The sequence below is a fragment of the Enterobacter soli genome (assembly GCF_964208575.1).
Classification (GTDB): domain Bacteria; phylum Pseudomonadota; class Gammaproteobacteria; order Enterobacterales; family Enterobacteriaceae; genus Enterobacter; species Enterobacter soli_A.
Window position 1 is genome coordinate 1 of record NZ_CAXOFU010000018.1, and the last position, 57,671, is coordinate 57,671.

The following is a 57,671-nucleotide window of genomic DNA, read 5'->3' on the forward strand; positions in this document are numbered from 1 at the left end:
AAGCCGTTGTTCCGTGTCAGTGGAGGCGCATTATAGGGAGTTCTCTGACGTTGACAACCCCTCTTTTAAAAAAAACTTTCAACCGCCTCTTTTTTGCTCAAAACCGTGCTACAACGCTAGTTTTTCGAGCGTTTCAAAGCCGTAACGGCGTAAAACGGGTAAAAGTTGCTCGGTCTCTTTTGTGATCGCCATACAAAAAGCAATATTCGCATCCGCAGATTTTGCCTCTGGCGCTTCGTGTTCCAGCAGCCAGGCCGTACGTCGTGCAATGGCCGCACCGGAATCAACCAGCCGCGTTCCCTCTGGCAGCACTTCAAGAAGCTCTTCCTGTAAGAGAGGGAAATGGGTGCATCCCAGAACCACGGTATCCGGCGGCTCCTGCATTCGCAGCCACGGGCGCAGAATACGGCGCAGCTCCTCCAGCGGTACGGCGTGACCGTGCAGCTTCGCCTCGGCCATTTCCACCAGCTCGGCAGAGCCGAGCATCGCGATCTGGCATTCGTTCGCAAAGCGGTCGATAAGCTCGCGCGTATAAGGACGCTTCACCGTGCCGCGCGTTGCCAGTAAACCGACGATGCCATTGGCCGTCAGACGGGCGGCAGGCTTAATCGCAGGTACGACGCCCACGACCGGGAACTGGAATTTTTCACGCAATGCGGGAAGGGAGACCGTACTTGCCGTGTTACAGGCAATCACCGCAAGCGCCAGGGGATAGCGCTGTTGTACGGCGGTAACGATTTCAACCACACGCTCAACGATAAACGCTTCGCTCTTTTCCCCGTAAGGGAACGCGACGTTATCGAAGGCATAGATGTAATGAAGATCCGGCAGGAGATGCCGAATCTCATCATAGACCGAAAGCCCACCGACGCCGGAATCAAACACCAGCACGGTGGGACGCGGATCAGAAGGTGTAGCTGCCAGACAAGGTGTATTCCCGTCCTGCAGTTTGGTAGCCATAAACTGTCTCGTAATCTTTATCGAACAGGTTGGCTATTTTACCACGAACTGTAAGGTGAGAGGTGACCGGATATGAAACGGCGACATCCCACAGGCTGACACCGCCCATTTTCACACGTTCTGACGCATAGGTGTTTGGATCGACCGCGACATCATAGCGGGTGCCCAGATAACGATAGGCCAGGTTCCAGTCGAGATCCCATACCTGCCAGTCAAGCTGATACTTAACCTGCTGCTTAGAGCGTCGGGCCAGCACTTCGTTGGTTTTGGCATTCCGCGGGTCGACATAATCGTAGGAAATCTGATGTCCAACCGGGCCAGTGTCAAACTGCGCCGTCGCTTCCACACCTTTAATGCGCGCTTCGCCAACGTTGTAGTAACGATACGTACGTGGATCGCTGCTGATAAGATTATCAATGTCATTGCGATAGCCAGTGATACGCCAGTTGACCGGTCCCGTCAGGCCTTCGAAGCCGCCTTCCCATTGCTTACTCTCCTCCGGCTTAAGGTCCGGATTACCGTAAGTGGCACTGTGTATCTGGCTCATGGTCGGTGCTTTGAATGCGGTACCGTAGGAAGCAATGACGCGATAGCCATCGACAAACTCCCACCCCGCGCTGGTTTGCCATGTTCCATGGTTGCCAAAGTTGGAGTTGTCGTCATTACGCGCCGCCGCCTCCAGCGTCACGCTGTCGAACTGCTGCATCGCTGAAACGAAAACGCCGGTATTACGTTGTTCGTAGCCTTTGTCCAGATAGCCCGTTCCGGCCTGCGTCTTTTGCTTTTGCCAGTCCAGACCTGCGCCGATGTTCCCATGCCCGACTTCTACAGTGTTGAGCCATTGCGTGGTGTACTGCTTCACGTCATCCATGGTCGCGGAATCAGCGTAACGCCCTTTCTTCGGGTCATAGTTCTGATCTTTACTGCGGCCGTAACCCGCCACCAGCTGGGACTGGAAAATTCCCTGGTTGTAGCGCAGCCCGGTGTCCCAGTTCTGGCTATAGAGCTGGCGAGTATCAGGTCGTCCATCCACCATAAAGTTGGCGTCGTAGTGATCGTAACCGTCATACGCCGTGCGGTTGTCGTAACCAAAGCCGCGGAAGAAGCCGCTCACGCTGTCGGTGATCTGCTGTTCCACAGAGCCGTATAACGACTTACTCATAAAGCCGTCGCGATCCGGCTGGCGCGGGGCATCGCTGGCGCCAATATCAAAACCACGGGTATAGGTGTAGTTACCCGCCATGGTGATTTTGGTTTTATCAAGCACCTGCTGGAAGGCCCCATCGTAGGATTGATAGCCCTTCGAGCCGACGCTCGCGGAGATTTCCGCGCCCGGCTTATCGCGTCCGGTAATGATGTTAATTACGCCGCCAATCGCATCGGAGCCATACAGCGCAGAGCGTGGCCCACGGATGTACTCGATACGCTGAATCAGCGAGGTTGGAATTTGGCTGAGATCGGGAACGTTGCTGATCCCGGCGTTGTTCAGCGGGATACCGTCGATCAGCACCAGAACATGACGGGATTCCGTACCGCGAATAAACGTAGAGGAGTTAGCGCCCATGCCACCGCTTTGCGCGATATCCACGCCCGGCAGGCGCGACATGATTTCTACAACGCTTTTTGCCTGCCAGCGTTCGATGTCTTCACGCGTGACCACAGAGGTTGGAGCCAGTACGGTTTTTGCTGGTTGTTCAAAACGGTTTGCAGTCACCACCAACGAGTCTGAGCTATCCTGCGCCCAGCCCGAAAATGCCGTGACGGACAGCGCCGTCAACAGCGATACTTTTTTAATCATTGTAAAAGCATCCACAATATAAGAAGGATGCCGCAGGCCTCATCTATAGCACGCGATGATGAAACCAATTGCGACGTGATCCCGGCAGGTCTTCGGGCTAGGTGGCGTTTAGTGGATGATGACTTCCCACTCGCGTCATCCTTCACGCTGCCTCTGCGTTGGCTGCGCTCGCTCCCCCCAGTGACATAGCTTTCTATGTTCCCGGGGATTCACTCGCTTGCCGCCTTGATGCAACTTGAATGATTTGCGCGTATATAGCAGTGTCTTTAACTCTCATCCCGCCAGTCTTTACCGCTGCGCGTCAGCTCCAGAATTACACTGGATTCCCTTTTCACTCTCAGGAGACCGGAAACAGAATGCTACAATTAGACACGTATAGATGTCCAGACAGCTATGCGCCATTAACTCTGGACATCCCCTGAACAATGCCTACAATCCCCGCGTAATTCATCATCAATCAGGACGCATCATGACCCCCGAACACCTCCCGACAGAACAGTACGACGCGCAGCTGGCAGAAAAAGTTGTCCGCCTGCAAAGTATGATGACGCCTTTCAACGCGCCCGTTCCCGAGGTGTTTCGCTCCCCTGTCAGCCATTACCGTATGCGCGCCGAGTTCCGCATCTGGCACGACGGTGATGACCTGTACCACATCATTTTCGATCAGCAGACCAAATCGCGTATCCGCGTCGACAGCTTCCCGGCGGCGAGTGAACTCATTAACCAGCTGATGACGCTGATTATGGACGGCGTGCGCGAAAACCCGGCGCTGCGCAACAAGCTGTTCCAGATTGACTACCTGACCACGCAGAGCAATCAGGCCATCGTCTCTTTGCTGTATCACAAAGCGCTGAACGACGAATGGCGCGAGCAGGCAGAAGCGCTGCGCGATTCGCTGCGGGCGCAGAACATTAACGTTCACCTGATTGGCCGCGCGACAAAAACCAAAATCATGCTCGATCAGGATTACATCGACGAGCGTCTGCCGGTGGCGGGTAAAGAGATGATTTATCGCCAGGTGGAAAACAGCTTCACCCAGCCGAATGCGGCGATGAACGTGCAGATGCTGGAGTGGGCGCTGAAGGCAACCGAAGGGTCAACGGGAGATCTGCTGGAGCTGTACTGCGGTAACGGCAACTTCTCGCTGGCGCTGGCGCGTAACTTTGACCGCGTGCTGGCCACTGAAATCGCGAAGCCGTCCGTTGCCGCCGCGCAGTACAACATTGCGGCCAACCATATCGACAACGTGCAGATTATCCGCATGGCGGCGGAAGAGTTTACCCAGGCGATGAACGGCGTGCGTGAGTTCAACCGTTTGCAGGGCATCGATTTGAAGAGCTACAAGTGCGAGACGATTTTTGTCGATCCGCCGCGCAGCGGGCTGGATAGCGAAACCGAGAAGATGGTGCAGGCGTACCCGCGTATTTTGTACATCTCCTGTAACCCGGAAACCCTGTGCAAGAATCTGGAAACATTAAGCCAGACGCACAAGGTTGAACGTCTGGCGCTGTTCGATCAGTTCCCGTATACACACCATATGGAGTGCGGCGTTTTACTTACCGCACGGTGATCTGTAGGCCGGATAAGCGTAGCGCCATCCGGCGTTTTTGGCAGGTGGCGCTTTGCTTACCTGCCCTACACATCATTCATTACTCCGGCAGCTGGCTCTTACGGCTGCGCATGCGCGAGCCAATCCAGAACACCAGCGCCACGGACAGTACCGCAGGCAGGAAGTTAGAGCCGATATCCGGGTACTCGGCGCGTACCACGGTGCTGTACAGCAGAACACCCAAAATAAAGCAGGACGCGGCAAGCCCCGGCAGTCCAACTGGCATCGTGCGGTTCTGGTAGCGCTGATGCAGGCAGTAGACCGTCAGCACCAGGGCAATTAGCGGGAAAATCGAGAAGGGCACGACAGAGCTGAACACCGCCGCAAACGTGCCATTTATAGATAAGCCAGCGATCAATGCCAGCAACAACGTACCTTTATCCTGACCTGACTGTTTCATTACTCACCTTCACTCATCGTTTTGATGTGCCAACTTTTCTTGTTCACGGCGATACCAGTAATACGCGCCTTTGGAGATCATCCTCAGCTGCAGTACCAGTCGCTCTTCGAGCTGCTTGCGTTGTTCAGGGCTGACATCCAGCGCTTCGGCACCCGCACTGAAAACAATGGTCACCATCGCCTCTGCCTGCGCTTCGGTGAACGCACGCGGCATATGGTTTTCGAGTTCAAGATAGTCGGCAAGTTCCGCAATGAAATGCTGAATTTCACGGGCGACCGCGGCACGAAACGCGGCCGATGTGCCTGAACGTTCGCGCAGCAGCAGGCGAAACGCGTTGGGGTTATTGCCGATAAACTCCATAAAGGTAGAGACCGAGGTGCGGATCACGCTGCCGCCTTTTGCGATACGCTGGCGCGCCTGGCGCATCAGCTGGCGCAGCATCAGGCCACTCTCGTCGACCATAGTCAGACCCAGTTCATCCACATCACGGAAATGACGGTAGAAGGACGTTGGCGCAATCCCGGCCTCGCGCGCCACTTCGCGCAGGCTCAAACTGGCAAAACTTCGCTCGGCACTCAGCTGACTGAATGCGGCTTCCACCAGCGAACGCCGGGTTTTCTCTTTTTGTTGTGCTCTTACGCCCATCACGATAGTTGAATCCTTCCAAAGGCCTGCCGGCACTATACCAGAGAATAAAATTAATCTGTTTGCCTGGCTTTGTGAATGATTGTTTACGCGCGGTTTGTGCTCCACTGCCCGAAAAAAGCACAACGATAATTGGGTTACTCTGGCAATGATGTTATGATTCTGTTGCTTTTATGTATAAGAACAGGTAAGCCTTACCATGCCACATTCCTACGATTACGACGCAATAGTTATTGGTTCCGGCCCCGGCGGCGAAGGCGCTGCTATGGGTCTGGTGAAACAGGGAGCCAGAGTAGCGGTCATCGAGCGCTACCATAATGTTGGCGGCGGTTGCACCCACTGGGGCACCATCCCTTCCAAAGCCCTCCGCCATGCCGTTAGCCGTATTATTGAATTTAACCAGAACCCTCTCTACAGCGACCACTCCCGACTTCTGCGCTCCTCTTTTGCCGACATCCTCAACCACGCGGACACCGTGATTAATCAGCAAACGCGGATGCGTCAGGGGTTCTACGAGCGTAATCACTGTGAAATTTTGCAGGGTAACGCCCACTTTGTTGATGAGCATACGCTGGCGCTTGAGTGTCACGACGGCTCGATTGAAACCCTCACCGCCGAAAAATTCGTGATTGCCTGCGGCTCTCGCCCGTATCACCCGGCGGACGTCGACTTCACGCACCCGCGCATCTACGACAGCGACTCTATTCTTAGCCTGCACCATGAACCTCGCCACGTGATCATCTACGGCGCGGGCGTGATTGGCTGCGAATATGCGTCTATCTTCCGGGGAATGGAGGTCAAAGTTGACCTGATCAACACTCGCGACCGCCTGCTGGCGTTCCTCGATCAGGAGATGTCAGACTCCCTCTCTTACCACTTCTGGAACAGCGGCGTGGTCATTCGCCACAACGAAGAGTACGAGAAAATCGAAGGCTGCGACGACGGTGTGATTATGCATCTGAAGTCCGGCAAGAAGCTGAAGGCCGATTGCCTGCTGTATGCCAACGGGCGTACCGGCAACACCGACTCCCTCAAGCTGGAAAATATTGGCCTCGAAACCGACAGCCGCGGCCAGCTGAAGGTCAACAGCATGTACCAGACCGCGCTGCCGCACGTGTACGCGGTGGGCGACGTCATCGGCTATCCGAGTCTGGCCTCAGCGGCTTACGACCAGGGACGCATTGCGGCGCAGGCGCTGGTCAAAGGTGAAGCCACGGCGCATCTGATTGAAGATATCCCGACCGGGATTTACACCATTCCGGAAATTAGCTCTGTGGGTAAAACCGAACAGCAGCTGACGGCCATGAAGGTGCCTTACGAAGTGGGTCGTGCGCAGTTTAAACATCTGGCGCGCGCACAAATCGTGGGGATGAGCGTGGGTACGCTGAAGATCCTGTTCCATCGCGAAACGAAAGAGATACTCGGGATCCACTGCTTTGGTGAGCGCGCGGCGGAAATCATTCACATCGGCCAGGCGATAATGGAGCAAAAAGGTGGCGGTAACACCATTGAGTACTTCGTTAACACCACCTTTAACTACCCGACGATGGCAGAAGCGTATCGGGTAGCGGCACTAAACGGCTTAAACCGCCTGTTTTAATGCGCTGTCGAAATGGCCATCCATTGCACCACGGATGGCCTCTGCCAGCTGCTCATAGCGGCTGCGCAGCGGTGAACCCGGACGATAAACCAGGCCGATAGTACGGCGCGGCTCCGGCTTAATGCACGGCAGATAGACCACGCCATCACGTTTACGCTCGCGCGGCACCGCCAGCGCAGGCAGCAGCGTGATACCACTTCCCGCCGCCACCATGTTACGCAGCGTTTCCAGGCTGGTTGCGCGGAAATGGGTGTCTTCGTCGGCGCCCGCTTCGAAGCAGAAGCCCATCGCCTGATCGCGCAGGCAGTGACCGTCTTCCAGCATCAGCAGCTTTTCACCGGCCAGGTCAGCCATCGGCACGCGATCGCGGTCTGCCCACGGGTGATCTTCATAGATCGCCAGCATCATTGGCTCATCGAACAGCGGCACTTCGATAAAGGCTTCACTCTCTTTGACCAGCGCCAGAATCGCGCAGTCGAGCTTACCGCTGTCCAGCTGCGCCAGCAGCTGATGGGTTTGCGCTTCATGCAGGTACATTTCGAGTTTCGGGAAGGTCTGGTGCAGCATCGGAATGATGTGCGGCAGCAGGTACGGGCCAACGGTTGGGATCAGGCCGATATGCAGCGGGCCGGACATCGTTTCCCCCTGCTGGCTTGCCATTTCCTTGAGCACTTTGACCTCGCGCAGCACGGTGCGCGCCTGATCCACCAGCAGAAGGCCTGCCTGAGTGAACAGCACTTTACGGCTGGTGCGCTCCAGCAGCATTACGCCCAGCTCATCTTCCAGCTTGCGGATTTGACCGCTCAGCGTCGGCTGGCTGACGTGGCAGGAATCTGCCGCGCGGCGAAAATGACGGTGCTCGGCCAACGCTACCAGGTATTCAAGATCACGAATATTCATTATTCATCCTCCGTCGCCACGATAGTTCATGGCGATAGATAGCATAGCAACGAACGATTATCCCTATCAAGCATTCTGTTGAATAATACATCACATAGACGAGGCGGCGGTTTTGCTACCCTTGAGACCGCCGTACCGTCAGTCGAGTATCTCTCTGACTCGAAAAATTAAAGCCAACGTGAACTTTTGCGGACCCCGTGGTCCGCATTTTTTTTGCGTAAAAAAGCCCGAGGTAAAAGCAAAATGGCAACCGAAGTTGCCATTTTTAGTGTTTGCTCCCTCTCCCCGTGGGAGAGGGAATCAGCCCGTACGGATTAAACCAGGCGGTTTTTCGCCTCCGCAATCGCCTGCGCGACCTGCTTAGGCGACACGCCACCTTTCGCTGCGCGTTTATCCAGGCAGGACTGCAGCGCCAGAATCGGGTAAACATCATCTCCGATCACCGCGCTGAATTTCTGTAAGTCCGCAAGGGTCAGATCTTCCAGCGGTTTCCCCTGACGAATCGCTTCGACCACCGCTTCACCGACAATATGGTGCGCTTCGCGGAACGGCACGCCTTTGGCGACCAGATAGTCCGCAAGCTCGGTCGAATTCGCGTAGCCCTGCTGTGCCGCTTCCTGGCAGCGCGGACGCTTCACCTGAATGCCGTCCAGCACCAGCGCGCCCATATGCAGACAGTCCAGCCAGGTGTCGAGCGCGTCGAACAGCCCTTCTTTGTCTTCCTGCATATCTTTGTTGTACGCCAGCGGCAGCCCTTTCAGGGTCATCATCATGCCGGTCAGCGCGCCCTGCACGCGACCACACTTGCCGCGGATCAGCTCCAGCGCATCGGGGTTTTTCTTCTGCGGCATCAGGGAAGAGCCTGAGGTCACGCGGTCAGACAGCTCGACAAACCCGGCTTCGCCCGAGTTAAAGAAGATCAGGTCTTCGGCGAAGCGCGACAGGTGAACCATACCGATAGACGCATTCGACAGCAGCTCCAGCACGTGGTCGCGGTCGGAGACGCTGTCCAGGCTGTTGCGGGTGGCGGAAGCAAAGCCCAGCCAGCCTGCCAGCTGTTCACGGTCGATTTCATACGCCGTACCCGCCAGCGCGCCGCTGCCCAGCGGGCTCACGTCCAGACGCTTCAGGGTATCCTGCAAACGGCTTTCATCACGCGCCAGCATCTCAACGTAGGCGAGGCACCAGTGCGCAAAGGTCACCGGCTGGGCGCGCTGCAGATGGGTATAGCCCGGCATCACCGCGTCCTGATTATTCTGCGCGGTTTCCACCAGCGCGCTTTGCAGCTGACGGTTTGCCGCCAGCAGTTCGCCAACGGTATCTTTACACCACAGCTTGAGATCGGTCGCGACCTGGTCGTTACGGCTACGCCCGGTGTGCAGCTTTTTGCCCAGCTGGCCGACTTTGTCGATCAGCTTGCCTTCCACCCAGCTGTGAATATCTTCGGCGTCGCTTTTCAGGATCTGCTGCGGGTCCAGACGCACCTCTTCCAGCAGATTATTCAGCGCCTCTTCCAGCTGCAGCTGCTCGTCTGCGGTCAGTACGCCAACGGTGACCAGCGCTTTGGACCAGGCCACAGAGCCGACAATATCCTGTTCGGCCAGGCGGTAGTCGAAGCGCAAAGAGTCGTTGAACTGTTTGAACCGCTGATCCGCTGCCTGTGTAAAACGCCCACCCCAAAGTGCCATAACATCGTTCCTTTATTCGTTAGTTCCGCCGGGTGGCGCTGCGCTTACCCGGCCTACGGTCATTCAATAAACTTACGCTAAAATACGCGTGCCAATCGGCGTGCCGTTAAACAGCGCCGGGAGCTGCTCCGCGTGACGCCAGGAGGCGATATCCACCGGGCGACCGAGCGTGCGGGCGGCATCCAGCGCCGCGTTCACCTTGACGATCATGCCGTCGGTAATAATGCCCTGAGCAATCAGCTGTTCGGCTTTCGCGGCGGTCATCTCCGCGATGCGCTGGCCTTTGCCGTCGAGAATACCGCTCACGTCGGAGAGCAAAATCAGATCCGCGCCCAGGGTTGCCGCCAGCGCGGTTGCCGCCTGGTCTGCATTAACGTTCATCAGCTCGCCCTCTTCGGTCACGCCGATAGAGCTCACCACCGGCAGGAAACCGCCTTCGAGCAGGGTATTAATCAGCTTAGGCGAACCCGGCTGCGCCAGTCCAACGTGGCCCAGCTCTTCGTCGAGCTGCGTCACTTTTACGCTGTCGCCATCGCCCAGATAGAGGCCAACGGACGCGATATGATGCTTCTTCGCCCATGCCAGCAGCGTTTTGTTCGCCGTCCCCGCCAGCGCACCGGTGATGATGTCAATCTGATCGGCAGGCGTCACGCGCAGGCCATTTTTCTTCTTCACCGGCAGGTTGAGCCCTTTCATCAGCTCATCCACCACGCAGCCGCCGCCGTGGACGATCACCAGCGGACGTTGATGTGATTCGCGATAGTTGACCAGCGCAGTAAAAAGACGCTCCAGCGCTTCTTCGCTGTCCAGCAGTACACCACCGAGTTTGATAATTAATGGGTTCATCATCACACCTTAAATAAGAGACTGCGTTTCCGCGAAGCCAAAACGAATATTTGCGCACTGCATGGCCTGAGCAGCAGCGCCTTTGAGTAAGTTATCTTCCGCGGCAACCACAATCAGGTGTTCGCCCTGCACGGCAAAACCGATATCGCAGAACGGCAGACCGACCACGTTTTTCAGCGCCGGCACGCCCTTATCGTACAGACGCACCAGCGGCTTATCCGCATACGCCTGGGTGAAGACTTCGGCCACCTGTTCTTTGCTCACGCCCGGCTTCAGGCGGCAGGTGATGGTTTCAAGAATGCCGCGCGGGAAGCTGCCCAGATGCGGGGTAAAGATCACGTCCGTACCCAGATGGGTGGTGATTTCAGGATGATGGCGGTGATTGAACACGCCATACGGCTGAAGGCTGACTTCACAGAAGCTATTCGAAATAGCGGCCTTGCGCCCTGCACCGCTCACGCCGCTGGTGGCGTTGATCACCGGCCACTGATTGAGATCTAACAGGCCCGCGTCGATCAAAGGCTTCAGCGAAAGCTGCGCCGCCGTTGGGTAGCAGCCCGGCACGGCGATCAGATCCGCTTCTTTCAGTTTGTCTGCGCTCCACTCCGCCAGGCCGTATACCGCTTTTTCAAGCAGATCCGGATGCTGATGGGTGAAACCGTAATATTTTTCGTAGAACGCGCCGTCGTTCACGCGGAACGCGCCGGAGAGGTCGAATACCACGCAGCCGGCCGCCAGGAATTGCGGCGCCAGGTCGTGGCTGACTTCGTGGGCGGTGGCTAAAAACACCACGTCAACGCCGTCGATAAACTCGCTGATATCGGACATCGGCTGCAAAGGCAGGTCGACAATGCCCTTAAGCTGCGGATGCAAATCGGAAATTAACTTTCCTGCATCATTGCTTTGCGCTGACACGGTCAAAGCGGTTATGGTCATATGTGGATGGCGATTCACGTAGCTTACAAGCTCTGCGCCCGCATAACCGCTAGCGCCTACAATCAGCGTATTCAACATCGGGTTCCTTTATGCTCAACGTTAATGTATTTTTATTCACATTTATTGCATGAATATTGATACTATCACGACCTAAGGTGTGTCAACAATGAAAATGAACTTACCGCCATTTATCGAGATTTACCGCGCCCTGATCGCCACACCGTCCATCAGTGCAACCGAAGAAGCGCTCGATCAGAGCAATGAGTCTTTAATCAATCTGCTGGCGGGCTGGTTTAGCGATCTTGGGTTCAACGTTGAGATTCAACCCGTCCCCGGAACGCGTCACAAATTTAACCTGCTGGCGAGCACCGGACACGGCGCCGGCGGGCTGCTGCTGGCGGGGCATACCGATACCGTTCCCTTTGACGATGGCCGCTGGACGCGCGACCCGTTCACCCTGACCGAGCACGACAACAAGCTTTACGGTCTGGGCACTGCCGATATGAAAGGCTTCTTCGCCTTTATTCTTGATGCGCTGCGCGACGTCGACGTGACGACGCTGAAAAAGCCGCTCTACATTCTGGCGACCGCCGACGAAGAAACCAGCATGGCAGGCGCGCGCTACTTCTCTGAAAACACGGCGATTCGCCCGGACTGCGCCATCATCGGTGAGCCGACCTCGCTGCAGCCGATTCGGGCGCACAAAGGCCATATTTCGACGGCGGTGCGGGTTCTGGGCCAGTCGGGCCATTCGAGCGATCCGGCGCGCGGCGTGAACGCCATCGAGCTGATGCACGACGCCATCGGCCGCATCATGACCCTCCGTGACGATCTCAAAGAGCGCTATCACTACGAGGCCTTCACCGTGCCTTACCCAACGCTCAACCTGGGAAGCCTGCACGGCGGGGACGCCTCTAACCGCATCTGCGCCTGCTGCGAGCTGCACATGGATATTCGCCCGCTGCCGGGCATGACGCTGAGCGATCTGAATGGCCTGCTGACCGAAGCGCTGGCTCCGGTCAGCGAACGCTGGCCTGGACGCCTGACGGTGTCGGATCTGCATCCGCCGATCCCGGGTTACGAATGCCCGCCGGATCATCAGCTGGTGGAAGTGGTGGAAAAACTGCTCGGCGAGAAAACCGACGTGGTGAACTACTGCACCGAGGCGCCGTTTATTCAAACGCTGTGCCCGACGCTGGTGCTTGGCCCGGGTTCCATCAACCAGGCGCACCAGCCGGATGAGTATCTGGAAACCCGCTTTATCAAGCCAACCCGCGAATTAATCACCCAGGTTGTGCATCACTTCTGCTGGCATTAAAACGGCCTCGAAAAGTCCCCTCTCCCTGTGGGAGAGGGTTAGGGTGAGGGCATCAAACCGCATGATCTCCATCACATTCCCATAAGCATCTCTTATCTGACGCGAAGCGAATTAAATTTCGTAAATTGCCCACATTTATTCGTTTGCTGAACCGTTTTCGCAGCAATTGACGACAGGGGTTTTACGTGGCTTTATAAGGGGAGATGACAAAATAATGCTCAGAAGATTTTCGCCTGGGCATAAACAAAAATGATGGGGTGACTGGGTTTTTATGAACGAACAATATTCCGCGTTGCGTAGTAATGTCAGTATGCTCGGCAAAGTGCTTGGAGATACCATCAAAGATGCGTTGGGTGAGAACATCCTCGACCGCGTTGAAACCATCCGCAAGCTGTCTAAATCTTCCCGTGCAGGAAACGAGGCCAACCGTCAGGAGCTGCTGACCACCCTGCAGAACCTGTCCAACGATGAGCTGCTGCCCGTAGCCCGCGCCTTCAGCCAGTTCCTGAACCTGGCAAATACCGCCGAGCAATATCACAGCATTTCGCCAAAAGGCGAAGCGGCCAGCAACCCGGAAGTCATTGCCAGTACGCTCAGAAAACTCAAAGACCAGCCCGACCTCAACGAAGATACCATCAAAAAAGCGGTGGAATCCCTTTCGCTGGAGCTGGTGTTAACCGCTCACCCAACCGAGATCACCCGTCGTACCCTCATCCACAAAATGGTGGAAGTGAACAACTGCTTAAAGCAGCTGGATAACAAAGATATCGCCGACTACGAACGTAACCAGCTGATGCGCCGTCTGCGCCAGCTGATTGCCCAGTCCTGGCACACTGACGAGATCCGCAAACACCGTCCAAGCCCGGTCGACGAAGCCAAATGGGGCTTCGCGGTGGTGGAAAACAGCCTGTGGGAAGGGGTGCCTAACTACCTGCGCGAGCTGAACGAACAGCTGGAAGAGAACCTGGGCTACCGCCTGCCGGTTGATTTTGTGCCGGTACGTTTCACCTCCTGGATGGGCGGCGACCGCGACGGCAACCCGAACGTGACCGCGGAAATCACCCGCCACGTCCTGCTGCTGAGCCGCTGGAAAGCGACCGACCTGTTCCTGAAAGATATTGGCGTGCTGATCTCCGAGCTGTCGATGGTGGAAGCGACGCCGGAACTGCGCGAGCTGGCCGGGGAAGAAGGCGCGAGCGAGCCGTATCGCTATCTGATGAAAAAGCTGCGCGGTCAGCTAATGGCCACTCAGGCCTGGCTGGAAGCGCGCCTGAAGGGCCAGCGTCTGCCGAAGCCGGAAGGCTTGCTGAGCCAGAACGAACAGCTGTGGGATCCGCTCTACGCCTGTTATAAATCGCTGCAGGCCTGCGGTATGGGCATTATCGCCAACGGTGAACTGCTCGACACCCTGCGCCGCGTGAAGTGTTTCGGCGTACCGCTGGTGCGTATCGACGTGCGTCAGGAAAGCACCCGCCATACCGAAGCGCTGGGCGAAATGACCCGCTACCTCGGCATCGGCGACTACGAAAGCTGGTCAGAAGCCGACAAACAGGCCTTCCTGATCCGCGAACTGAACTCCAAGCGCCCTCTGCTGCCGCGCAACTGGGAGCCGAGCAACGAAACCCGCGAAGTGCTCAACACCTGCAAAGCGATCGTTGACGCACCAAAAGGATCGGTTGCCGCCTACGTGATCTCCATGGCGAAGACGCCTTCCGACGTGCTGGGCGTTCACCTGCTGCTGAAAGAAGCGGGTATCGACTATGCGCTTCCCGTCGCGCCGCTGTTTGAAACCCTCGACGACCTGAACAATGCCAACGATGTGATGACGCAGCTGCTGAATATCGACTGGTACCGCGGCTTTATTCAGGGCAAGCAGATGGTGATGATTGGCTATTCCGACTCCGCAAAAGACGCGGGCGTGATGGCGGCATCCTGGGCGCAGTATCAGGCGCAGGACGCGCTGATCAAAACCTGCGAAAAAGCGGGCATTGAGCTGACGCTGTTCCACGGTCGCGGCGGTTCGATTGGCCGTGGCGGTGCGCCTGCGCACGCGGCGCTGCTCTCCCAGCCGCCGGGCAGCCTGAAAGGTGGCCTGCGCGTGACCGAACAGGGCGAGATGATCCGCTTCAAGTACGGTCTGCCGGAAGTGACCATCAGCAGCCTGTCGCTCTACACCAGCGCGATTCTGGAAGCGAACCTGCTGCCGCCGCCGGAGCCGAAAGAAGCCTGGTGCCGCATCATGGACGAGCTGTCGGATATCTCCTGCGATCTGTACCGCGGCTACGTGCGTGAAAACAAAGACTTCGTTCCTTACTTCCGTTCAGCCACCCCTGAGCAGGAGCTGGGCAAACTGCCTCTGGGTTCGCGCCCGGCGAAACGTCGTCCGACCGGCGGCGTCGAGTCCCTGCGCGCCATCCCGTGGATCTTCGCCTGGACGCAAAACCGTCTGATGCTGCCAGCCTGGCTGGGCGCGGGCGCTGCGCTGCAAAAAGTGGTGGAAGATGGCAAACAGAGCGAGCTGGAAGCCATGTGCCGCGACTGGCCGTTCTTCTCCACGCGTCTTGGCATGCTGGAAATGGTCTTCTCGAAGGCCGACCTGTGGCTGGCGGAATACTACGATCAGCGCCTGGTGAAACCAGAGCTGTGGGCGCTGGGTAAAGAGCTGCGCGAGCTGCTGGAAGGCGACATCAAAGTGGTGCTGGATATCGCCAACGATTCACACCTGATGGAAGATCTGCCGTGGATTGCCGAGTCTATCCAGCTGCGTAACATCTATACCGACCCGCTGAACGTTCTGCAGGCTGAGCTGCTGCACCGTTCGCGCCAGGCGGAAGAGGAAGGCAAAGAGCCAGATCCGCGCGTTGAACAGGCGCTGATGGTGACGATTGCGGGCGTTGCGGCAGGTATGCGTAACACCGGCTAATGCTTTAGGCCCGGCGGCGCTGCGCGTGCCCGGCCTACGATAATCAGGCCGGGTGAGCGTTAGCGCCGCCCGGCAAATTCGGTAGTCTCCCTATGCATTCCGATATCAACCACCTGTTGGCTGACCTGGTGAAGGGCACTCTGCCGCTGGGCCAGATTCATTTCGCCACGCTGTCCGAGCAGCAGTCCCGAACTTCTCCCTGCCTGGTCATTACCCTGGATAACCCCTGCGAGGCGTTTTTTTCTGCTTTTGGCCCCATCGCGCCTACCGCACCGCACGCCCTGAGCCTGCACTTCGGCAAGCAGCAGCTCACCATCGAGTCCCGGCGTGAGCATGTGCTTTTACAGCAGCTGCAGGTTGCCCGGCGCGGCCCGCGCACGGGTGCTTTTCTTCTGCAAGCGCTCGCCGAATTGCAGATGCAGCCCGAGGAGCAGGACACGGCAAAACTGGTGGTACTAAGCCTGCTCAGCCACTGCCGGGATCTGCTTGGCAGCGACATTCACACCGACAGCCGCAGTCGCGCGCTTTTCGAAGCCGTTCGAAGCTATATTGAAGAAAATTATGCCGCTTCGCTCACGCGCGAATCCGTGGCGGAGGCGTTCTACATCTCGCCAAACTACCTTTCCCATCTGTTCCAGAAGGTCGGCAGCGTCGGATTCAATGAGTATTTAACCAAAACGCGCCTGGAGCACGCGCGTCAGCTGCTGAAGGGCTACGATCTCAAAATTAAAGATATCGCCATCCGCTGCGGATTTGCGGACAGCAACTACTTCTGCCGCCTGTTTCGCAAGCACACCGAACGTTCCCCGTCTGAATATCGCCGCCAGTATCACAGCCAGCTGACCGCCAAAAACTAGCATTGTGATCGGCATCTCACTTCACTAAGGACATTACATTTGTCCAGTATTTGGCAAAATTGACCTGTATCCCCTGCCCGCGCCCGCGCCGTATCCTTTATTTAACCTTTCTGACTTAAGGAAAAATAATGGAACTCTATCTGGACAGCGCCAACGTGGCAGAAGTTGAACGACTGGCGCGCATTTTCCCGATTGCGGGCGTTACCACCAACCCGAGCATCATTGCCGCCAGCCGCGAATCCCTCTGGGACGTGCTGCCGCGCCTGCAAAAAGCCATCGGCCCTGACGGCATTCTCTTTGCCCAGACCATGAGCCGCGACGCGGACGGCATGGTGGCGGAAGCAAAGCGCCTGAGTAACGCCTTCCCGGATCTGGTAGTCAAAATTCCGGTGACCGCCGAGGGGCTTGTCGCCATCAAAGCGCTGAAAAAAGAGGGCATTACCACGCTCGGCACCGCGGTGTATAGCGCTGCACAGGGCTTACTCGCCGCGCTGGCCGGCGCGAAATACGTCGCCCCCTACGTCAACCGCGTGGATGCCCAGGGCGGGAACGGCATTCAGATGGTGCAGGAGCTGCAATCCCTGCTGGAGCTGCATGCGCCGGAGAGCATGGTGCTGGCCGCCAGCTTCAAAACGCCGCGTCAGGCGCTGGATTGCCTGCTGGCGGGATGTGAAGCAATCACGCTCCCGTTAGACGTAGCGCAACATATGCTCGGCACCCCGGCGGTAGAGTCGGCTATTGAGAAGTTCGAGCAGGACTGGAAAAACGCGTTTGGTAACCTCAACCTCTAAGGGAGACATGTTATGGACCGTATCATTCAATCGCCGGGAAAATACATCCAGGGCGCTGATGTTCTCACCCGTCTGGGCGACTATCTGAAACCGCTGGCGAAACGCTGGCTGGTTGTTGGCGACAAGTTTGTGCTGGGTTTTGCCGAAGAAACTCTGCGTCAAAGCTTTAAAAATGCAGAACTTCACGTGGAAATCGCACCCTTTGGCGGCGAGTGTTCGCAAAACGAGATCGACCGCCTGAGAAAACTGGCCGACGGCGCGGACTGCATGGCCGTGCTGGGGATCGGCGGCGGTAAAACGCTGGATACCGCAAAAGCGCTCGCGCACTTTATGGACGTGCCCGTTGCCATCGCGCCCACTATCGCCTCCACCGACGCGCCGTGCAGCGCCCTTTCGGTGATTTACACCGACGACGGCGAATTCGACCGCTACCTGATGCTGCCGCATAACCCGAACATGGTTATTGTGGACACCAAAGTGGTGGCAGGTGCGCCTGCGCGCCTGCTGGCGGCAGGGATTGGCGATGCGCTGGCCACCTGGTTTGAAGCGCGCGCCTGCTCCCGCAGCGGAGCGACCACCATGGCAGGCGGCAAATGCACCCAGGCGGCTTTAGCGCTGGCGGAGCTGTGCTACAACACCCTGGTTGAAGAGGGTGAAAAAGCGATGCTGGCAGCCGAGCAGCACGTGGTGACGCCTGCGCTTGAGCGCATCATCGAAGCCAACACCTATCTCAGCGGCGTGGGTTTTGAAAGCGGCGGACTGGCGGCGGCGCACGCCATTCATAACGGCATGACCGCAGTGCCGGATGCGCACCATTTCTACCACGGCGAAAAAGTGGCGTTCGGTACGCTCACCCAGCTGGTGCTGGAGAACGCGCCGGTTGAAGAGATCGAAACGGTTGCCGCGCTGTGCCACAGCGTGGGGCTGCCGATTACCCTGGCGCAGCTGAATATTAAGGAGGACATTCCGGCCAAAATGCGTCTGATCGCAGAGGCATCCTGTGCCGAAGGGGAAACCATCCACAACATGCCGGGCGGCGTGTCGCCGGATCAGGTGTATGCAGCGCTGCTGGTTGCCGACCAGTACGGGCAGCGGTTCCTGCAGGAGTGGGAATAATCTGGCAAAAAAATCCCCGCCGAAGCGGGGATTTCTCTTACAGCAAATCGAAACGATCCAGTTCCATCACCTTCGTCCACGCGGCGACGAAGTCTTTCACGAACTTCTCCTGACCGTCGCTGCTGCCGTACACTTCCGCCAGCGCGCGCAGCACTGCGTTCGAACCGAATACCAGGTCGGCGCGGGTAGCGGTGTATTTCACTTCACCGCTGGCGCGATCGCTACCGGCAAACAGCTCACTGGAGTCGTCGGTAGCTTTCCACTGGGTGTTCATATCCAGCAGGTTCACGAAGAAGTCGTTGCTCAGCACGCCCTCGCGATCGGTGAATACGCCATTCTTGCTGCCGTCGAAGTTAGCGCCCAGCACGCGCAGGCCGCCAATCAGCACGGTCATTTCCGGTGCGGTCAGCGTCAGCTGCTGCGCTTTATCAATCAGCAGAGATTCCGTAGAGGACGCATCAACCTGTGCGCGGTAGTTGCGGAAGCCGTCGGCAACCGGTTCGAGCAGGTTAAACATCTCGATATCCGTTTGATCCTGACGCGCATCCACGCGGCCTGGGGTAAACGGCACGGTGATGTTAACACCCGCCGCTTTCGCTGCTTTCTCAACGCCTACCACGCCCGCCAGCACGATGATATCGGCCAGTGACGCCTTGTGGGAGGACTTGTAAATGCCTTCCAGCACGGGCAGAACGCGCGCTGCAACGGCGTTCACGTCCCAGCTTCTCTGCGGAGCCAGCGCCAGTCGCGCACCGTTGGCACCGCCGCGTTTGTCGCCACCGCGGAAGGTAGACGCCGACGCCCAGGCAACGGAAACCAGCTCGGACACGCTCAGCCCGGAAGCGGCGATCTCAACCTTCAGGCTTTCAATGTCTTCGGTGGTTGGACGGAAGAACGGATGCGGCAGCGGGTCTTGCCAGATCAGCTCTTCTTTCGGCACTTCCGGCCCCATGTAGCGTGATACTGGCCCCATATCCCGATGCGTCAGTTTGAACCACGCGCGCGCAAAGGCTTCGTTGAAGGCCTGCGGATCGTTCAGGAAACGACGGGAGATTTTTTCGAATTCCGGGTCAAAGCGCAGCGTCAGGTCGGTGACCAGCATGGTTGGCTTGCGTTTTTTCGACGGGTCGAACGGATCCGGCATAATTTCAGGTGCATCCACCGCTTCAAACTGAATAGCGCCAGCCGGGCTGCGGGTCTGTACCCACTCATATTTGAACAGGTTCTCGAAGAAGTAGTTGCTCCACTGGGTCGGGGTTTGCGACCAAATCACTTCCAGCCCGGAGGTGATCGCATCGGCACCAACCCCCGTACCGTGGGTGCTTGCCCAGCCTAAGCCCTGCGCTTCAATCGGCGAGGCTTCCGGGTCAGTCCCGACGTGCGTTGCTTCGCCCGCGCCGTGGGTCTTACCGAGGGTATGGCCGCCTGCAATCAGCGCAACGGTCTCTTCGTCGTTCATCCCCATGTTGCCAAAGGTGGCGCGAATCGCCGCCGCCGCAGAGCGCGGATCGCCGCTGGCGTTTGGCCCTTCCGGGTTCACGTAGATCAGGCCCATTTCGGTTGCAGCCAGCGGACGCTTCGCCAGCGCCTCCGGATCGCGGTGGGCCAGCCAGGCTTTTTCATCGCCCCAGTTCACGTCGAGATCGGGTTCCCAAACGTCTTCACGGCCAGCGCCGAAACCAAAGGTACGGAAGCTTGAGTTTTCCAGCGCCACGTTACCGGCGAGGACGAACAGGTCGGCCCAGGAGATTTTCTGACCGTATTTCTGCTTGATAGGCCACAGGAGACGACGCGCTTTATCCAGGCTGACGTTATCGGGCCAGGAGTTCAGTGGCGCAAAGCGCTGTTGACCGCGCCCTGCGCCACCACGGCCGTCAACGGCACGATAGGTACCCGCGCCATGCCAGGCCATACGAATAAACAGCCCCGCATAGCTGCCCCAGTCGGCAGGCCACCACGGTTGAGAATCGGTTAAAAGTGCTTTGAGATCGCCTTTCAGGGCGGAGTAATCAAGTTTGCTGAATTCTTTGCGGTAGTCGAAATCTTCACCCAATGGGTTCGAACGGTTTGAATGCTGGTTAAGAAGGTCTACCCGAAGTTGTTTTGGCCACCAATCCTGGCTGCTGGTTCCTGCGCCTGCGCTGTGGTCGACACCGCCCTGATGGAACGGGCATTTGCCGACTGCTGCCGCTTTGTTGGTATCGTCTGACGTGCTCATCGTTATGCTCCCTTTACAGTGTTACCGTTACGATATATGCCTTAAAAGATAAGGTATAGCTGGGATAACCCACAGATTCGATAGTTAATTCCGTTTAATTTCACCTGGAAAATACGTGACTTTTTACAACTGAAGCAGCATTGCTGAATTGGGCGGAAAAAAATACCCTTATAAATCAAAAAACCCTCCGAAGAGGGCTTTTATTTTGTTACACGCCAGGTCTGACGCCGAGGGTGTGGCATATGGCATAGCTCATCTCAGCACGGTTAAGGGTATAGAAGTGGAAGTCCTTTACCCCCTCGCGGCTTAAGATTTTCACCATATCCATCGCGATATTTGCGCCCACCAGCTTGCGTGTTTCCGGGTCGTCGTCCAGCCCTTCGTACATTTTAGACATCCAGAGCGGGATGCGCACGTTGGTCATATCGGCAAATTTCTTCGCCTGTTTGAAGTTAGAAACCGGCAGAATTCCCGGGATAATTTCGACGTCGATGCCCGCCGATACGCAGCGGTCGCGGAATCGCAAATAGCTTTCAACGTCAAAGAAGAACTGGGTGATCGCGCGGTTGGCACCGGCCTCAACTTTGCGTTTCAGGTTGAGCAGGTCGGCCTGCGCGCTTTTCGCCTCCGGGTGCACTTCCGGATAGGCGGCAACGGAGATATCAAAGTCGGCAACGCCCTTCAGCAGCGCGACCAGATCGGCGGCATACATGTCCGGCTTGCCGCTGCCCGGCGGCAGGTCGCCGCGCAGGGCAACGATATGGCGGATCCCGTTATTCCAGTAATCCTGGGCGATGATGCGCAGTTCATCAGGGGTGGCGTCGATACAGGTCAGGTGCGGTGCCGCTTCCAGACCGGTGCGATCCTTGATGCCTTTAATAATGCTGTGCGTGCGGTCGCGCTCGCCGGAGTTCGCGCCGTAGGTCACGGAGACAAACTTAGGCTTAAGGCTGCTCAGGCGATCGATAGAGCTCCACAGGGTTTGCTCCATTTCACTGGTGCGCGGCGGGAAAAATTCAAAAGAAACATTAATCTGGCCGTTTACCTCAGCCAGGCTCTGATTCAGGGCTTCCCGCTGGTTGGCGTGAAAAAAGCTCATACCTTACCTCATCAATCGCGTGTCGTTGTTTGTTGTGTTCGAACTTCTATACGTTTAGACGTCCAGATGTAAAAATGACGGAAAAGCGGCATGGCGTCAACAGAAATAATCACTATTAACTGTGTGGAATGTTCAGGGAAGATGAAGGGGATTCATGATGGGGGGTGAGTGCGGTCTGATGCACTCACCCTAACCCTCTCCCAAAGGGAGAGGGAAATACAGGGGTTACAGTAGCTTAGCCAGGCGGTTGATGTCCGACTGGATCGCGCCTGCGGTCACGTCGCGGCCCGCTCCCGGACCGCGGATCACCAGAGGGTTATCGCGGTACCAGCGGCTTTCGATGGCAAAGACGTTATCGCACGGCAGCAGCGCCGCCAGCGGGTGCTCAGGACGCACGGCCTCAACGCCGACGCGGGCTTTGCCGTTGGCTTCGAAACGCGCCACGTAGCGCAGCACCAGGCCCATTTCGCGCGCGGCCTCCAGGCGCTGCACCATCTGGTCGTTCAGCTCGTCGCCGTTTTCAAAGAAGTGATCGACAGAGCCTTCCTCGCAGCCCGCAGGCACCAGCGACTCCACGCGTACCTGGCCCGGCTCGATGTCGTAGCCCGCTTCGCGCGCCAGGATCACCAGCTTGCGCATCACGTCTTTACCGGCGAGATCGACGCGCGGATCGGGCTCGGTCAGCCCCTGCTGCCACGCCTGATCCACCAGGTCGGTGAACGGCACGGTGCCGTCGAACTGCAGGAACAGCCAGGAGAGCGTGCCGGAGAAGATGCCGCTCAGCGCCAGAATGCTGTCACCGCTTTCAATCAGATCGCGCACGGTATGGTTGACCGGCAGGCCCGCCCCCACCGTGGCGTTGTACAGCCAGTGGCGTCCGGTTTTCTCGAACGCGTCGTGGATTTGGCGGTATTTATCGGTACTGCTCGCCCCCGCCAGCTTATTCGCGCTGATGACGTGGAAACCGTGGCTGGCGAAATCAAGGTACTGGTCGGCAAGCTGCTCGCTGGCGGTGACGTCCAGCACCACCAGGTCATCGTAAGGGTGCGCGCGCATCCACAGGAACAGCGACTCTTCGTCCTGCTCGACCGCCTCATCATTAAAGAAGGCCAGCGCGCGGCTGGCGTCCAGCCCGTCGTAATTCAGCAGGCTGCGGCGGCTATCGACCACGCCCGCCAGGATAAACTCGAACCCGGTACGCGCCGACAGCGTGGTTTGCTCGCGGGCAAACAGCTCAAGCCAGCGAGAGCCGATATTGCCTTTCCCGAACAGCACCAGACCGATGCGCTTCTCGGCGCGGAACAGCATGGTGTGCAGCCCCTGGATCAGGCTTTCGGTTGGCCCTTTACGCAGCACGGCCACCAGGCTGATGCCCTCTTCCGACTGCCAGGTAAACTCTACCGGCTGGCCTTTCAGCTGCTGCCAGAAGCGGTGGCAGTGCAGCGGGTTACGGGTGACGCCCGCGCCCACCATCGCCACCAGCGCCAGCCCCTGACGTAAACGAAGCTCGCCCGGCAGGCCCGCTTCATCAAGAATTTTCAGCGCGCTGTCGGCCACTTCGGCGGTATAGCAGAACTGCAGCAGCTGGCGGTCGTTATGCACGCCAACGGCGAGCGGACGCACCTGCGCCCGCTTAAGTATCAGGTCGATTTCCTTATGCGCCAGCTTGAAGTCCTGCCCGGATGGCACCTGGAACTCGATCAGGCAGATATCGTCGTGGCTGGTAACGATACGCGCACCCGTCCCGGAGGCCAGCACGCGCTCGATGCGGGTAGAGCCCTGATCCGGGGTGTAGCTGCAGCGCAGCTGAAGGTCGATATCGCTGCCGGAAACCGGCTGCAGGGTACGAGCGTGCAGCACCGGTGCGGCAAGACGCGCCAGCTCGCTGGCTTCGTCCAGACGCAGCAGCGGCAGCAGGCAGGCATCTTTTACTTTGCGCGGGTCGGCGCTGTAAACGCCCGCCACGTCGCTCCAGATGGTCACGCGGGACACGCCCGCCAGGGCACCGATTTGCGTTGCCGAGTAGTCAGAGCCGTTACGCCCCAGCAGCACGGTTTCACCCGCGCTGCTGCGGCTGATAAAGCCGGTCACCACAATGCGTTTGCCCGGATGCTGTACCAGCAGCTGTTGCAGCAGCGGATAGGAGAGGCCTTCATCCACCTGAGGCTGCGCCGCACGCTCGGCGCGCAGGAAGTCACGAGCGTCGAGCCAGGCGGCATCCAGGCCCTGATGTTGCAGCACGGCCGCCATCAGGCGTGCGGACCAGACTTCACCGTGGCCCACCACTTCGGCATACACCGCATCGGTAATGCCGCTGTCCAGCAGCGCGGCAAGGCGCTCAAGATCGTGGGTAAACGCAGAAATCAGACCGTCCGCGACCTCTGGCGGCAGCAGGCCGGCAATCAGCTCGCTCTGGTAGCGGCGTAACGTCTGTTGAACCTGATGCGCAGAAAGGCGATCGGTCTGGCTCAATTTCAGCCAGCTAATCAGCTGGTTGGTGGTGCTGCCTGCCGCCGAGACAACCATCATGTCACCCGGCTGTGAATACTCCGTCATGATCCCTGCGACACGCAGGTAACACTTCACATCAGCAAGACTACTACCACCAAACTTGTGCAGCTGACGACCCTTCGCCCCTGCCTGCGCTATCACACTCATGATTACCCCTTGGCTGCGACCTGGAAGCCATTTTCCAGATCGGCAATTAAATCTTCAGAATCTTCAATACCGGTTGAAATACGCAGCAGCGTTTCAGAAATCCCGGCGGCGGCACGAGCTTCGGGTGCCATACCTGCGTGCGTCATGGTTGCGGCGTGGGAGATCAAGCTTTCGACCCCGCCTAAGGATTCCGCCAGCGTAAACAATGACAACCCGCTCAGGAAGCGACGCAGCGTTTGCTCATCGCCATCCAGTTCAAAACTTAACATTGCCCCAAAACCCTTCTGCTGACGCGCGGCGATCTCGTGCCCCTGGTTTTCCGGCAGCGACGGGTGATACAGCTTTTTCACCAGCGGCTGTTTTTTCAGGAAATCAACAATCGCCAGGGCATTACGCTGCGCCACTTCCATGCGCGGCGACAGGGTACGAATGCCGCGTAACAGCAGATAGCTATCAAACGCGCTGGCGGTGACGCCGATGTTATTCGCCCACCATGCCAGTTCCGTGACAACCTCCGGATCTTTTGCAATCACCACACCCGCGACCACGTCCGAGTGACCGTTCAGATATTTAGTGCATGAATGCAATACCAGATCCGCGCCCAGTTCCAGCGGGTTCTGAAGGGCCGGACTGAGGAAGGTATTATCCACTACACTTATCGCTCCCGCATCCCTTGCGAGCTGACAAATTTTCGCAATATCGACAACGCGCAACAATGGGTTGCTTGGGCTTTCCACCAGAACCAGCTTCGGCTGCTCTGCCAGCGCCTGCTTCAGGGCCTGCTCGTCATTTTGATCGACAAACAGCACGCGATAGCAGCCGCGTTTTGCGAGGCTATCGAACAGGCGGTAGCTGCCGCCGTAGCAGTCGTGCGGTGCGACCAGCAGATCGCCAGGCTTCAGGAAGACGGTGGTCACCAGGTGGATTGCAGACATGCCGGTGTTGGTTAACACCGCGCCAGCACCGCCTTCCAGCGCCGCCAGCGCACGCTGGGTCACGTCACGTGTAGGGTTGCCACGACGGGAATAGTCGTGCGCGCGAGGTTCATTAAATCCGGTGAAGTTATAGGTACTGGAAAGATGAATCGGCGGGACAACACAGCCGTACTGCTCGTCATCATTCAATCCGCTACGCACTGCAATGGTGGCCTGTTTACGCGTCATGGTGAAGGCTTCCTGGCTTATTAGGTGAAAAGTCAGGCATCAGAGTAAACATTGAAAGTATGGACGTCAATACATCTGGACATCTAAACTTCTTTGCGTATAGATTGAGCAATGCGCAAATAGCCGTTAAAATTATATGCTTTAGTGCACGCCGCAGCGCCAATATCCGTGCCACGGTACTGTCTCTACGGTAAACTACGCAAGATTACGGTCAAAACCCTCAACACGATATGCGGTTTTGCACCTTTAGATTAATGACTGAGAGGATTAAAGGTATCTCATGGCTGAATGGAGCGGCGAATATATCAGCCCATACGCTGAGCACGGTAAGAAGAGTGAGCAAGTAAAGAAAATTACGGTTTCCATTCCTCTGAAGGTGTTGAAGATCCTCACCGATGAACGTACGCGTCGTCAGGTGAATAACCTGCGCCACGCGACTAACAGCGAGCTGCTGTGCGAAGCGTTTTTACACGCGTTTACCGGCCAACCACTACCGAACGATGAAGACCTGCGCAAAGAACGCAGCGATGAAATCCCGGAAGAGGCAAAAGTGATTATGCGTGAGCTGGGGATTGACCCGGATACGTGGGAATACTGATTTGCGGATACAAAAAAGGCACCTTGCGGTGCCTTTTTTTCGGGAAACTTATTTAGCGCCCGGGATGCTGAAACGCTTGTTGAAGCGGTCAACACGGCCACCGGTTGCAACATCACGCTGCTTACCAGTGTAGAACGGGTGGCACTGGCCGCACACGTCCAGGTTCAGATCGTGGCCCACGGTAGAGCGGATCTGGATAGAGTTACCGCAAGAGCAGTTTGCAGTAATCATTTCGTATTTAGGATGGATATCTTTTTTCATGGGAGAACCTCAGTTAAGGCCGCGTCGCTCTTCCAGCCCTAACGCCAGACACCACGCGATGTTGAATGTAAGTTCTTTGGCGTAAAGTACACCAAAGGCGGCGAATCATACAGAATTTAACCAGCCTATGCAAACTGATCCGCACGCCGCTTTTACTAATGTGTATACTAACGCGCCACTTTTCAAGTCAGGAAGATTCGATGCCCGTCGCTCACGTTGCCCTGCCCGTTCCGCTTCCCCGCACCTTTGACTATCTGCTGCCCGACAGCATGAGCGCCAAAGCAGGCTGTCGCGTGACCGTGCCCTTTGGCAAGCAGCAGCGCGTGGGAATTGTGGTCTCCGTCAGCGAAAAAAGCGAGCTGCCGCTCAACGAACTGAAATCCGTTGCTGAGGTGCTGGACGTCGAACCGGTTTTCTCCACCAGCACCTGGCGACTGCTTTTATGGGCGGCGGATTATTATCATCACCCGATTGGCGACGTGCTGTTTCACGCGCTGCCGATTTTACTGCGCCAGGGCAAGAGTGCCAGCCATGCGCCGATGTGGTACTGGTTTGCCACCGAGCAGGGGCAGGCGGTCGACATTAATACGCTTAAGCGCTCCCCAAAACAGCAGCAGGCGCTGGCGGCGCTGCGTCAGGGGCATATCTGGCGTCACCAGGTAGAAGAGCTGGAGTTTAACGACGCGGCGCTTCAGGCGCTGCGCAAGAAAGGGCTGAGCGAGCTGGCCAGCGAAGCCCCCGCCCTTCATGACTGGCGCGACAGTTTTTCCGTTTCCGGCGATCGCCTGCGCCTGAACACCGAGCAGGCCACCGCCGTGGGCGCCATCCACAGCGCGTCCGACCATTTCTCCGCCTGGCTGCTGGCGGGCGTGACCGGCTCCGGCAAGACGGAAGTCTATCTGAGCGTGCTGGAAAACGTGCTCGCCCAGGGCAAGCAGGCGCTGGTGATGGTGCCGGAGATTGGCCTGACGCCGCAGACCATCGCCCGCTTTCGCGAGCGGTTTAACGCCCCGGTGGAGGTACTGCATTCCGGCCTGAACGACAGCGAGCGCCTTAGCGCGTGGCTTAAAGCGAAAAACGGCGAGGCGGCGATTGTCATCGGCACGCGTTCCTCCCTGTTTACGCCGTTCAAAAATCTCGGCGTCATTGTGATAGATGAAGAGCACGACAGCTCTTATAAACAGCAGGAAGGCTGGCGCTATCACGCCCGCGATCTGGCGGTGTACCGCGCCCACAGCGAGCAAATCCCGATTATTCTTGGCTCCGCCACCCCGGCGCTCGAAACGCTGCATAACGTTCGCCAGCGGAAATACCACATGCTGCGCCTCACGCGCCGCGCGGGAAATGCCCGCCCCGCCATTCAGCACGTGCTGGATTTAAAAGGGCAGCAGGTACAGGCCGGTTTAGCCCCTGCGCTCATTACCCGAATGCGCCAGCATTTGCAGGCCGGGAATCAGGTGATCCTGTTCCTGAACCGACGCGGCTTCGCCCCGGCACTGCTGTGCCACGACTGCGGATGGATTGCGGAATGTCCGCGCTGCGACCACTACTACACGCTGCATCAGGCACAGCGGCATTTGCGCTGCCACCACTGCGACAGCCAGCGGGCCATCCCGCGCCAGTGCCCGTCGTGCGGCTCCACGCATCTGGTGCCGGTGGGGCTGGGAACGGAGCAGCTCGAGCAGGCGCTGGCGCCGTTCTTCCCGGACGTGCCGATCTCACGCATCGATCGCGATACCACCAGCCGCAAAGGGGCGCTGGAGCAACAGCTTGCCGAGGTGCATCGCGGCGGCGCGCGCATTCTGATTGGCACCCAGATGCTGGCCAAAGGGCACCACTTCCCGGACGTCACGCTAGTGGCTCTGCTGGACGTCGATGGCGCGCTGTTCTCTGCCGATTTCCGTTCTGCGGAACGCTTTGCCCAGCTTTATACCCAGGTCGCCGGGCGTGCCGGGCGTGCCGGGAAACAGGGCGAAGTGGTGCTGCAAACCCACCATCCTGAACATCCGCTTCTGCAAACCTTGCTGCATAAAGGCTATGACGCCTTTGCCGAGCAGGCGCTGGCCGAGCGTCAGACCATGCAGCTGCCGCCCTGGACCAGCCACGTGATTATTCGCGCGGAAGACCATAACAACCAGCAGGCGCCGCTTTTCCTTCAGCAGCTAAGAAACCTCCTGCAGGCCAGCCCGATGGTGGACGGCCAGCTGTGGATCTTAGGCCCGGTTCCGGCGCTGGCGCCGAAGCGCGGCGGGCGCTTTCGCTGGCAAATTCTGCTGCAGCATCCGTCGCGTATACGCCTGCAGCACATCGTCAGCGGCACGCTCGCCTTGATCAATACCCTCCCCGAAGCGCGCAAGGTGAAGTGGGTGCTCGACGTCGATCCCATTGAAGGCTAAGGCCATATTGCGAGAAGGATCGAAAAAATTTAACCAACCTCACACTTTTTATGAAAATTCTGTAACCGCTCTCATAAACTATCTGTAAAAATGATGTGTCAGAAGTTCGGTGTATTCGCGAGGAGAAGACGTTGAAGTCGAGGAAAGAGGTTGCCACGGCGACCATGAAAGACGTTGCCCAGAAAGCCCAGGTTTCAACGGCAACCGTGTCCCGCGCATTAATGAACCCGGACAAAGTCTCCCAGGCGACCCGCAATCGCGTAGAGCAGGCGGCGCTGGAAGTGGGCTATTTCCCGCAGGCCATGGGGCGCAACGTTAAACGCAATGAATCACGCACGATCCTGGTGATTGTGCCGGACATTTGCGATCCCTTCTTCAGCGAAATCATCCGCGGCATCGAAGTGACCGCCGCCGAACAGGGCTATCTGGTGCTGATTGGCGATTGCGCCCACCAGAATCAGCAGGAAAAGACCTTCATCGACCTCATCATCACCAAGCAAATCGACGGCATGCTGCTGCTCGGCTCGCGCCTGCCGTTTGACGCCAGCATCGAAGAGCAGCGCAACCTGCCGCCGATGGTGATGGCAAACGAATTCGCGCCGGAGCTTGAATTGCCGACGGTGCATATCGACAACCTGACTGCGGCCTTTAACGCCGTGAACTATCTTCAGGAGCTGGGACACAAGCGCATTGGCTGTATCGCCGGGCCGGAAGAGATGCCGCTGTGCCACTACCGCTTGCAGGGCTACGTCCAGGCGCTGCGCCGTACCGGGGCGGTTGTCGACCCACACTATATTGCGCGCGGGGATTTCACCTTCGAAGCCGGCGCGCTGGCGCTGGAGAAGCTGCTGGCGCTGTCAGAACCGCCAACGGCGGTCTTCTGCCACAGCGACGTGATGGCGCTGGGCGCGCTCTCCTACGCCAAACGCCGCGGTCTGCGGGTGCCGAACGATCTGTCGATTATCGGCTTCGATAATATTTCCCTTTCCGAATTTTGCGATCCACCTCTCTCAACCGTTGCACAACCCCGCTACAAAATTGGCCGTGAAGCTATGCTTTTGCTACTGGATCAGCTGCACGGTCAAACAGTTAGCAGCGGCTCGCGTTTGCTTGATTGCGAGCTGATTGTTCGCGGGTCCACCCAGGCATTGACTTAAAGTAAACGCCTTTAGGACACCCGTATCTGGTCAAAGCCCCGCCGCTTAAGTAACATGGCGGGCTGACGAACGAATAAATACAGCGAAACGATAGTGGCACAACGAGATTATGTACGTCGCGGCCAGCCGGCACCTTCGCGACGCAAAAAGAGTAGCTCAAGGAATAAGCAACGTAGCCTGCCTGCTGTCTCTCCGGCAATGGTCGCTATTGCCGCGGCCGTACTGGTGGCCTTTATCGGTGGCCTGTACTTTATCACTCACCATAAGAAAGAAGAGGCTGAGGCGCTTCAGGGCAACAAAGTTGCCGGGAATGGCCTACCGCCAAAACCTGAAGAACGCTGGCGCTACATCAAAGAACTTGAGAGCCGCCAGCCCGGCGTGCGTGCGCCTACCGAGCCGTCTGCCGGGGGTGAAGTGAAAAATGCCGACCAGCTTACGGACGAACAGCGCCAGCTTCTGGCACAGATGCAGGCCGATATGCGCCAGCAGCCTACGCAGCTGAACGAAGTGCCGTGGAACGAACAAACGCCAGCGCAGCGCCAGCAAACGTTGCAGCTGCAGCGCCAGCGTCAGGCACAGATCCAGCAGCAACAACAGCAGCAGCAGTGGGCGCAAACCCAGCCGGTGCAGCAGCAGCCCCGCACGCAGCCGCGCGTGACGGAACAGCCGTATCAGCAGCCGCAGCAGCAAACGCGTACCGCGCAAACGCAGCCAGCGCAGCAGCCGAAAGCGCAGCCGCAAAAGCAAACGGCTCAGCCATACCAGGATCTGCTGCAAACGCCAGCGCACACCGCCGCGCAGCAGCCGAAGACCCAGCAGGCCGCGCCGGTAACAAAAGAAACGGAAGCACCAAAGCAAACGGCGGAGAAAAAAGACGAACGCCGCTGGATGGTGCAGTGCGGTTCGTTTAAAGGCGCAGAGCAGGCCGAAACGGTACGAGCTCAGCTGGCATTCGAAGGGTTTGACTCACGCATTACCACCAACAACGGCTGGAATCGCGTGGTGATTGGCCCGGTCAAAGGCAAAGAGAATGCCGACGGCACGATCTCCCGTTTGAAGGTTGCGGGTCACACAAACTGCATTCGACTCGCCTCCGGGGGTTGAAACCCCCAAAATCCCCCCCATCTATCATTCTATTCAGCCCTGAGCACTGGCTCAGGGCTTCTGTTTCCCGATTCTGTAACCAGGGGGTCTGCTCGTGACAACAATAGTAAGTGTACGCCGTAACGGCCAGGTGGTAATTGCCGGTGATGGCCAGGCCACGCTGGGTAATACCGTCATGAAAGGCAACGTGAAAAAAGTGCGTCGTTTGTACAACGACAAAGTCATCGCCGGTTTTGCGGGCGGTACGGCTGATGCCTTCACGCTGTTTGAACTGTTTGAACGCAAGCTGGAAATGCACCAGGGTCATCTGGTGAAAGCCGCCGTTGAGCTGGCGAAAGACTGGCGTACCGACCGTATGCTGCGCAAGCTTGAAGCGCTGCTGGCGGTGGCCGATGAAACGGCTTCGCTGATCATCACCGGGAACGGTGACGTCATTCAGCCAGAAAACGATCTGATTGCTATCGGCTCCGGCGGCCCATACGCCCAGGCCGCAGCCCGTGCTCTGTTGGAAAACACCGACATGAACGCGCGCGATATCGCTGTGAAGGCGTTGGATATTGCAGGTGATATCTGCATCTATACCAACCACAACCACACCATCGAAGAATTACCGTCTAAAGCGTAAGGATCTCCCATGTCTGAAATGACCCCACGCGAAATTGTCAGCGAACTGAACAAACACATTATCGGCCAGGATAACGCCAAGCGCTCCGTGGCTATCGCCCTGCGTAACCGCTGGCGCCGTATGCAGCTCGACGAAGAGCTGCGTCACGAAGTGACTCCGAAAAACATTCTGATGATCGGCCCGACCGGCGTCGGTAAAACCGAAATCGCCCGTCGTCTGGCGAAGCTGGCAAACGCGCCGTTCATCAAAGTCGAAGCCACCAAGTTCACCGAAGTGGGCTATGTGGGTAAAGAAGTGGATTCCATCATCCGCGATCTGACCGACTCTGCAATCAAAATGGTGCGCGTTCAGGCCATCGAGAAAAACCGCTATCGCGCCGAAGAGATGGCCGAGGAGCGTATTCTCGACGTGCTGATCCCACCGGCGAAAAACAACTGGGGCCAGGCTGAACAACAGCAGGAGCCTTCTGCCGCGCGTCAGGCGTTCCGCAAGAAACTGCGTGAAGGCCAGCTGGACGACAAAGAGATTGAGATCGATCTCGCTGCCGCGCCGATGGGCGTTGAAATCATGGCGCCTCCTGGCATGGAAGAGATGACCAGCCAGCTGCAGTCCATGTTCCAGAACCTGGGCGGCCAGAAGCAGAAAGCGCGTAAGCTGAAAATCAAAGACGCGATGAAGCTGCTGATTGAAGAAGAAGCGGCGAAGCTGGTGAACCCGGAAGAGCTGAAGCAGGACGCTATCGACGCGGTTGAGCAGCACGGCATCGTGTTTATCGACGAAATCGACAAAATCTGTAAGCGCGGCGGCAACAGCTCCGGCCCGGACGTGTCCCGCGAAGGCGTTCAGCGCGACCTGCTGCCGCTGGTCGAAGGCTGCACCGTGTCCACCAAGCACGGCATGGTCAAAACGGACCACATCCTGTTCATCGCCTCCGGTGCGTTCCAGGTTGCCAGCCCGTCTGACCTGATCCCGGAACTGCAGGGTCGTCTGCCAATCCGCGTTGAGCTGCAGGCGCTGACCACCGAAGACTTCGAACGTATCCTGACCGAGCCAAACGCCTCCGTTACCGTACAGTACAAAGCGCTGATGGCGACCGAAGGCGTGAACCTCGAGTTCACCGAAGACGGTATCAAACGTATTGCCCAGGCCGCATGGCAGGTGAACGAAACCACCGAAAACATCGGTGCGCGTCGTCTGCACACCGTTCTGGAACGTCTGGTGGAAGATATCTCTTACGATGCCAGCGACCTCAACGGTCAAAGCATTACCATCGACGCAGATTATGTGAGTAAACATCTGGATGCGTTAGTGGCAGATGAAGATCTGAGCCGTTTTATCCTATAATCGCGGTTACTGCATTCTCATCACTGTTAATGGGGCTGAAAAGCCCCATTTTTATTGGCTAAATAACTATGACTGATATCAGCCGTACTCAGGCGTGGCTCGAAAGTCTGCGTCCTAAAACACTTCCTCTGGCATTTGCCGCGATTATCGTGGGCTCCGCGCTCGCGTGGTGGCAAGGGTATTTCGACCCGCTGGTCGCCGGACTGGCGCTGATTACCGCCGGGCTGCTGCAAATCCTCTCGAACCTCGCCAACGATTATGGCGATGCCGTTAAAGGCAGCGACAAGCCGGATCGTATCGGGCCGCTGCGCGGGATGCAGAAAGGGGTTATTACCCAGGCACAGATGAAGCGCGCGCTGATTATCACCGTGGTACTCATTTGTTTATCCGGCCTGGCGCTGGTGACCGTGGCCTCTAAAACCACCAGCGATTTTATTGGTTTTCTGGTGCTGGGCCTGCTCGCCATTATCGCCGCCATTACCTACACCGTCGGCACGCGCCCTTACGGATACATTGGTCTGGGGGATATTTCCGTGCTGGTCTTCTTCGGCTGGCTGAGCGTGATGGGGAGCTGGTACTTACAGGCTCATACGCTGATCCCTGCCCTGTTCCTGCCCGCAACGGCCTGCGGTTTGCTGGCGACGGCAGTGCTGAACATCAACAACCTGCGCGATATCGACAGCGACCGTGAGAACGGCAAAAACACGCTGGCGGTGCGCCTGGGGCCGGTGAATGCCCGTCGGTATCACGCCTGCCTGCTGATTGGCGCGCTGGTGTGTCTGGCGCTGTTTAATGTGATATCGCTTCACAGCCCGTGGGGCTGGCTGTTTATTCTGGCCGCACCGCTGCTGGTGAAGCAGGCGCGTTTCGTGATGCGCGAACTCAGCCCGACCGCTATGCCGCCGATGCTCGAACGCACGGTAAAAGGCGCATTGCTCACTAACCTGTTGTTTGTTATTGGAATAATCTTAAGTCAGACGCTGCGTTAACTGACAAATATCAATTAACAATTGATGATTTTGCCAACAATGCGTTTCGCGCGATATACTGAAATCACTCGCAGCAACAGAGCGTTAAGCCTATGAAATATGATACATCCGAACTTTGTGACATCTACCAGGAAGATGTCAACGTCGTTGAACCGCTGTTCTCCAACTTTGGTGGACGGTCGTCGTTTGGCGGACAAATCATCACGGTGAAATGTTTCGAGGATAACGGGTTGCTGTACGACTTGCTCGAACAGAACGGCCGGGGCCGCATTCTGCTGGTCGACGGCGGCGGGTCTACGCGTCGCGCATTGATTGACGCCGATCTTGCCCGCCTTGCCGCGCAGAACGAGTGGGAAGGCATTGTGGTATACGGCTCCGTTCGCCAGGTCGACGATCTGGAAGAGCTGGATATCGGCATTCAGGCCATCGCGGCGATTCCCGCGGGCGCAGCGGGTGAAGGGATCGGCGAAAGCGACGTTCGCGTCAATTTCGGCGGCGTGACCTTCTTCTCCGGCGACCACCTCTACGCCGACAACACCGGCATTATCCTTTCTGAAGATCCGCTGGATATCGAGTAATAAAAAAGCCGGGTGGCGGCAACGCCTTACCCGGCCTACTTTGAATCAGTTCTCTTTCCCGTAAGAAATTAAACCTCTTCCATACGCCCCAGCAGCGCCTGCAGGCGATCCTGCCAGCCATTCTGCTGTTCACGCAGCTGGTTGTTTTCGCGCTCGAGCTCTTCACGGCTGTGCTGAGCAGTCTGTACTTCCTGCGCCAGCGAGTTGTTTTTCTCTTTCAGCTCTTCAATTTCCATTTGCAGCAGCGTGATGGTGTCAATCGCCTGCTGTACTTTCGATTCCAGTTTCTCAAACACTTCTAAAGACATGATCCTACCTCTCCTGAATTGCAAGGCGACGCTTTAACGTAAACGCGCGTAATTATAGTGCCGATTGTATGAAGCCCCGCCGCCCCTGTCCAGCAGCACGCCGCGCAGATCGCGGTTTGCAACACTTTTCGGCCTCATCCTGGTGCGTTCGCGTCACATACCCCTAAATTGTTAACATATAGGTTAATGAAATGATTCAGCTCACATTATCAATCTGATGCAAAAACGCGCTTTATGGCTCGAAAACGCTCATTTTATTGACGAAGACCACACATTTTAATTTCGATATTTCTCGTTTTTGCTCGTTAACGATAAATTAACAGTATGTCTACAGGACATCGTGGCTGTCACGGGCTACCACGCTAACAATAAATCATTCAATCTTCTTCAGGATTCCGATTATGAGTCAGACATCAACCTTAAAAGGCCAGTGCATTGCCGAGTTCCTTGGTACCGGGTTGTTGATATTCTTCGGAGTGGGCTGTGTCGCTGCACTGAAAGTGGCGGGTGCTACTTTTGGTCAGTGGGAAATCAGTATCATCTGGGGTCTGGGCGTGGCGATGGCCATCTACCTGACCGCCGGGGTTTCCGGTGCACATCTTAACCCGGCGGTGACCATCGCGCTGTGGCTGTTTGCGTGCTTCGACGGACGCAAAGTGGCGCCTTTTATCATTTCGCAATTTGCCGGCGCCTTTTGCGCAGCGGCGTTAGTTTACGGGCTTTATTACAATCTTTTCATCGACTTCGAACAGACGCATCATATGGTGCGCGGCAGCGTCGAAAGTCTGGATCTGGCAGGTATTTTCTCAACCTATCCAAACCCGCATATCAATTTTGTGCAGGCGTTCGCAGTTGAAATGGTCATTACCGCTATTCTGATGGGCGTCATTATGGCCCTGGGCGATGATGGCAACGGCATCCCGCGCGGCCCGCTGGCGCCGCTGCTGATTGGCCTGCTGATTGCCGTTATCGGTGCATCCATGGGCCCATTAACCGGCTTTGCGATGAACCCGGCGCGTGATTTAGGCCCGAAAACCTTCGCTTTCTTTGCGGGATGGGGCGACGTGGCCTTCACCGGCGGCAAAGACATTCCTTACTTCCTGGTGCCGCTGTTCGGGCCCATCGTAGGGGCTGCGCTGGGCGCATTTGGCTATCGCAAACTCATTGGTCGCCACTTACCGTGCGACACCTGCGTGGAAGAGGAGAAGGAAACGACTTCTGCCGCGCAACAAAAAGCTTCGCTGTAATCTGACTACGGGACTAAAACCATGACCGAAAAAAAATATATCGTTGCGCTCGACCAGGGCACTACCAGCTCCCGCGCTGTCGTAATGGATCATGACGCGAACATCGTCAGCGTGTCACAGCGCGAATTCGAGCAAATTTACCCTCGTCCAGGCTGGGTTGAGCATGACCCGATGGAAATCTGGGCGTCACAAAGCTCCACGCTGGTCGAAGTGCTGGCAAAAGCCGATATCAGTTCCGACGAGATTGCCGCCATCGGCATCACCAACCAGCGTGAAACCACCGTGGTGTGGGAGCGCGAAACCGGTAAGCCGATTTATAACGCTATCGTCTGGCAGTGTCGCCGTACCGCGGAGATCTGCGAAAAGCTGAAGCGCGACGGCATGGAAGAGTACATCCGTAGCGCCACCGGTCTGGTGATTGACCCGTATTTCTCCGGCACCAAAGTGAAGTGGATCCTCGACCACGTGGAAGGCTCGCGCGAGCGTGCAAGACGCGGCGAGCTGCTGTTCGGTACGGTCGATACCTGGCTTATCTGGAAGATGACCCAGGGGCGCGTCCACGTCACCGACTACACCAACGCCTCGCGTACCATGCTGTTCAACATCAACACCCTGGAGTGGGATGACAAGATGCTGGACGCGCTGGACATCCCGCGCGCCATGCTGCCGGACGTGCGTAAGTCTTCCGAAGTGTACGGCCAGACCAACATCGGCGGTAAGGGCGGCACGCGTATTCCAATCGCCGGGATCGCCGGTGACCAGCAGGCGGCTCTTTTCGGCCAGCTGTGCGTGAAAGAAGGGATGGCGAAAAACACCTACGGCACCGGCTGCTTTATGCTGATGAACACCGGCGAGAAAGCGGTGAAATCAGAAAACGGCCTGCTGACCACCATCGCCTGCGGCCCGCGCGGCGAAGTGAACTATGCCCTGGAAGGCGCGGTGTTCATGGCGGGGGCGTCGATTCAGTGGCTGCGCGACGAGATGAAGCTCATCAGCGACGCCTTCGACTCCGAGTACTTTGCGACCAAAGTGAAAGACACCAACGGCGTGTACGTGGTGCCTGCGTTCACCGGTCTGGGCGCGCCGTACTGGGATCCGTATGCCCGCGGCGCGATTTTCGGCCTGACGCGCGGCGTGAACTCTAACCACATCATCCGTGCGACGCTGGAATCCATCGCCTACCAGACGCGCGACGTGCTGGAAGCGATGCAGGCTGACTCCGGCATTCGTCTGCACGCCCTGCGCGTGGACGGCGGCGCGGTGGCTAACAACTTCCTGATGCAGTTCCAGTCCGACATCCTGGGCACCCGCGTGGAGCGCCCGGAAGTGCGTGAAGTGACGGCGCTGGGCGCGGCTTACCTCGCGGGTCTGGCGGTCGGCTTCTGGCAGAACCTGGACGAGCTGCAGGAGAAAGCGGTGATCGAGCGTGAGTTCCGTCCGGGCATCGAAACCACCGAGCGTAACTACCGCTACAGCGGCTGGAAAAAAGCGGTGAAACGCGCGCTGGCGTGGGAAGAGCACGAAGAGTAATCCAAACCCCAGCCCTCTCCCCAAAGGGGAGAGGGGACTTAGAACACCCTCGCCCCTTTGGGGAGAGGGTTAGGGTGAGGGGCTCAGACCGCACCACCCCTCCCCCTCACTTCTCTGTGTTAAACTTCGTGCAATTCCTTTTGACTGCACGAGTACCTCATGAAACGTGAACTGGCTATCGAGTTTTCCCGCGTCACCGAAGCTGCCGCACTGGCAGGCTATAAATGGCTGGGTCGTGGCGACAAAAATACCGCTGACGGCGCGGCCGTCCATGCCATGCGCATTGTCCTCAACCAGGTCAATATCGACGGCACCATCGTGATTGGCGAAGGCGAGATCGACGAAGCGCCGATGCTCTATATCGGTGAAAAAGTCGGTACGGGCAAAGGCGACGCCGTGGATATCGCGGTCGATCCGATCGAAGGCACCCGCATGACGGCCATGGGCCAGGCGAACGCCTTAGCGGTGCTGGCCGTGGGCGATAAGGGCTGCTTCCTCAACGCGCCGGATATGTACATGGAAAAGCTGATTGTCGGCCCGGGCGCGAAGGGCGCTATCGACCTCAGCCTGCCGCTGGAAGAGAACCTGCGCAACGTGGCGAAAGCCCTGAACAAACCCCTTAGCGAACTCACCGTGACCATTCTGGCGAAGCCGCGCCACGACGCCACCATCGCCCAGATGCAGACGCTCGGCGTGCGCGTGTTTGCCATTCCTGACGGCGACGTGGCGGCCTCCATTCTGACCTGCATGCCGGACAGCGAAGTGGACGTGCTTTACGGCATTGGCGGCGCGCCGGAAGGCGTGGTGTCGGCGGCGGTGATCCGCGCGCTGGACGGCGACATGCAGGCGCGTCTGCTGGCGCGTCATGACGTCAAAGGCGACAGCGAAGAGAACCGCCGCATCGGTGAAGACGAGCTGGCGCGCTGCGCGGCGATGGGCATCGAGGCCAATAAAGTTCTCGCGCTCAACGACATGGCGCGCAGCGATAACGTGGTCTTTTCCGCCACCGGCATTACCAAAGGCGATCTGCTGGACGGCATCACCCGCAAGGGCAACATGGCGACCACCGAAACGCTGCTGATCCGCGGTAAATCGCGCACCATTCGTCGCATTCAGTCTATCCACTATCTCGATCGCAAAGACCCGGACGTGCAGACGCACATTCTGTAAAACCGTTTGATCGATAGAGCTTTCCGGCCCGAATGGGCTGGAAATCTTCACCACAAGTACGGAAGATAGAGCAGAGAAACAGCACAGGAGAAGATCATGGCGGACTGGGTAACAGGTAAAGTCACAAAGATACAGTTCTGGACCGATGCGCTATTTAGTCTCACCGTCCATGCTCCCGTTCACCCGTTTACGGCCGGGCAGTTTGCGAAGCTGGGGCTGGACGTCGACGGCGAACGCGTGCAGCGCGCCTATTCGTACGTCAACGCGCCTGATAACCCTGACCTCGAGTTTTATCTTGTTACCGTGCCGGACGGCAAACTCAGCCCGCGCCTTGCCGCGCTGAAGCCCGGCGACGATGTGCAGATTGTCAGCGAAGCGGCGGGTTTCTTCGTGCTGGACGAAATTCCGGACTGCGACACCCTGTGGATGCTGGCTACCGGTACCGCCATCGGGCCTTATCTCTCTATTTTGCAGTACGGCAAAGACCTGGAGCGATTCAAAAACATCGTGCTGGTTCACGCCGCGCGCTATGCCGCTGACCTGAGCTATCTGCCGCAAATGCAGGAGCTGGAGCAGCAGTACGGCGGAAAGCTGAAAATTCAGACCGTGGTCAGCCGCGAAACCGCAGCAGGCTCGCTGACCGGGCGCGTCCCGGCGCTGATTGAAAGCGGAGCTTTAGAGGACGCGGTCGGTTTGCCGATGAACGTTGAAACCAGCCACGTGATGCTGTGCGGCAACCCGCAGATGGTTCGGGATACGCAGCAGCTTCTGAAGGACACCCGGCAGATGACCAAACATCTTCGTCGCCGACCGGGCCATATGACCGCTGAACACTACTGGTAATCAGCGATACTTCACTTCAAGGGTATCTTTCCCGTACTTATTTTCGCTCTGGGTGCCAATAAACGCGCCCAGATCGATAATCATCATCACGAAGATAATCGTTGGCAGCAGCAACCCAACGACCCAGGGCAGGATGGACGGAAGCATTGACCAGTTTCCTGCCACCAGCATCCACGCCAGCACAATCAGAAATGCCCACGCCCCGGAACGCCCCCGGTCGTGCAGGCGTTTTACCACCACCGCCGACGTCGGCCACAGCAGGCATACCAGCGCAAACGCCGCGGTCTGCGTGCTTAGCCAGGCATTGTAGGCCACGAAAAACAGGAGCAGCATGGCGACGATCCACGTCACCATCCAGATCCAAAAATCACGGCGTCCAATACGCCCTTTGAATGAAAACAGCCACTGCTGTATGGTCATGTAAGGTTCCTTCATTATTATATTGCGCGCATTTTACCCTGGAGTTGTGACCTTTTGACAAGCCGACCAGATATCGTTTTAATCATGAGCAACGACGGCCAGGGATTCCATTGATGAAAATTTCAGCACACTCCCTTTTACTCAGCGTAACCCTGCTGGGTGCCAGCCTTGCTCTGCACGCCGCCGAAACCTCCGCACCGGCAACCGCCCCTTACCTGCTGGCGGGTGCGCCTTCGTTCGATCAGTCGATAAGCCAGTTTCGCGAAGCCTTTAACCGTGACAATCCTACGCTGGCACTGGATGAGTTCCGCGCGATTGACGGCGCACGCGATACGCCAACCCTGACCCGTGCCGCCAGCAAAATTAATGAAAATCTGTATGCGTCCACCGCGCTGGAGCGCGGAACGCTCAAAATCAAAAGTATGCAGATAACCTGGCTGCCGATTCAGGGGCCGGAGCAAAAGGCCGCGAAGGCGAAAGCGCAGGAGTACATGAGCGCCATTTTACACGCCTTTACCCCGGCGTTGACCAAAGCGCAAAGCCAGCAAAAGCTGCAAAAACTCCTGGCCGCCGGTAAAAACAAACGCTATTACACCGACACCGAAGGGGCAGTTCGCTATGTTGTCGCAGATAACGGCGAAAAGGGACTGACCTTCGCTGTTGAACCGATTAAGCTTGCGCTATCTGACTCTCTCGGCGGGGCGAATTAATGACAAAAAGCAAAGCCTTTCGAGGGAAAATCTCTATACTGATTCACAGACCATGCTGCCCGTCCGGGTGGCCATATTCCTTAATTCGCTTATTTAGCGTGGAGAATTGAAATGCGACATCCTTTAGTGATGGGTAACTGGAAACTGAACGGCAGCCGCCACATGGTAAACGAGCTGGTTGCTAACCTGCGTAAAGAGCTGGCTGGCGTAACAGGCTGTGCGGTTGCTATCGCTCCGCCGGATATGTACCTGGATCTGGCTAAACGCGCCGCTGACGGCAGCCACATCGTACTGGGCGCGCAGAACGTTGACGTTAACCTGTCTGGCGCATTCACCGGTGAAACCTCCGCTGAAATGCTGAAAGATATCGGTGCGAAATACATCATCATCGGTCACTCTGAGCGTCGTACCTATCACAAAGAGTCTGACGAGTTCATCGCGAAGAAATTCGCCGTGCTGAAAGAGCAGGGTCTGATCCCGGTTCTCTGCATCGGTGAAACCGAAGCAGAAAACGAAGCGGGCAAAACGGAAGAAGTGTGCGCACGTCAGATCGACGCGGTGCTGAAAACTCAGGGCGCAGCAGCGTTCGAAGGCGCTGTAATCGCTTACGAACCAGTATGGGCAATCGGTACTGGCAAATCTGCAACCCCAGCGCAGGCGCAGGCCGTTCACAAATTCATCCGTGACCACATTGCTAAAGCAGACGCGAAAGTGGCTGAGCAAGTGATCATCCAGTACGGCGGTTCCGTAAACGCGTCTAACGCAGCAGAGCTGTTCACCCAGCCGGACATCGACGGCGCGCTGGTTGGCGGTGCATCCCTGAAAGCAGACGCTTTCGCGGTGATCGTTAAAGCAGCAGAAGCCGCTAAACAGGCGTAATCGCCTTTGTGGCGGGTGGCGCTTCGCTCACCCGCCCTGCGGTTCTGTAGGCCCGGTAAGCGTTAACGCCACCGGGCTTTTTTACAGCTGTCCCAGCACGCTAAACCACAGATAATCCAGCGGCAGCAGCACCAGATAGGTCGCGATCGCCAGCGCCACGCAGAGCAACATCCCCGCCCTTGCCGGCACCTTCCCTAATCCCATTGCCACCACAATCGGTGAAGCCTGATACGGCAGCAGCGGCGTGGAATACCCCAGAACCTGAATCATAATCACCGACAGCAGCGGAAAGCCCGTCGCGTCCGAGAAGCTCTGTGCGAGCGTGGTGTACAGCGCCGGAACGCCGTTGGCGGTCATGATGAAGTTAAGCGCGGTGGTGATCCCGGTCAGCGCCAGGAAGCTGGTGAACGGCCTGTCGGCGTCCAGCGGCATGACGTGCAGCAGCGCGTCGCCCACGGCGGCACCGATTCCGGTTTGCGTCACGGTTATCGCCAGCCCCAGAATGCCCGCCACGTAGATACAGGTGCGCATGTTCACTCCCGTCGAAAACTCTTCGCCGGTGATAAAACCAACGCGCGGCAGCAGCACAATGACCGACGCCGCCAGCCCGGTCCACGCCGGGCCGATACCGTGCCAGCTCTCCGTCACCCACATCACCAGCACCACCGCCAGCAGCCAGGCGAGGCGTTTTTCGTCACGGCCCATCGGTTCCGGCGCGGCGAGATCGCGCGCGGGTTTCGGGCTGCCGGGGAACAGCCAGCAGATAAGGCCTATCAGGATCAGTCCCTTGAGAAGACCGAGCACAGGCGTATGCAGCAGCAGATAGGGGACATAGTTCAGATGAATACCGTAAGATCCTTCCGCCGCGCCGCTCATGACGAGGTTCGGCACGTTAGCGGGCAGAATGGTCGCTGAAAGCTGGAACGTGCCGAAACCGACCGCCAGCGCCAGACCAAACCAGGCGCGCGAGCCGTCGGCAATGCTGGCGCGTTTTGCCATCGCCGCGACGATCGGCATCAGCAGCGCGATACGCCCCATGTTCGACGGCATGACGAAGGCCAGCGCGTAGCTCAACAGCACCACGCTCGCCACCATCAGCGGCCAGGAGTCGGTGAGTTTGGCCGACAGCGCCCGGGCAGCGCGATCCGCCAGGCCGGTCTTGCGGATCGCCACGCCGAGCACAAACCCGCTGAACACCAGCCAGAACGCCGACGACGCAAAGCCGCCGAAGATAACCTCCGGCGGCGCGATTTTGGCGGCCATCGCCACGGTGAAGAACAGCAGCGCGGTGAGAAACTCCGGCAGCAGCGACGTCGCCCACAGCACGATGGTGACGCCGACAATCAGTGAAGGCAGGAACAGAGGGTGAGTAAACCAGAGCGACATACCTGTCTCCTGTAGATTTTTTCAGCAAGTCTACGGCGACAGGCAGCGCGAGTAAACGCTATTTATGGTGGGGTCAATTCAGGATATCGCATTGATGATCCTGTAATTCCTCAGCCGACGCGCGGTTAAGGGCAAGCAGGTTACGCTCGGTCGCCAGCAGGACAAACGAGCCATCCGACTGCTGCGCCATTGCCAGCGCGAAGCGCCCCATGTGGTCGCGCGCTTCCGGCAGCTCTTCCGCCAGCATCATGAACGGACTGCGCTGTACCAGCTCGTTTTCCGTGACGCGGCGCGCGAGATACTCGTGCCCTTCCAGCCCGCCGGGGAACGGCAGCCATTGGGTGCTGATTTGCCCCTGACTGGCATTAAGCTTTTCGCGGACGTCCGGACGCAAGCAGGAGATATGAATATGGAAATGGTTTTGTGTGCGGCCGGTCGGGGAGTTGATGGTCAGCGAGATCGCGCTGTCCGGCACCTCCGTTCCGCGCTTCATGCTCATAAAGCTGCGCGACTGCCACGCCAGCCAGAAGAAGTTTGGCGTGTGGGACTCGGTCAGAAGCGGGCTTTCCGTGCCGTTGATGCGGTAGGTCGGCATCAGCAGGTACTGCAGCGGCCCGTTGCGGTCCTTAAACACCACGTAGCCCGCATCCGGCTTAACCTGCGCGCAGGGCGCCGGGTTACGGTTTTGCAGCTGGTTCGGCACGCACTGGTCAAGAACGATATGGCGTAATGCGTTTGGGTTGCCGGACTTCATCCACCACCAGCCGCCAGCGGCGAGCACCACGATGACCACAATCAATACAATACTCTTTTTCACAGCGCGTTCCCCGTATCCATTTGACGTGAAAGAGTAACGCAAAATGATGACCAAATAAAAAACCCGGCGGATTTCTCGCGCCGGGTCACCGTGTCGTTCTTTCTCAGCGCTTAGCGCTTGCTGATCTGGTCAAACGTGCCGCCGTTAGAGAAGTGCTCTTTCTGCGCTTTCGTCCAGCCGCCAAACTCATCGTCAATGGTGAAGAGTTTCAGTTTCGGGAATTCCCCTTCGTATTTCTTCGCAACAGCCGGATCGCGCGGACGGTAGAAGTTCTTCGCCGCAATTTCCTGGCCTTCCGGCGAGTAGAGATACTTCAGGTAGGCTTCCGCCACCGCTTTGGTGTCTTTCTTCTCAACCACTTTGTCGACGATAGAAACCGTTGGCTCCGCGAGGATCGATTCGCTTGGGGTCACGATTTCAAACTTGTCTTTGCCCAGCTCTTTGGTCGCCAGCAGGGCTTCGTTTTCCCACGCAATCAGCACGTCGCCGATGCCGCGCTCAACGAAGGTGTTGGTTGCGCCACGCGCGCCGGAGTCCAGCACTTCCACGTTTTTAAACAGCGCCTTCACGAACTCCTGAGCTTTCGCCTGATCGCCGTTGTTGTGGTGCAGCGCGTAGCCCCAGGCCGCCAGGTAGTTCCAGCGTGCGCCGCCGGAGCTTTTCGGGTTTGGCGTGATAACGGAAACGCCCGGCTTGATCAGGTCGTTCCAGTCATGAATTTGTTTTGGGTTGCCTTTGCGAACCAGGAAAACGATGGTCGATGTGTAAGGCGCGGAGTTGTCCGGCAGGCGTTTGATCCAGTTTTTATCGATACGACCGCGCTCAGCGATGGCATCCACGTCGTAGGCCAGCGCCAGGGTAACCACGTCGGCCTCAATGCCGTTGATTACCGACGTCGCCTGCTTACCGGAGCCGCCGTGCGACTGGCGAACCACCACGTTGTCGCCGGTTTCCTGTTTCCAGTGCGCCGCGAACGCTTTGTTGTATTGATCGTACAGTTCACGCGTCGGATCGTACGACACGTTCAGTAACTGGATGTCCTTAGCCAGAACGCTGGTCGATGCCAGCAATAACGTTAACCCCACTCCCCACTTATTCATCGCCCAGCTCTCTTATGTTGTGTTTTTGATGAATGCAGCGTGCCAGAAAGAGAACCGATGATTAAAGAATAAAAAAAGATTGGCTATAACGTAGAGGAATAAAAGAGGGAGATGAGCGGTCTGATGCCCTCACCCCAACCCTCTCCCACGGGAGAGGGAGCAACCATAAAAAACGGCAACCCGAGGGTTGCCGTTTTGCATTTACCTTGCCGTTACCCGGCTCAGTACAGTTTTTTCGCGCAGTCTAACCAGTCACCTTTGAACGGACGCTTCATGTTTTCAATCGCATCGATGATGTCATGGTGAACCAGTTTTTCGTTCTGAATACCGACGCAGCGACCGCCGTGCCCCTGCAGCAGCAGTTCGATAGCGTACGCGCCCATACGGGACGCCAGGATACGGTCGTAAGGGCCTGGGGAACCGCCGCGCTGAATGTGACCCAGTACGGTTGCGCGGGTTTCGCGCTTGGTTTCGGTTTCGATGTACTTCGCCAGCTCGTCAACGTCGCAGATGTGCTCGGTGATCGCCACGATCGCGTGTTTCTTACCTTTTGCGATGCCGGCTTTGATTTCGTTCACCAGGTCTTCACGGCTGAATTCCACTTCCGGAACCACCACGAACTCACAGCCACCGGCGATAGCCGCAGCCAGAGTCAGGTCACCGCAGTAACGGCCCATCACTTCAACGATGGAGATACGCTGGTGAGAAGAAGAGGTGTCACGCAGGCGGTCAATCGCTTCAACAACGGTACCCAGCGCGGTGAAGTAGCCGATGGTGTAGTCGGTGCCTTTGATGTCGTTGTCGATGGTGCCCGGCAGACCGATGCACGGGAAGCCCATTTCAGTCAGACGTTTTGCACCCATATAGGAACCGTCACCACCGATAACAACCAGTGCGTCCAGGCCACGCTTCTTCATGTTCTCGATAGCCACTTCACGAACGTGTTCGTCACGGAATTCCGGGAAGCGCGCGGAGCCGAGGAAAGTACCGCCACGGTTAATCATGTCTGACACGCTGTAGCGGTCGAGCTGAACCATGCGATCTTCATACAGGCCCAGATAACCGTCATAGACGCCAAAAACTTCCAGACCTTCCGTCAGCGCTGCACGGACAACCCCACGAATTGCCGCGTTCATGCCCGGCGCATCACCGCCGCTTGTCAACACACCGATTTTCTTAATCATGACTACCTCTGAACTTAGGAATGCAAAATTGAAATCTGTTGCCGGAAGAAACTGCTCGACCAACGAATACTGCAAATAGTATATCAATCACTTCCAGCTGAATTGATTCAGGTCAGACCAAATGGCGGTATTTTCTACACAAAATGCTGGCCTGGCTCACTTTTTTACAACGAATTACGAAAGCTCAAAATGTCTTGGTACGACTGAACAGGGATCCTGGTGGATGATGACGTCTGAACCAGGAAAACGCTGCAAAATCGCCTGCTCTACCTGCTCAGCCACCAAATGCGCCTGAACCAATGGCAGGTTGTCTTCCATTTCCAAATGAATCTGAATAAAGCGGGTCGGCCCTGACTGCCGCGTACGAAGATCGTGGGCACCGCTGACGCCAGGCCAGGATGTCACGATGGTATAAATTTCATCACGTTCTGCGTCGGGAAGCGCACGATCGAGCAGCGATTGCACCGCTTCGTACCCCATGCGCAGGGCGCTATACAAAATATAGATCCCAATCCCTAACGCGAATAATGCATCGGCACGATGCCAGCCATACCAGGCAAGGCCGAGCGCAATAAGAATTGCGCCATTCATCATAACATCAGACTGATAATGAAGCATATCTGCCCGTACAGCCTGGCTTTGCGTTTTTCGAACCACCCAGCGCTGGAACGTTACAAGAACCAAAGTGCAAATAAGTGCAATGACCGTCACCGCAACGCCCACGCCCGGATCGTTCATCGGGGTTGGGGAGACCAGATGCTGAATACCGGTCAAAAACAGGAACAGCGCAGAGCCAGAAATAAACATACTTTGCGCCAGCGCCGCCAGCGATTCCGCCTTGCCGTGTCCAAAAGTGTGCTCTTCATCCGCCGGTTGCAGCGAGTAACGCACTACCAGAAGGTTAGTCAGCGACGCGGCAATATCCACGAGTGAATCCACCAGCGCCGCCAGAATACTGACCGACCCGGTATACCACCACGCGAAAATTTTGATAATCAACAAACACGACGCCATCACCGTCGCGGCAATTGCGGCCCGGCTAACCAGCCGTCCATAGGTTTGATTCATAAACACTCCTGTCATGCCATGCCGCTAGTATAACGGATGCCCGGGGAGTCTAAGGATGAATAAACGGTTAACAAAGCTGAACAAAGGACAAAAAAAACCCCCACATCATGTGGGGGAAGACAGGGATGGTGTCTATGGCAAGGAAAACAGGGTTTTACTGGTTACTACGGGTATTGCTACTGAAAAGCGTCGTATCTGAGCTTCGCTGCATCCGTGCAACCTCACGCAACTGATCCATTCGTTGCTGATGTTTCTCGTTCAAAACCGCTTGCTGCTCGGGCGATAGCAGATGGAACATTTGGTTACGAACCCGGGCCATTTCGACCTGGCGGGCAACCAGTACTTGCGCCATTTTTTCTGCCTGAGCGCGCACAGCGCTTTCGTCAAAATTTTCTGCGGTGACAAGGCGATGCATTGTCTCCATTTCGCTAACATTAACAGGGGGCTGTTCGTGTCTTGCCCTCTGCATCAGATCTCGCATCTGTTGACGCTGATGTTCGGTTAAACTTATGCCGTCAAACATATGGCTTTGGCTGCTGTTCTGCGTTGCGCCCTCTCCCGAGAGCCCGTTGTCGCCGGTGATCGTTACGGCAGCCTGGCTAAACGCACTGAACGCCAGCGTTGAGGCCATGACGGCAGCGGTAACTTTGCGCATCACTTGCTCCCAAAATCTTTCGTGTCGCGATTCAACGAGAGACAGTCTACGATTCAGGCTGCAAACATGCGTCAGGGGGTGTAAAACAACGTAAAGTCATGGATTAGATAGCCTTGATGTCGTAATTTCTGCCTCGGAGGTATTTAAACAATGAATAAAATCCTGTTAGTTGATGATGACCGAGAGCTCACATCCCTTTTAAAGGAGTTGCTCGACATGGAAGGTTTCAACGTCCTGGTAGCCCATGATGGCGAACAGGCGCTGAGTCTCCTTGACGACAGCATCGATTTACTTTTGCTCGATGTCATGATGCCGAAGAAAAACGGCATTGATACGTTAAAAGAGCTTCGCCAGACACACCAGACCCCCGTCATTATGCTGACCGCGCGCGGCAGCGAACTTGACCGCGTACTTGGCCTTGAGCTGGGTGCGGATGACTATTTACCTAAGCCGTTCAACGACCGCGAACTGGTCGCCCGTATTCGCGCTATCCTGCGTCGTTCTCACTGGAGCGAACAGCAGCAGAATACCGACAACAGCTCGCCTACGCTGGAAGTTGACTCCCTGAGCCTGAATCCGGGCCGCCAGGAAGCGAGCTTCGACGGCCAGATCCTGGAACTGACCGGCACCGAGTTCACCCTGCTTTATCTGCTGGCGCAGCATCTTGGCCAGGTGGTATCGCGTGAACATCTGAGCCAGGAAGTGCTGGGCAAACGCCTGACGCCATTTGACCGCGCTATCGATATGCATATCTCTAACCTGCGCCGTAAATTGCCGGAACGCAAAGACGGTCACCCGTGGTTTAAAACCCTGCGTGGACGCGGTTATCTGATGGTTTCCGCTTCATGATAGGCAGCTTAACCGCCCGCATCTTCGCCATCTTCTGGCTGACGCTGGCACTGGTTTTAATGCTCGTTTTGATGTTGCCAAAACTCGACTCACGCCAAATGACGGAGCTGCTCGACAGCGAGCAACGTCAGGGCGTGATGATCGAGCAGCACGTGGAAGCCGAGCTGGCAAACGATCCGCCGAATGATTTGATGTGGTGGCGCAGGCTGTTTCGCGCTATCGACAAGTGGGCGCCGCCCGGGCAACGCCTGCTGCTGGTGACCAGCGAAGGCCGCGTCATCGGGGCCGATCGCAATGAAATGCAGATTATCCGTAACTTCATTGGCCAGGCGGATAACGCCGATCACCCTCAGAAGAAAAAATACGGTCGGGTAGAAATGGTCGGCCCCTTCTCGGTGCGGGATGGGGAAGACAATTACCAGCTCTACCTGATTCGCCCTGCGAGCAATTCCCAGTCCGACTTTATCAACCTGCTGTTTGACCGTCCGCTGCTGCTGCTGATCGTCACGATGCTGGTCAGTTCCCCGCTGCTGCTGTGGCTGGCGTGGAGCCTGGCAAAACCGGCGCGTAAGCTGAAAAACGCCGCCGACGAAGTGGCGCAGGGCAACCTGAGACAGCACCCGGAGCTGGAAGCCGGGCCGCAGGAGTTCCTGGCCGCCGGCACCAGCTTCAACCAGATGGTGACCGCGCTGGACAGGATGATGACCGCCCAGCAGCGCCTGCTGTCGGATATTTCGCATGAGCTGCGCACCCCGCTCACGCGCCTGCAGCTTGGCACCGCGCTGCTGCGTCGCCGTAGCGGAGAGAGCAAAGAGCTGGAGCGTATTGAAACGGAAGCGCACCGTCTGGACAGCATGATCAACGATCTGCTGGTGATGTCGCGCAACCAGCAGAAAAACGCGCTGGTGAGCGAAACGGTGAAGGCCAACCACCTGTGGCATGAGGTGCTGGACAACGCCGCGTTCGAAGCCGAGCAGATGGGCAAGTCGTTCACCGTTAACTTCCCGCCGGGGCCGTGGCCGTTGTACGGTAACCCGAACACGCTGGAGAGCGCGCTGGAGAACATCGTGCGCAACGCCCTTCGCTATTCGCATACGAAGATTGAGGTGGCGTTCTCTGTGGATAAAGACGGTATCACCGTCATTGTTGACGACGACGGCCCTGGCGTTAGCCCGGAAGACAGGGAGCAGATTTTCCGTCCGTTCTACCGTACCGACGAGGCGCGCGACCGCGAATCGGGCGGCACGGGGCTGGGTCTGGCAATTGTTGAAACCGCGATGCAGCAGCACCGTGGCTGGGTGAAAGCCGACGACAGCCCGCTGGGTGGGCTGCGGTTAACGCTGTGGCTGCCGCTGTATAAGCGGGCGTAATCCCCCTCACCCTAACCCTCTCCCCATAGGGGAGAGGGGATTGCTCGGTGCGTTTTTTCACCCTCGCCCCTTTGGGGAGAGGGCCGGGGTGAGGGGTTATCTTCCCCACAATCTCCGCGAATTATCCTCAATCTTGCCGCTAATCCGCCGCTTCTGCATCGTTCTTGTCCAGCTGGTCGATAACCCCGCCGCCGACAGCAGGCGATGATACTGCTCGTCATCGAACGGCATATGCCAGGCAATGGCGCAAGCCTCATACACGGAGACATCGCTCAGGCGTGACGCCAGCACCAGCGGCGCATCCGCCGATACCCGCCCTGCCAGCACCACGCGGTACAGCCAGCCGGTTTTGCCCGCCGCCTGCAGCCGGGCAGACATATCCTCAATGCCGAAATGGTAGTTAAGCTTGAAGCACGGCGAGCGCGGCTGCGTCACCTGTATCAGGGCATCGCCCCAGCGGAAGATATCGCCGATAAACACGTTTTTCTCGGTTAGCCCGTCGGTGGAGAGATTCTCGCCGAACGCAGGCGCGACAAACCGATCCGCCTGTTCGGGGAATTCCGCTATCCAGTGCTGATAATGCTCGCGCGGATAGTGGCACAGCGCGCGCTCGGGCCCGCCGTGGATTTTCTTCTCGGCCTGCTCGTCACCCGCAAGCCCGAGGTCGGTTAACGTCAGCTCACCGTCGACCTGAATTTTGGCGATGGCGCTCGGGCGGCTGCCGTCGTACTCCCTGACCTTGCCTGTAAACACATTCACCGGGTAATGCATCGCTGCCTCCATTACGCAGATACAAAAAAAGCGAGCCATCAGACTCGCTTCTCACAGGCAGCAATGCAACCTTATTTTTTAGCGGCGAAACGCGCTGCTGCTTCGTCCCAGTTCACCACATCCCAGAAGGCTTTGATGTAGTCAGGGCGACGGTTCTGGAACTTCAGGTAGTATGCGTGTTCCCACACGTCCAGGCCCAGGATTGGGAAGCCGGATGCGCCAGAGATCGCTTCGCCCATCAGCGGGGAGTCCTGGTTAGCGGTAGAAACAACCGCCAGTTTGTCACCTTTCAGTACCAGCCACGCCCAGCCGGAGCCGAAACGGGTAGCTGCAGCTTTTTCGAATTCCGCTTTGAAGTTATCAACGGAACCGAAGTCGCGCTCGATAGCGGCTTTCAGGTCGCCTTGCAGGGTAGTACCGGTTTTCAGACCTTTCCAGAACAGGCTGTGGTTAGCGTGACCACCTGCGTTGTTGCGCAGAACGGTTTTCTTGTCCGCTGGCAGCTGGTCCAGCTTGGTGATCAGCTCTTCAGCAGACAGGTTGGCGAATTCTGGCAGGCTTTCCAGCGCTGCGTTCGCGTTGTTTACGTAGGTCTGGTGGTGTTTAGTGTGATGGATTTCCATCGTCTGCTTGTCGAAATGCGGTTCCAGTGCGTCGTAGGCATACGGCAGGGATGGCAGTGTATAACTCATAATCCTCTCCATTAGTGTCGGGCGGCACAGCTGTTAATGCCGCGTAAGCAGTTGGTTCATTATAGTTAATTAAATGATATTGAAAATGATTATCAATGCCGTAGTTTTTATAAGGTTATTCGAATTCCGGTTAATGCCGAAATTGTGAGTCTGCTCACGCGGTTAACGCGTTGATTGCCATCCCAAACGAAAGTGCGGCAACCTTCTGAAGGTTCCCAATCCGCCTAATTTTTACACTCATCAAGTCGGCGGGAAGCCACCGACATATAAAAACGATGAGGACGTAAAAATGAATCATGCGATTACGATGGGTATTTTCTGGCATTTGATAGGCGCAGCCAGTGCAGCCTGTTTCTATGCCCCGTTTAAAAAGGTTAAACACTGGTCATGGGAAACCATGTGGTCCGTTGGCGGGACGGTCTCATGGCTGATTTTGCCCTGGACCATCAGCGCCATGCTGCTGCCCGATTTCTGGGGCTATTTCTCTTCTTTTAGCGCCTCCACCCTGCTGCCAGTGTTTCTGTTTGGCGCGATGTGGGGCATCGGTAACATCAACTACGGCCTCACCATGCGCTATCTCGGCATGTCGATGGGCATCGGCATCGCGATTGGCATTACGCTGATTGTCGGCACCCTGATGACGCCCATCATCAACGGCAACTTTGACGTGCTGATCAACACCGAAGGCGGGCGGATGACGCTGCTCGGCGTGTTTGTTGCGGTGATCGGCGTAGGGATTGTCACCCGCGCGGGCCAGCTCAAAGAGCGCAAGATGGGCATTAAGGCCGAAGAGTTCAACCTGAAGAAAGGCCTGATGCTGGCGGTGATGTGCGGTATTTTCTCGGCGGGCATGTCGTTTGCGATGAACGCCGCGAAGCCGATGCATGAAGCGGCTGCCGCGCTGGGCGTCGACCCGCTGTACGTTGCGCTGCCAAGCTACGTGGTGATCATGGGCGGCGGCGCGCTGGTGAACCTCGGCTTCTGCATCATTCGTCTGGCAAAAGTGAAAAACCTGTCGGTAAAAGCCGACTTCTCTATCGCAAAACCGCTGATTATCACCAACGTGCTGCTCTCCACCCTCGGCGGCCTGATGTGGTATTTGCAGTTCTTCTTTTACGCCTGGGGCCACGCCAGCATTCCGGCGCAGTACGACTACATGAGCTGGATGCTGCACATGAGCTTCTACGTGCTGTGCGGCGGCGTGGTGGGCCTGATCCTGAAAGAGTGGAACAACGCCGGGCGTCGTCCGGTGGGCGTGCTGAGCCTGGGCTGCGTGGTGATTATCATCGCGGCCAATATCGTTGGCCTCGGCATGGCGAACTGATTACGCCGCTTTTCGACTACGATGACGCCACTGAACCGGCGTCATCCCCACCTCGCGGTTAAACACCACCGAAAAGTAGTTACTGTCTTCAAAGCCGCAGCGCATTGCCACCTCACTGACCATCAGCTCCGTATGTTGCAGCAGATACTGGGCGTGGCAGATGCGCAGCTGGCGCAGGTAGTGGTTTACCGTCATCCCGGTCTGGGTGCGAAACTGCTGGCGCAACGCCCGCTCGCTGCACTGCTCCTGTTCGCAGAACTTCTCCAGCACAAAGCTTTTGTTGAGGCTGCCCGCCAGGATGGTGATGAGCTTATCGAGCAAGGCTTCCTGTTCGGTGGCGGAAGGGTTGTCGGTGGCATAGCGATAGCGTTTGAGGGTCATCACCAGCTGGGCGAAAAGCAGCTCTGCCATCGGGTTGGCGAGGGGATCGTTTTTCTGGCTCTCCTGCTCAAGCTGGGAGATAACCTGCCGCACCGCACTCATGCCGCTGCTGCTCAGGCGCCAGTGCGGGGCGCTTTTTGCGCCGTCAAAGCCGGGGATATTCGCCGCCCAGTCAAGGTTAAGCCGCAGCCTGTCGGGGCAGTAAATGACGTTCTGTAGCACCAGGTCGTTCACCGACGCGTAGGAGTGTTTGTCTTCGGCGCGGATGTAAAACAGATCACCGCGCGTGATGCGGTAAGGCCTGTCGTTAAGGACGTGCAGGCCGTTGCCGCGCCACACCAGCACCAGCTCGCAGAACTCGTGGGTGTGCTCGGCAAAGACGTTTTGCGGATAGCGATCCGCCACCGCGACGGCCTGCCCGGCGGAGGCAAAAAAATCATCTTTGCGAAGGATTAACTGAGCAGCCACACCACAACCTCGACGGCGAATAACCGGACATTATTAGCCTTTTTGCGGCGAAAAAACGGTGACTGCCCTCGCGTTACTGAAGCGACGCGTCTTTACCCTGGCGGATATCGCGCGGCGACCAGCTAAACTCCCGGCGAAAAAGGGTCGAAAAGTGGTTACTGTCGCCGAAACCGCAGCGATAGGCGATGTCCGTGACGCTATCGTCCGTATGGCGCAGCAGGTGGCGCGCTTTGATCAGGCGCAGGCGATTGAGGTAGCGCTGGGGCGTCAGCCCGGTGTGCTGTTTTAGCTGGCGGTGCAGGGTGCGCAGCGACAGGGAAAAGTCGTCCGCCAGCGTTTCCCAGCAGACATCCTCGGCAAAATGGTCTTCCAGCCAGGCCATCAGCTGGTTGAGCCGGGCGTCGTTATTCTCCAGCCCCTCCACCAGGCTGCTGCGGCGCAGCAGCACCAGCAGCTGCATAAACAGCAGCTCGCGAGTGGCAATGGCGTGGGTTTCCTGCCCGTCTTCGCCGTTCTCCATCTGGCTCACCAGCTGGCGTACCTGCTGCAGCGTGGACTGATTCACCCGCCAGTGCGACGGATAGTGCCCGTCCTGCTCCTGCGGCAGAAGCTTGTTCAGCCCGGAGAGAAACTGGAACGCGTCCGGCGAACGGTAGAGCACGTTGGTCAGGCACAGGTTGTCGGTATGTTCATACAAGTGCCGATCGTGATCGCGCACGAAGCACACCGTTCCGCCGCTGATGGTGTACGGCTGGCCGTTGAAAACGTGAATGCCCGTGCCGTGCTCCACGATCACAATTTCATGAAAATCATGATGATGCTCCGGAAACGCGGCCTGAGGGAGCCGTGGCTCGATCGCGACGGGCGATCCTCCCGAAGGAAAAAAATCCACGCTGTGTAGTACGGTCATAGCGGCCCCCACCAATGAGAAATGTTCTCAAAATAGTAATTAAGGCTCCCGAGACTCACCTTAAATTTTCGGCAGCAATCCACGCAAAAGCTGTCCGTTTTTCAAGAAACAGATGGAAAGATCGGGAAATGCGGCAAGCGTCACACTGGCTGTAAAGCCCGCCATTACTGGAAACTGTGAACTGCCTCACGTTCATCTTTGCTTTCTTGCCAGCCGCGGATTTCGCCTGTCAGTGGCGAGAAGGTGGCTTTTTCTTCCCTTTCTTACACTCATCGCCAATGACTTAAGAAAGGACGTGACCATGACTTTTCGCCATTGTGTGGCTGTCGATTTAGGCGCATCCAGCGGCCGCGTAATGCTGGCTACCTGGGACAAAAACCAGCGCACGCTTTCGCTTCGCGAGATGCACCGCTTTGTGAATACCCTGCAAAAGCAGGACGGGTTTGATACCTGGGATATCGACGCGCTGGAAGCGGAGATCCGCACCGGGCTGAACAACGTGTGCAGCGCAGGCATTCTTATCGACAGCATCGGCATCGATACCTGGGGCGTGGATTACGTCCTGCTCGATAAGCGCGGCGAGCGCGTCGGCCTGCCCGTCTCTTATCGCGACAGCCGTACCGACGGCGTGATGATGCGCGCCGTTGAGCAGCTCGGCATGGCGAATATTTACGGTCGCAGCGGCATTCAGTTCCTGCCCTTCAATACCCTTTATCAGCTGCGCGCGCTGGTAGAACAGCAGCCGGAGCTGGTCGATAAGGTGGCGCACGCGCTGCTGATCCCGGACTACTTCAGCTACCGCCTGACCGGGAACATGAACTGGGAATACACCAACGCCACCACCACCCAGCTGGTGAATATCAACTCCGACAGCTGGGATCGCGACCTGATGAACTGGACCGGCGCCTCTCCCGGCTGGTTCGGTACGCCAACCCATCCGGGTAATGTGATCGGTCAGTGGATGTGCCCGCAGGGAAACGCCATCCCGGTGGTGGCGGTGGCGAGCCACGATACCGCCAGCGCGGTGATTGCCTCGCCGCTTGCGGATAAAGACGCGGCCTACCTCTCCTCCGGCACCTGGTCGCTGATGGGCTTTGAGAGCAAAACCCCCTACACCAGCGATGCCGCGCTGGCGGCGAATATTACCAATGAAGGCGGCGCGGAAGGCCGCTACCGGGTGCTGAAAAACATCATGGGGCTGTGGCTGCTCCAGCGGGTGCTGAAAGAGCAGAACGTGACCGACCTGCCGCAGCTGATTGCCGACACCGAAAAGCTGGCCGCCTGCACCTTCCTGATCAATCCGAACGACGACCGCTTTATCAACCCGGCGCACATGAGCGCCGAGATCCAGGCCGCCTGCTTCGAGGCCGGGTACGCCGTGCCCTCCAGCCCCGCCGAGCTGGCGCGCTGTATTTTCGACAGCCTCGCGCTGCTTTACGCCGACGTGCTGAGCGAGCTGGCGAGCCTTCGCGGCAAGCCGTTCAGCCAGCTTCACATCGTCGGCGGCGGCTGCCAGAACCGTCTTCTCAACCAGCTTTGCGCCGACGCCTGCGGCATTACCGTGGTGGCGGGCCCCGTTGAAGCCTCCACGCTCGGCAATATCGGCATTCAGCTGATGACTCTGGACGAGCTGTCGAACGTTGACGAATTCCGCTCGGTGGTTGCGGCGAACCACAGCCTGACCACCTTCACACCCAATCCTTGCCATGAAATTGCCCGCTACCGGAGGCCGTTTCAGCAAAAACGACTGACTAAGGAGCTTTGCGCATGACCACTCAACTTGAACAAGCCTGGGAACTGGCTAAACAGCGTTTCGCCGCCGTCGGCGTGGATGTCGACGAGGCGCTGCGCCAGCTCGACCGCCTGCCGGTTTCCATGCACTGCTGGCAGGGCGATGACGTCGCCGGTTTCGAGAACCCGGGCGGTTCACTGACGGGCGGCATTCAGGCCACGGGGAATTACCCGGGCAAGGCGCGTAACGCCACCGAGCTGCGTGCCGACCTGGAGCTGGCGCTGAGCCTGATTCCGGGGCCAAAACGCCTGAACCTTCACGCCATCTATCTGGAAGCCGACGAGCCGGTGGCGCGTAACGAAATCAAGCCGGAGCACTTTAAGAACTGGGTGGAGTGGGCAAAAGCCAACCGGCTCGGTCTGGACTTTAACCCGTCGTGCTTCTCGCACCCGCTGAGCGCGGACGGTTTTACCCTCTCCCACGCGAACGACGAGATCCGCCAGTTCTGGATCGACCACGTGAAGGCCAGCCGCCGCGTGTCGGCATACTTCGGCGAGCAGCTTGGCACGCCGTCGGTGATGAACATCTGGATCCCGGACGGGATGAAAGACATCACCGTTGACCGCCTTGCGCCGCGCCAGCGCCTGCTGGCCGCGCTGGACGAGGCGATTAGCGAAAAGCTGAACCCGGCGCACCACATCGACGCCGTGGAGAGCAAGCTGTTCGGCATTGGCGCAGAGAGTTACACCGTGGGCTCTAACGAGTTCTACATGGGGTACGCCACCAGCCGCCAGACCGCGCTGTGCCTGGATGCCGGTCACTTCCACCCAACCGAGGTGATCTCCGACAAGATTTCCGCCGCCATGCTGTACGTGCCGCGCCTGCTGCTGCACGTGAGCCGCCCGGTGCGCTGGGACAGCGACCACGTGGTGCTGCTGGATGACGAAACCCAGGCCATCGCCAGCGAAATCATCCGCCACGATCTGTTCGACCGCGTGCACATTGGCCTCGACTTCTTCGATGCCTCTATCAACCGCATCGCGGCGTGGGTTATCGGCACCCGCAACATGAAGAAAGCCCTGCTGCGCGCCCTGCTGGAGCCCACCGCGGCGCTGATGCAGCTGGAAGAGAACGGCGATTACACCGCACGCCTCGCCCTGCTGGAGGAGCAGAAATCCCTGCCGTGGCAGGCGGTGTGGGAGATGTATTGCCAGCGCCACGACGCCCCGGCGGGCAGCCAGTGGCTGGACAACGTGCGGGCGTATGAGGAAGACGTTCTC

Annotated in this window: 51 protein-coding genes and 1 riboswitch (1 of these 52 running past the window's edge); of the genes, 26 read left to right on the top strand and 25 right to left on the bottom strand. The window is 57.6% G+C overall.

Annotated elements, in window-relative coordinates:
• Nucleotides 1-108: 108 nt before the first annotated feature.
• Together murI and btuB are read right to left on the bottom strand one after the other, a co-directional pair.
• On the bottom strand, nt 109-960 hold the full coding sequence (gene murI, locus AB6V08_RS17185) for a glutamate racemase (RefSeq protein ID WP_368544026.1): 852 nt from the start codon (nt 958-960) through the stop codon (nt 109-111).
• Nucleotides 905-2,758, bottom strand: coding sequence for a TonB-dependent vitamin B12 receptor BtuB (btuB, locus tag AB6V08_RS17190; RefSeq protein WP_368544027.1), 1,854 nt, complete (start codon nt 2,756-2,758; stop codon nt 905-907). The genes murI and btuB overlap by 56 nt, the downstream gene beginning before the upstream one ends.
• A gap of 66 nt (nt 2,759-2,824) precedes the next feature.
• Nucleotides 2,825-3,123, bottom strand: a riboswitch (cobalamin riboswitch).
• Nucleotides 3,124-3,227: 104 nt separating this feature from the next.
• Here btuB and trmA point away from each other — a divergent pair.
• Nucleotides 3,228-4,328, top strand: a complete 1,101-nt coding sequence (trmA, locus tag AB6V08_RS17195) for a tRNA (uridine(54)-C5)-methyltransferase TrmA (protein ID WP_368544028.1) — start codon at nt 3,228-3,230, stop codon at nt 4,326-4,328.
• 79 nt (nt 4,329-4,407) lie between these two features.
• Here the strand turns inward: trmA and AB6V08_RS17200 are convergent, their stop codons facing one another.
• Nucleotides 4,408-4,767 (bottom strand): YijD family membrane protein, encoded by a 360-nt coding sequence (locus AB6V08_RS17200; RefSeq protein ID WP_368544029.1) that lies wholly within the window; start codon nt 4,765-4,767, stop codon nt 4,408-4,410.
• Between the two features lie 9 nt (nt 4,768-4,776).
• On the bottom strand, nt 4,777-5,415 hold the full coding sequence (fabR, locus tag AB6V08_RS17205; RefSeq protein WP_368544030.1) for an HTH-type transcriptional repressor FabR: 639 nt from the start codon (nt 5,413-5,415) through the stop codon (nt 4,777-4,779).
• A 196-nt stretch (nt 5,416-5,611) separates the two neighbouring features.
• On the opposite strand from fabR, the gene sthA reads away from it, so the two are divergent.
• Nucleotides 5,612-7,012 carry a Si-specific NAD(P)(+) transhydrogenase gene (gene sthA / locus AB6V08_RS17210; RefSeq protein ID WP_368544031.1) on the top strand — a complete coding sequence of 467 codons (1,401 nt, stop codon included), beginning with the start codon at nt 5,612-5,614 and terminating at the stop codon, nt 7,010-7,012.
• Here sthA and oxyR read toward each other — a convergent pair.
• The 4 genes from oxyR to argC form a co-directional block, all read right to left on the bottom strand.
• Nucleotides 6,995-7,912: a DNA-binding transcriptional regulator OxyR gene (gene oxyR / locus AB6V08_RS17215; protein WP_368544032.1), complete on the bottom strand. Its 918-nt coding sequence runs from the start codon at nt 7,910-7,912 to the stop codon at nt 6,995-6,997. The two genes, sthA and oxyR, sit on opposite strands and share 18 nt — an antisense overlap.
• 314 nt (nt 7,913-8,226) lie before the next feature.
• Nucleotides 8,227-9,600, bottom strand: coding sequence for an argininosuccinate lyase (argH, locus tag AB6V08_RS17220; RefSeq protein WP_368544033.1), 1,374 nt, complete (start codon nt 9,598-9,600; stop codon nt 8,227-8,229).
• Nucleotides 9,601-9,672: 72 nt separating this feature from the next.
• Nucleotides 9,673-10,449, bottom strand: coding sequence for an acetylglutamate kinase (argB, locus tag AB6V08_RS17225; RefSeq protein ID WP_098946274.1), 777 nt, complete (start codon nt 10,447-10,449; stop codon nt 9,673-9,675).
• A gap of 6 nt (nt 10,450-10,455) precedes the next feature.
• Nucleotides 10,456-11,460, bottom strand: a complete 1,005-nt coding sequence (gene argC / locus AB6V08_RS17230) for an N-acetyl-gamma-glutamyl-phosphate reductase (RefSeq protein ID WP_368544034.1) — start codon at nt 11,458-11,460, stop codon at nt 10,456-10,458.
• Between the two features lie 88 nt (nt 11,461-11,548).
• On the opposite strand from argC, the gene argE reads away from it, so the two are divergent.
• The 5 genes from argE (at nt 11,549) to gldA (ending at nt 18,387) form a co-directional block, all read left to right on the top strand.
• Nucleotides 11,549-12,700, top strand: a complete 1,152-nt coding sequence (gene argE, locus AB6V08_RS17235; RefSeq protein ID WP_368544036.1) for an acetylornithine deacetylase — start codon at nt 11,549-11,551, stop codon at nt 12,698-12,700.
• A gap of 271 nt (nt 12,701-12,971) precedes the next feature.
• Entirely contained in the window at nt 12,972-15,623 is a 2,652-nt protein-coding gene (gene ppc / locus AB6V08_RS17240) for a phosphoenolpyruvate carboxylase (RefSeq protein ID WP_368544037.1), read from the top strand.
• Between the two features lie 92 nt (nt 15,624-15,715).
• Nucleotides 15,716-16,480 (top strand): helix-turn-helix transcriptional regulator, encoded by a 765-nt coding sequence (locus tag AB6V08_RS17245; protein ID WP_368544038.1) that lies wholly within the window; start codon nt 15,716-15,718, stop codon nt 16,478-16,480.
• 128 nt (nt 16,481-16,608) lie between these two features.
• Nucleotides 16,609-17,271 (top strand): fructose-6-phosphate aldolase, encoded by a 663-nt coding sequence (gene fsa, locus AB6V08_RS17250; RefSeq protein WP_368544039.1) that lies wholly within the window; start codon nt 16,609-16,611, stop codon nt 17,269-17,271.
• A 12-nt stretch (nt 17,272-17,283) separates the two neighbouring features.
• Entirely contained in the window at nt 17,284-18,387 is a 1,104-nt protein-coding gene (gene gldA, locus AB6V08_RS17255) for a bifunctional L-1,2-propanediol dehydrogenase/glycerol dehydrogenase (RefSeq protein WP_368544040.1), read from the top strand.
• 37 nt (nt 18,388-18,424) lie between these two features.
• Here gldA and katG read toward each other — a convergent pair whose 3' ends face one another.
• The 4 genes from katG to metB form a co-directional block, all read right to left on the bottom strand.
• Entirely contained in the window at nt 18,425-20,605 is a 2,181-nt protein-coding gene (katG, locus tag AB6V08_RS17260; protein ID WP_368544041.1) for a catalase/peroxidase HPI, read from the bottom strand.
• A gap of 208 nt (nt 20,606-20,813) precedes the next feature.
• Entirely contained in the window at nt 20,814-21,704 is an 891-nt protein-coding gene (gene metF, locus AB6V08_RS17265) for a methylenetetrahydrofolate reductase (RefSeq protein ID WP_368544042.1), read from the bottom strand.
• Between the two features lie 225 nt (nt 21,705-21,929).
• A complete protein-coding gene (locus AB6V08_RS17270; RefSeq protein ID WP_368544043.1) occupies nt 21,930-24,362 on the bottom strand; it encodes a bifunctional aspartate kinase/homoserine dehydrogenase II in 2,433 nt (810 codons plus the stop codon).
• A 2-nt stretch (nt 24,363-24,364) separates the two neighbouring features.
• Entirely contained in the window at nt 24,365-25,525 is a 1,161-nt protein-coding gene (gene metB / locus AB6V08_RS17275; protein WP_368544044.1) for a cystathionine gamma-synthase, read from the bottom strand.
• A gap of 280 nt (nt 25,526-25,805) precedes the next feature.
• Between metB and metJ the strand changes: the two genes are divergently transcribed.
• Nucleotides 25,806-26,123, top strand: coding sequence for a met regulon transcriptional regulator MetJ (metJ, locus tag AB6V08_RS17280; RefSeq protein WP_007369220.1), 318 nt, complete (start codon nt 25,806-25,808; stop codon nt 26,121-26,123).
• Between the two features lie 48 nt (nt 26,124-26,171).
• On the opposite strand, the gene rpmE is transcribed toward metJ, so the two are convergent.
• Nucleotides 26,172-26,384 (bottom strand): 50S ribosomal protein L31, encoded by a 213-nt coding sequence (gene rpmE / locus AB6V08_RS17285; RefSeq protein ID WP_234672948.1) that lies wholly within the window; start codon nt 26,382-26,384, stop codon nt 26,172-26,174.
• A 200-nt stretch (nt 26,385-26,584) separates the two neighbouring features.
• Here rpmE and priA point away from each other — a divergent pair, with 200 nt between their 5' ends.
• The 7 genes from priA (at nt 26,585) to rraA (ending at nt 34,577) form a co-directional block, all read left to right on the top strand.
• Entirely contained in the window at nt 26,585-28,780 is a 2,196-nt protein-coding gene (gene priA / locus AB6V08_RS17290; protein WP_368544046.1) for a primosomal protein N', read from the top strand.
• A 131-nt stretch (nt 28,781-28,911) separates the two neighbouring features.
• The gene (gene cytR, locus AB6V08_RS17295) at nt 28,912-29,937 is read left to right on the top strand and encodes a DNA-binding transcriptional regulator CytR (RefSeq protein WP_368544047.1); all 1,026 of its coding nucleotides are present in this window, start codon (nt 28,912-28,914) and stop codon (nt 29,935-29,937) included.
• 93 nt (nt 29,938-30,030) lie between these two features.
• A complete protein-coding gene (gene ftsN, locus AB6V08_RS17300; RefSeq protein ID WP_368544048.1) occupies nt 30,031-31,041 on the top strand; it encodes a cell division protein FtsN in 1,011 nt (336 codons plus the stop codon).
• Between the two features lie 94 nt (nt 31,042-31,135).
• Entirely contained in the window at nt 31,136-31,666 is a 531-nt protein-coding gene (hslV, locus tag AB6V08_RS17305; protein WP_182273270.1) for an ATP-dependent protease subunit HslV, read from the top strand.
• Between the two features lie 9 nt (nt 31,667-31,675).
• Nucleotides 31,676-33,010: an HslU--HslV peptidase ATPase subunit gene (gene hslU, locus AB6V08_RS17310; RefSeq protein ID WP_368544049.1), complete on the top strand. Its 1,335-nt coding sequence runs from the start codon at nt 31,676-31,678 to the stop codon at nt 33,008-33,010.
• 68 nt (nt 33,011-33,078) lie between these two features.
• Nucleotides 33,079-33,999, top strand: a complete 921-nt coding sequence (gene menA / locus AB6V08_RS17315) for a 1,4-dihydroxy-2-naphthoate polyprenyltransferase (protein ID WP_368544050.1) — start codon at nt 33,079-33,081, stop codon at nt 33,997-33,999.
• 92 nt (nt 34,000-34,091) lie between these two features.
• Nucleotides 34,092-34,577, top strand: a complete 486-nt coding sequence (gene rraA, locus AB6V08_RS17320) for a ribonuclease E activity regulator RraA (protein WP_368544051.1) — start codon at nt 34,092-34,094, stop codon at nt 34,575-34,577.
• A gap of 68 nt (nt 34,578-34,645) precedes the next feature.
• On the opposite strand, the gene zapB is transcribed toward rraA, so the two are convergent.
• Entirely contained in the window at nt 34,646-34,885 is a 240-nt protein-coding gene (zapB, locus tag AB6V08_RS17325) for a septal ring assembly protein ZapB (RefSeq protein ID WP_368544053.1), read from the bottom strand.
• Nucleotides 34,886-35,286: 401 nt separating this feature from the next.
• Here zapB and AB6V08_RS17330 point away from each other — a divergent pair, with 401 nt between their 5' ends.
• The 4 genes from AB6V08_RS17330 to fpr all read left to right on the top strand — a co-directional run bounded on the left by AB6V08_RS17330 (nt 35,287) and on the right by fpr (nt 39,675).
• On the top strand, nt 35,287-36,132 hold the full coding sequence (locus AB6V08_RS17330; protein ID WP_368544054.1) for an MIP/aquaporin family protein: 846 nt from the start codon (nt 35,287-35,289) through the stop codon (nt 36,130-36,132).
• 21 nt (nt 36,133-36,153) lie between these two features.
• Nucleotides 36,154-37,662: a glycerol kinase GlpK gene (gene glpK / locus AB6V08_RS17335; RefSeq protein WP_368544056.1), complete on the top strand. Its 1,509-nt coding sequence runs from the start codon at nt 36,154-36,156 to the stop codon at nt 37,660-37,662.
• 159 nt (nt 37,663-37,821) lie between these two features.
• A complete protein-coding gene (glpX, locus tag AB6V08_RS17340; protein ID WP_368544057.1) occupies nt 37,822-38,832 on the top strand; it encodes a class II fructose-bisphosphatase in 1,011 nt (336 codons plus the stop codon).
• A 96-nt stretch (nt 38,833-38,928) separates the two neighbouring features.
• Nucleotides 38,929-39,675 (top strand): ferredoxin--NADP(+) reductase, encoded by a 747-nt coding sequence (gene fpr, locus AB6V08_RS17345; RefSeq protein WP_368544058.1) that lies wholly within the window; start codon nt 38,929-38,931, stop codon nt 39,673-39,675.
• Here the strand turns inward: fpr and AB6V08_RS17350 are convergent, their stop codons facing one another.
• Nucleotides 39,676-40,095 (bottom strand): DUF805 domain-containing protein, encoded by a 420-nt coding sequence (locus AB6V08_RS17350; RefSeq protein ID WP_368544059.1) that lies wholly within the window; start codon nt 40,093-40,095, stop codon nt 39,676-39,678.
• A 113-nt stretch (nt 40,096-40,208) separates the two neighbouring features.
• Here AB6V08_RS17350 and AB6V08_RS17355 point away from each other — a divergent pair, with 113 nt between their 5' ends.
• Together AB6V08_RS17355 and tpiA are read left to right on the top strand one after the other, a co-directional pair.
• Nucleotides 40,209-40,805 carry a DUF1454 family protein gene (locus tag AB6V08_RS17355; protein WP_368544060.1) on the top strand — a complete coding sequence of 199 codons (597 nt, stop codon included), beginning with the start codon at nt 40,209-40,211 and terminating at the stop codon, nt 40,803-40,805.
• A 111-nt stretch (nt 40,806-40,916) separates the two neighbouring features.
• The gene (tpiA, locus tag AB6V08_RS17360; protein ID WP_006808674.1) at nt 40,917-41,684 is read left to right on the top strand and encodes a triose-phosphate isomerase; all 768 of its coding nucleotides are present in this window, start codon (nt 40,917-40,919) and stop codon (nt 41,682-41,684) included.
• A gap of 81 nt (nt 41,685-41,765) precedes the next feature.
• Here tpiA and AB6V08_RS17365 read toward each other — a convergent pair whose 3' ends face one another.
• The 6 genes from AB6V08_RS17365 to cpxP all read right to left on the bottom strand — a co-directional run bounded on the left by AB6V08_RS17365 (nt 41,766) and on the right by cpxP (nt 47,894).
• Complete coding sequence (locus AB6V08_RS17365; RefSeq protein WP_368544061.1) at nt 41,766-43,070, bottom strand: SLC13 family permease; 1,305 nt, start codon at nt 43,068-43,070, stop codon at nt 41,766-41,768.
• Between the two features lie 73 nt (nt 43,071-43,143).
• A complete protein-coding gene (locus AB6V08_RS17370) occupies nt 43,144-43,887 on the bottom strand; it encodes a CDP-diacylglycerol diphosphatase (RefSeq protein WP_368544062.1) in 744 nt (247 codons plus the stop codon).
• 110 nt (nt 43,888-43,997) lie between these two features.
• Nucleotides 43,998-44,987 (bottom strand): sulfate ABC transporter substrate-binding protein, encoded by a 990-nt coding sequence (locus AB6V08_RS17375; RefSeq protein ID WP_368544064.1) that lies wholly within the window; start codon nt 44,985-44,987, stop codon nt 43,998-44,000.
• 221 nt (nt 44,988-45,208) lie between these two features.
• The gene (gene pfkA / locus AB6V08_RS17380; protein ID WP_368544065.1) at nt 45,209-46,171 is read right to left on the bottom strand and encodes a 6-phosphofructokinase; all 963 of its coding nucleotides are present in this window, start codon (nt 46,169-46,171) and stop codon (nt 45,209-45,211) included.
• A 174-nt stretch (nt 46,172-46,345) separates the two neighbouring features.
• On the bottom strand, nt 46,346-47,239 hold the full coding sequence (fieF, locus tag AB6V08_RS17385) for a CDF family cation-efflux transporter FieF (protein ID WP_368544066.1): 894 nt from the start codon (nt 47,237-47,239) through the stop codon (nt 46,346-46,348).
• A 154-nt stretch (nt 47,240-47,393) separates the two neighbouring features.
• Entirely contained in the window at nt 47,394-47,894 is a 501-nt protein-coding gene (gene cpxP, locus AB6V08_RS17390; protein ID WP_368544067.1) for a cell-envelope stress modulator CpxP, read from the bottom strand.
• A 150-nt stretch (nt 47,895-48,044) separates the two neighbouring features.
• On the opposite strand from cpxP, the gene cpxR reads away from it, so the two are divergent.
• Complete coding sequence (gene cpxR / locus AB6V08_RS17395) at nt 48,045-48,743, top strand: envelope stress response regulator transcription factor CpxR (RefSeq protein WP_368544068.1); 699 nt, start codon at nt 48,045-48,047, stop codon at nt 48,741-48,743.
• Nucleotides 48,740-50,113 carry an envelope stress sensor histidine kinase CpxA gene (gene cpxA, locus AB6V08_RS17400; RefSeq protein WP_368544069.1) on the top strand — a complete coding sequence of 458 codons (1,374 nt, stop codon included), beginning with the start codon at nt 48,740-48,742 and terminating at the stop codon, nt 50,111-50,113. The genes cpxR and cpxA overlap by 4 nt, the downstream gene beginning before the upstream one ends.
• Before the next feature lie 96 nt (nt 50,114-50,209).
• Here the strand turns inward: cpxA and yiiM are convergent, their stop codons facing one another.
• Both yiiM and sodA read right to left on the bottom strand, forming a co-directional pair.
• Nucleotides 50,210-50,884, bottom strand: coding sequence for a 6-hydroxyaminopurine reductase (gene yiiM, locus AB6V08_RS17405; protein ID WP_368544112.1), 675 nt, complete (start codon nt 50,882-50,884; stop codon nt 50,210-50,212).
• Between the two features lie 71 nt (nt 50,885-50,955).
• Nucleotides 50,956-51,576 (bottom strand): superoxide dismutase [Mn], encoded by a 621-nt coding sequence (sodA, locus tag AB6V08_RS17410; protein ID WP_004203668.1) that lies wholly within the window; start codon nt 51,574-51,576, stop codon nt 50,956-50,958.
• A 289-nt stretch (nt 51,577-51,865) separates the two neighbouring features.
• Here sodA and rhaT point away from each other — a divergent pair, with 289 nt between their 5' ends.
• The gene (gene rhaT, locus AB6V08_RS17415) at nt 51,866-52,900 is read left to right on the top strand and encodes an L-rhamnose/proton symporter RhaT (RefSeq protein ID WP_368544070.1); all 1,035 of its coding nucleotides are present in this window, start codon (nt 51,866-51,868) and stop codon (nt 52,898-52,900) included.
• Here the strand turns inward: rhaT and rhaR are convergent, their stop codons facing one another.
• Both rhaR and rhaS read right to left on the bottom strand, forming a co-directional pair.
• Nucleotides 52,901-53,749 (bottom strand): HTH-type transcriptional activator RhaR, encoded by an 849-nt coding sequence (gene rhaR / locus AB6V08_RS17420; RefSeq protein WP_368544071.1) that lies wholly within the window; start codon nt 53,747-53,749, stop codon nt 52,901-52,903.
• A 73-nt stretch (nt 53,750-53,822) separates the two neighbouring features.
• The gene (rhaS, locus tag AB6V08_RS17425) at nt 53,823-54,659 is read right to left on the bottom strand and encodes an HTH-type transcriptional activator RhaS (protein WP_368544072.1); all 837 of its coding nucleotides are present in this window, start codon (nt 54,657-54,659) and stop codon (nt 53,823-53,825) included.
• Between the two features lie 301 nt (nt 54,660-54,960).
• Between rhaS and rhaB the strand changes: the two genes are divergently transcribed.
• Nucleotides 54,961-56,430: a rhamnulokinase gene (gene rhaB / locus AB6V08_RS17430; protein WP_368544073.1), complete on the top strand. Its 1,470-nt coding sequence runs from the start codon at nt 54,961-54,963 to the stop codon at nt 56,428-56,430.
• A protein-coding gene (gene rhaA / locus AB6V08_RS17435) for an L-rhamnose isomerase (protein ID WP_368544074.1) crosses the window boundary here: on the top strand, nt 56,427-57,671 show its 5' portion. 15 nt of this gene lie beyond the right edge of the window; the window shows 1,245 of its 1,260 coding nt (coding positions 1-1,245); the start codon lies at nt 56,427-56,429; its stop codon lies off the right edge, out of view. The genes rhaB and rhaA overlap by 4 nt, the downstream gene beginning before the upstream one ends.

Bases quoted from the DNA above. Each gene is read 5' to 3' on its own strand.
- AB6V08_RS17270 (WP_368544043.1), bottom strand. From the start codon at position 24,362: ATGAGTGTGATAGCGCAGGCAGGGGCGAAGGGTCGTCAGCTGCACAAG.
- yiiM (WP_368544112.1), bottom strand. From the start codon at position 50,884: ATGCATTACCCGGTGAATGTGTTTACAGGCAAGGTCAGGGAGTACGAC.
- katG (WP_368544041.1), bottom strand. From the start codon at position 20,605: ATGAGCACGTCAGACGATACCAACAAAGCGGCAGCAGTCGGCAAATGC.
- argC (WP_368544034.1), bottom strand. From the start codon at position 11,460: ATGTTGAATACGCTGATTGTAGGCGCTAGCGGTTATGCGGGCGCAGAG.
- sthA (WP_368544031.1), top strand. From the start codon at position 5,612: ATGCCACATTCCTACGATTACGACGCAATAGTTATTGGTTCCGGCCCC.
- pfkA (WP_368544065.1), bottom strand. From the start codon at position 46,171: ATGATTAAGAAAATCGGTGTGTTGACAAGCGGCGGTGATGCGCCGGGC.
- menA (WP_368544050.1), top strand. From the start codon at position 33,079: ATGACTGATATCAGCCGTACTCAGGCGTGGCTCGAAAGTCTGCGTCCT.
- fsa (WP_368544039.1), top strand. From the start codon at position 16,609: ATGGAACTCTATCTGGACAGCGCCAACGTGGCAGAAGTTGAACGACTG.
- rhaB (WP_368544073.1), top strand. From the start codon at position 54,961: ATGACTTTTCGCCATTGTGTGGCTGTCGATTTAGGCGCATCCAGCGGC.
- murI (WP_368544026.1), bottom strand. From the start codon at position 960: ATGGCTACCAAACTGCAGGACGGGAATACACCTTGTCTGGCAGCTACA.
- cpxA (WP_368544069.1), top strand. From the start codon at position 48,740: ATGATAGGCAGCTTAACCGCCCGCATCTTCGCCATCTTCTGGCTGACG.
- cpxP (WP_368544067.1), bottom strand. From the start codon at position 47,894: ATGCGCAAAGTTACCGCTGCCGTCATGGCCTCAACGCTGGCGTTCAGT.
- rhaS (WP_368544072.1), bottom strand. From the start codon at position 54,659: ATGACCGTACTACACAGCGTGGATTTTTTTCCTTCGGGAGGATCGCCC.
- AB6V08_RS17330 (WP_368544054.1), top strand. From the start codon at position 35,287: ATGAGTCAGACATCAACCTTAAAAGGCCAGTGCATTGCCGAGTTCCTT.
- metJ (WP_007369220.1), top strand. From the start codon at position 25,806: ATGGCTGAATGGAGCGGCGAATATATCAGCCCATACGCTGAGCACGGT.
- trmA (WP_368544028.1), top strand. From the start codon at position 3,228: ATGACCCCCGAACACCTCCCGACAGAACAGTACGACGCGCAGCTGGCA.
- cpxR (WP_368544068.1), top strand. From the start codon at position 48,045: ATGAATAAAATCCTGTTAGTTGATGATGACCGAGAGCTCACATCCCTT.
- rraA (WP_368544051.1), top strand. From the start codon at position 34,092: ATGAAATATGATACATCCGAACTTTGTGACATCTACCAGGAAGATGTC.
- AB6V08_RS17355 (WP_368544060.1), top strand. From the start codon at position 40,209: ATGAAAATTTCAGCACACTCCCTTTTACTCAGCGTAACCCTGCTGGGT.
- priA (WP_368544046.1), top strand. From the start codon at position 26,585: ATGCCCGTCGCTCACGTTGCCCTGCCCGTTCCGCTTCCCCGCACCTTT.
- AB6V08_RS17200 (WP_368544029.1), bottom strand. From the start codon at position 4,767: ATGAAACAGTCAGGTCAGGATAAAGGTACGTTGTTGCTGGCATTGATC.
- fieF (WP_368544066.1), bottom strand. From the start codon at position 47,239: ATGAATCAAACCTATGGACGGCTGGTTAGCCGGGCCGCAATTGCCGCG.
- AB6V08_RS17365 (WP_368544061.1), bottom strand. From the start codon at position 43,070: ATGTCGCTCTGGTTTACTCACCCTCTGTTCCTGCCTTCACTGATTGTC.
- zapB (WP_368544053.1), bottom strand. From the start codon at position 34,885: ATGTCTTTAGAAGTGTTTGAGAAACTGGAATCGAAAGTACAGCAGGCG.
- ppc (WP_368544037.1), top strand. From the start codon at position 12,972: ATGAACGAACAATATTCCGCGTTGCGTAGTAATGTCAGTATGCTCGGC.
- AB6V08_RS17350 (WP_368544059.1), bottom strand. From the start codon at position 40,095: ATGACCATACAGCAGTGGCTGTTTTCATTCAAAGGGCGTATTGGACGC.
- argB (WP_098946274.1), bottom strand. From the start codon at position 10,449: ATGATGAACCCATTAATTATCAAACTCGGTGGTGTACTGCTGGACAGC.
- btuB (WP_368544027.1), bottom strand. From the start codon at position 2,758: ATGATTAAAAAAGTATCGCTGTTGACGGCGCTGTCCGTCACGGCATTT.
- rhaT (WP_368544070.1), top strand. From the start codon at position 51,866: ATGAATCATGCGATTACGATGGGTATTTTCTGGCATTTGATAGGCGCA.
- tpiA (WP_006808674.1), top strand. From the start codon at position 40,917: ATGCGACATCCTTTAGTGATGGGTAACTGGAAACTGAACGGCAGCCGC.
- argE (WP_368544036.1), top strand. From the start codon at position 11,549: ATGAAAATGAACTTACCGCCATTTATCGAGATTTACCGCGCCCTGATC.
- metB (WP_368544044.1), bottom strand. From the start codon at position 25,525: ATGACGCGTAAACAGGCCACCATTGCAGTGCGTAGCGGATTGAATGAT.
- oxyR (WP_368544032.1), bottom strand. From the start codon at position 7,912: ATGAATATTCGTGATCTTGAATACCTGGTAGCGTTGGCCGAGCACCGT.
- glpX (WP_368544057.1), top strand. From the start codon at position 37,822: ATGAAACGTGAACTGGCTATCGAGTTTTCCCGCGTCACCGAAGCTGCC.
- metF (WP_368544042.1), bottom strand. From the start codon at position 21,704: ATGAGCTTTTTTCACGCCAACCAGCGGGAAGCCCTGAATCAGAGCCTG.
- AB6V08_RS17245 (WP_368544038.1), top strand. From the start codon at position 15,716: ATGCATTCCGATATCAACCACCTGTTGGCTGACCTGGTGAAGGGCACT.
- argH (WP_368544033.1), bottom strand. From the start codon at position 9,600: ATGGCACTTTGGGGTGGGCGTTTTACACAGGCAGCGGATCAGCGGTTC.
- AB6V08_RS17375 (WP_368544064.1), bottom strand. From the start codon at position 44,987: ATGAATAAGTGGGGAGTGGGGTTAACGTTATTGCTGGCATCGACCAGC.
- glpK (WP_368544056.1), top strand. From the start codon at position 36,154: ATGACCGAAAAAAAATATATCGTTGCGCTCGACCAGGGCACTACCAGC.
- gldA (WP_368544040.1), top strand. From the start codon at position 17,284: ATGGACCGTATCATTCAATCGCCGGGAAAATACATCCAGGGCGCTGAT.
- fpr (WP_368544058.1), top strand. From the start codon at position 38,929: ATGGCGGACTGGGTAACAGGTAAAGTCACAAAGATACAGTTCTGGACC.
- rpmE (WP_234672948.1), bottom strand. From the start codon at position 26,384: ATGAAAAAAGATATCCATCCTAAATACGAAATGATTACTGCAAACTGC.
- hslU (WP_368544049.1), top strand. From the start codon at position 31,676: ATGTCTGAAATGACCCCACGCGAAATTGTCAGCGAACTGAACAAACAC.
- sodA (WP_004203668.1), bottom strand. From the start codon at position 51,576: ATGAGTTATACACTGCCATCCCTGCCGTATGCCTACGACGCACTGGAA.